Source organism: Brevundimonas sp. (genome assembly GCF_036400995.1).
Classification (GTDB): Bacteria; Pseudomonadota; Alphaproteobacteria; order Caulobacterales; family Caulobacteraceae; genus Brevundimonas.
In genome coordinates this window covers 1-54,453 of record NZ_DASWWG010000101.1, presented here as the reverse complement: position 1 = coordinate 54,453, position 54,453 = coordinate 1, and the positions used below count along the sequence as shown (strand labels likewise).

Sequence of the window (54,453 nt, the reverse complement as noted above, 5' to 3'; positions counted from 1 at the left end):
ACGCCCCGCGCCAGACCGTCCTGCTGATGATCGGCTTCGTCACCGCCCTCGCCCTGGTCTCCGGCTGGCTCAACGAGCGCCGGGCCGGCGGCTCCATCCTGCCGGGCTTCGCCCTGCACGGCGCCGGCAACCTGACCACCTACCTCGGTCTCGCCCTCGGCTGGATCTGACGACGCCTACATCCGCTCCGGCGTGTCGATGCCCAGCAGGTCGAGCGCCCGCTCCAGCTGGTCCAGCACCGCCTTCGACAGGGTCAGGCGCGAACCGCGCGTCGCCTCGTCCGGCGCGGCCAGCACCGGGCAGGCGGCGTAGAATTTCGAGAACGACTGGGCCAGCCGGTAGGCGTGCTCGGCGATCACATGCGGCATGCGCTTGTCGTAGGCCTCGGCCGCCGCCTGCGAGAAGGCGTCCAGCGTCAGGGCCAGGTCACGCTCCGCCGGTTCGCCGATGACGATGGCGCCGGGCGCGAGGCCCTGCTCGGCGGCCTTGCGCAGCAGCGAGCGGATGCGGACGGCCTGATACAGCAGATAGGGGCCGGTCTTGCCCTCGAAGCTCATGAAGCGGTCGAGGTCGAAGACGTAGCTGGTGGTCCGGGCGTTCGACAGGTCGGCGAACTTCAGGGCCGCGATGGCGACCTTGCGCGCGATGTCCTCGAACTCGTCCGCGGGCAGGTCGTCTCCCAGCTTGGCTTCCTTCAGGCGCTCGCGCGCCTTGTCCGTGGCCATGCTGATCAGGTCATGCAGCTTCAGGACGCCGCCCGCGCGGGTCTTGAAGGGCTTGCCGTCCGGACCGTTCATGGTGCCGAACCCGAGGTGGTTCAGCTGCCCCTCGGTGGCGTAGCCCGCCAGCATGGCGCCGCGGAACACCTGTTCGAAATGCTCGGCCTGGCGCTCGTCGACGACGTACAGGACCAGATCGAAGTCCTGGTCGCGGCGGCGTTGCTTGATCGTGGCCAGATCGGTCGTGCCGTACATGGCCGAGCCTTCCGACGAGACCACCAGCAGCGGCGGCGGGCTGGGGACCTCGACGACCGAGCCGTCGTCCAGCTTCTTCTTGCGGGTCTCGCCGGGACGGGCGACGTGCACCACCTGGGCGCCGGCGTCCTCGACCAGCAGGCCCTTGGCCTTCAGCTCCTCGACCATGCCGGGGATCAGCGGGTCGGCGTCGGATTCGCCGTTCCACAGGTCGAAGGTCACGCCCAGCGCCCCGAACTCACGCTCCAGCGCGGTGCGGCTGACGGCCACGAAATGCGACCACAGGGCGCGGTAGCCCGCGCGGCCGTTCTGCAGTTCGGCCGTCGCCTTGCGGGCGCGGTCGCGGAAGGCCGGATCTTCCTTCGCCTTGGCGGCGGCCTGCGGATACAGGCGCTCCAGATCTTCCAGCGAGACGGGGCTTTCGGCCGGGAATGGACCGTCGCCGTCGGCCATGAAGGCTTCCGCGCCGCCCTCGTCGCCAAGCGCGACGATGAGCAGGCCCATCTGGAAGCCCCAGTCGCCGAAGTGGGCGTCGCCCCAGACCTGATCGCCGCGGAAGCGGTACAGGCGCTTCAGGCTCTCGCCGATGATGGACGAGCGCAGGTGGCCGACGTGCATCGGCTTGGCCACGTTCGGCCCGGCAAAGTCGATCACCACCTTGCGCGGGTCCGCCACGACGGCGGCGCCCGCGTGAACGGCGTCGGCGGCGACCTCGGTCGCGCGCTTGGCCAGCGCGGCGTCGGCGATCTTCAGATTGATGAAGCCCGGACCGGCGACCTCGACCGAGGCCAGGCGCGGGTCGCCTTCCAGCCGCGCCGCGACCTTGCCGGCCAGCTCGCGCGGATTGGCTTTCAGCGCCTTGGCGGCGGCGAGGGCGCCGTTCGACTGGAAGTCGGCCAGGTCGGGTCGGTCGGAGGGGGTCACGCGCGCCAGCGCCGCGTCCACGCCTTCGGCGGCGAAGGCGGCCCCGACCGCTTCGCCCAGTTCCGTCTTGAGATCGGTCATTACTGGGCCGGGGGCTGGGCGGCGGGGGCGGCGCCCGCGTTCACGCGGAAGCGGCTGCCCGAGCGGTTGAACTCGGCCATCTGCGGGGTGACGTCGAAGCCGACCAGAATCTCGAAGTGGTCGCCGCTGGTCGTCGCCGAGGCGCGCGGGATGACGATGGTGTTGTCCTGGGTCACGGTCGCGGTGGTCGCGTCACCCTCGAAGGTCACCGGCAGGTCGAAATAGACCTTCTCCAGCACGGCGGAGTTCCGCTCGGTGACGGCGATCCAGTAGCGGTAGTTGCGGCCATTGCCCTCGGCCTGCGGTCCGCGGCCCAGGTTGAACAGCACGCGGGTCTGCACGGTGATCGGCGAGTCGCTGTCATAGGCGCAGTCGGCGACCAGGCCCTCGATCTCGCCGGTGAAGCCGACGTTGGCGGCGGTGACCCGGTCACCGCTCAGCTCGACGTAGCGGGCGGCGTCGTAGAGGATCTTCACATAGGGGCAGGGGCCGGCGGCCGAACGGCGCTGCAGCGGCGCGATGCGCGCACGGCGGGCGCCCGTCTGTTGTTCACCGGCTTCCGGACGGTCCTGGGTCCGGCCTTGCGGCGAGCCGCCGGGGCGCGTCGTCTGCGCGACGGCGACCGGCGCGACGGCCGAGAGGGTGGCGGCGACAAGAGCCGAGGCCAGGGAAACCTTCAGGACGCGACGCATCAAATGCTCTTCCAGATCACGAGGAGGCGGCGACAGCCCGACGCCGTCCGCACGCTTGCCGCTGATAGCGGCTAAACAGAGGCGCGGCAAACCCGCGCGCGAGGAAAGGGCGGTGGCGGGGATCGATCCGAGCGACTAGGTTCCGGCCCATGACCGTGCACCAGCCGATCCGACCGGCCGAAAAGCGTCCCCTGACCGTCCGTCTGGCGACTCCCCGTGGCTTTTGCGCGGGCGTGGATCGCGCCATCCAGATCGTCGAGCGGGCGATCGAGAAGTACGGCGCGCCCGTCTATGTGCGGCACGAGATCGTTCACAATCGCCACGTCGTCGAGCGGCTGCGCAGCATGGGCGCGGTCTTCGTCAAGGAACTGGACGACTGCCCCGACGACCGACCGGTCGTCTTTTCGGCCCACGGCGTGCCCAAGTCTGTGCCCGAGACCGCCCGCTCGCGCGAGATGCTGTACATCGACGCCACCTGCCCGCTGGTGTCCAAGGTCCACGTCGAGGCCGAGCGCCACTTCAACGCGGGTCGCCACGTCATCCTGATCGGCCACGCCGGGCACCCCGAGGTGATCGGCACCATGGGGCAGCTTCCCGCCGGAGCGATCTCGCTGGTCGAGACGGTTGAGGACGCCGAGACCTTCCAGCGTCCGGGCGACGCCCCGCTGGCCTATGCGACCCAGACCACCCTGTCGGTCGACGACACCGCTGACATCCTGGCGGCCCTGAAGCGGCGCTTCCCGGAGCTTCCGGACCCGCACAAGGAAGACATCTGCTACGCGACCACCAACCGTCAGGAAGCGGTGAAGCGGCTCGGGTCGGGTTGCGATCTGGTGCTGGTGGTGGGGTCGAAGAACTCGTCCAACTCGGCCCGCCTGGTCGAGGTGGCCATCAAGGCCGGGGCGAAGGACGCCCGTCTGGTGGACGACGCCGGTCATGTCGACTGGAGCTGGCTGGACGGGGTCTCGACCCTGGGCATCACCGCCGGCGCCTCGGCGCCTGAGCAACTCATCGAGGAACTGGTTCAGGCGGTCCGCGACCGCTTCGACGCCGATGTCGGCGAGGACGACGGCGAACGCGAGACCGTCACCTTCAAGCTGCCGCGCGTCCTGACGACCTGAGCCGCCCGCCGCTTGCGCAAGCGGAGCCTTTGCCGTTCGTTGGCGTTAACGCTGCGACCGGGAAAGGGACCCTCATGCGTCTGACTGCCGCCTGCTCCGTCGTTTCCATTCTGGCCCTGACCGTGACGGGCTGTACGCAGGAGGGCGAGGCGCCGCCCGCGCCCGTCGCGGGACCGGCCCAGCCGGCCGCGCCGTCGACCCCGCCCGTTTCCTACGCCTGCGAGAGCGGCCAGCCCGTCAACGTCGTCTACCCGGACACCTCGACCGCCCAGCTGGCCTACAAGGGGCAGACCTATGTCCTGCGGACCGTGCAGGCCGCCTCGGGCGCCCGTTACATCGGCTCGGGCATCGAGTGGTGGACCGCCAACCGCGACGGGGTCGAAAGCGCCACCCTCAGCCGACTGGGGCCCAATGAGGAAGTCGGGACCGCCGTGCTGGAGCGTTGCTCCCGTCCGTCGTCCGGTCCGGTGGCGCCCGGTCCGGTCCCCACGCCGCAGCCCGCACCGGGCGGCGTCCTGCCCGCCGCCGCGCCCTGCCGGGGGCCGCAACTGAAGCTGTCCACCGAGGGCGGCGACGCCGGGGCGGGCAATCGCGTCACCAATATCGGCATCCAGAACATCAGCAGCACGGCCTGCAGCCTGACCGGCTACCCGGGCGTCGTTCTGCAGGATCGTCAGGGCCGCAACCTGACCGCCATCAACAGCGAGCAGAGCCCCGGCAGCTACTTCACCGCCGGACAGGCCCCGACGCCGGTCACCCTGGCCCCGCAGTCGAAAGCGGCCTTCGAGCTGGCGTGGAGCGTGGTGCCCAACGAGGCGCAGGGCCAGACGTCCTGTCCGAACGTCGCGCGCATCCGGGTCACCGCGCCCGGCGACACCTCGGCGGCGTCCCTCAACCTCGCGTTCGCGCCGTGCGGCGGTCGTGTCCGGGTCAGTCCGATCCGCCCGCTGGTCCCCGCTGGAACGCCCGCACCGGAACCCACCGTTTAGGGGGTTCAATCCTGCGCGGATTCGGCGTAGCGGAGCGCACATGACCGCGACCTTCTATGACCGCATCACGGCGGAACTCGCCGACATCGAGGCCCAGGGGCTGACCAAGCCCGAACGGGTGATCGCTTCCCGACAGGGGCCGGTCATCACGGTGGGCGGCCGCGACGTCCTCAATTTCTGCGCCAACAACTACCTGGGCCTCGCCGGCGACGAGCGGGTGACCCAGGCGGGCATCCGCGCGCAGGAGAAGTGGGGGGCGGGCACGGCCTCGGTCCGCTTCATCTGCGGCACGCTGGAAATCCACAAGGAACTGGAACGGGCCATCGCCGACTACCTCGGCTTTGAGGACACCATCCTGTTCGCCGCGGCCTTCGACGCCAACGGCGGCATCTTCGAGCCCCTGTTCGGCGCCGACGACGCCATCATCTCCGACAGCCTGAACCACGCCTCGATCATCGACGGCGTGCGCCTGTGCAAGGCCAAGCGCTATCGCTTCGCCACCTCGGACATGGCCGACCTGGAGGCCCAGCTGAAGCAGGCCCGGGCCGACGGCGCGAAAGAGATCATCATCGCCACCGACGGCGCCTTCTCGATGGACGGATATATCGCCAAGCTGAAGGACATCCGGGCGCTGGCGGACCGGTACAACGCCCTGATCATGGTCGATGACTGCCACGCCACCGGCTTCCTCGGCCCGCAAGGGCGCGGCTCGTTCGCCTGGAACGACGTCGAGGTCGATTTCGTCACCGGCACCTTCGGCAAGGCGCTGGGCGGAGCCATGGGCGGCTTCATCTGTGCGAAGTCGAACGTCGTGGCCCTGCTGAAGCAGCGCGCCCGGCCCTACCTCTTCTCCAACGCGCTTTCGCCCGCCGTCTGCGGCTCGTCGCTGGAAGCCATCCGCATCGCCGCCGGTGAAGAGGGCGACGCCCTGCGCACCCAGCTGTTCGCCAACGCCGCCCGCTATCGCAAGGCGATGACCGAAGCCGGCTTCACCCTGCAGCCGGGCGAGCACCCGATCATTCCGGTCATGCTGGGCGACGCCAAGCTGGCCCAGGACATGGCCGCCCGCCTGCTGGAGCTGGGCGTCTACGTCATCGGCTTCAGCTTCCCGGTGGTGCCGCGCGGCCAGGCCCGCATCCGCACGCAGATGTCGGCGGCGCACACCTTCGAACAGATTGATCAAGCGGTCGCGGCGTTCACGACGGCCGGCAAGGAACTGGGAGTGATCTGATGACCGACATGATGAAGGCCCTGGCCAAGACGAAGCCCGAGGTCGGCCTCGAGCTGATCGATGCGCCGATCCCGACGCCGGGCGACGAGGATGTGCTGATCAAGGTCAAGCGCACCGCCGTCTGCGGCACCGACATCCACATCTGGAACTGGGACGAGTGGTCCCAGAAGAACGTGCCGGTCCCGATGATCACCGGCCACGAGTTCGCCGGCGAGATCGTCGCCATCGGCAAGGACGTGGATCGCCGCCTCAAGGTCGGCCAGCGCGTCTCTGCCGAGGGCCACGTCATCGACCTGAACTCGGAAGCGGCCCGCGCCGGTCACTTCCACCTCGACCCGGACACCCGCGGCATCGGCGTGAACCGTCAGGGCGCCTTCGCCGAATACGTCGTGGCCCCGGCCTTCAACGTGATCGAGCTGCCGGACGACGTGCCGTATGAGATCGGTTCGATCCTCGATCCGTTCGGCAACGCCGTGCACACCGCGCAACAGTTCGACCTGCTGGGCGAAGACGTCATCGTCACCGGCGCCGGCCCCATCGGCATGATGGCCGCCGCCGTCGCGCGCCACGCCGGCGCCCGCACCGTCGTCCTGACCGACATCAACGACTTCCGCCTCGAGCTGGCCCAGAAGGTCGCCCCGGGCGTGCGCACGGTGAACACCACCAAGGAAGACCTGCGCGACGTCATGCACGAGCTGGGCCTGAAGGTCGGCTTCGACGTGGCGCTGGAGATGTCCGGCTCGCCCATCGCCTTCAAGCAGTGCGTCGACACCCTGATCATGGGCGGCGGCATGGCCCTGCTGGGCATTCCGTCAAAGCCGATGGAGACGGACTGGGGCCAGATCATCCTCAAGGCCCTGACCATCAAGGGCGTCTACGGGCGCGAGATGTTCACCACCTGGCGCAAGATGCTGGGCCTGCTGAAGGCCGGTCTCGACCTGCAGCCGCTGATCACCCACCAGATGTCCTACGAGAACTACCGCGAGGGCTTCGAGGCCATGCGTTCCGGCCAGTCGGGTAAGGTGGTCCTGAGCTGGGACAAGGCGGCCTGAGTGAGCGCTCCGTTCCCGGTCCTCGCCTTCCTTGAGGGCGAGGGCCCCGACGCGCACGGGCGCACCATCTTCGAGGTGCTGGGCTTCGATGACGCGACGCTGGAGCACACCCACGACTACATCCAGTGGCTTTTCCCGCTGACCGAGCCGTCGGCCGCCGTGCCGGGATCGCCGGTGCTGAGCGAGGCGGAAGCGACCGCGATCTTCGATTCCGTGATGGCCCAGTGCACCCTGGCCGCTGCGACCGATCGCATGGCGGCCTTCTACGGACGGCACGATCACTGGCTGAAGCCGGAGGATCACAACCATCTTCGCATCACGCGGATCATCCGGGCCCTGCGGCGGCTGCGCGGCGAGGGTGAGGCGGAGGCCTTCCGGGCGGGCATTCTGGGCCGGGTGACCGCGACCGGAGCGCCGGTCAGCGCCCGCAGCCGCGGCTACTGGGAAACGGCCTAGGCGGTCGCCGCGGTCTTGCCGGCGGTGGCCCGGAACACGATCACCGCGAACACCACCATGCCCAGCACGACCAGCGTCGGGCCGCTGATCATCAGGGCGGGCACGAAGGCCATAAGCGCCTCGATCTGAAGCAACTGGATGGTCAGGCCGATCATCATCAGCGGCAGGCCGATCGCGGCCAGCGCCAGATGGGCCTTGGGCAGCAGGCCCCCGGCCGCGCCCGGGAAGGCGCGATAGAACAGGCCGTACAGGAACATCGACACCCAGCCGAGCAGGTTGATGTGCGCGTGCACGGGCGAAACGATGAAGTTGTGCGTCATGCCCATCCAGTAGCCGAGCAAAACGCCCAGCACGACGAACAGCACGCTCATACGCAGGAATACAGCGGACATTGGTTGGGTCCCTCCGACGACTAACGGGCCGCTCGTAAACCGTCGTTCCGTCGCCGGGGCAAGTTACATCGTGGTCAGGTCAGGGACCGGATCAGGGCCGTCTCGAAGCCCTTCGCGTCCGGACCGGGCAGGGCGGCCAATTCACCGGCCTCATACATCTCGAACACCCGGGGGTGGACGTAGGACGACCGACAGACCGTCGGCGTGTTGCCCAGCAGACCCGCCACGGCCTTCACGCAGACGGTGACGCGGCGCTTCGCCTCGGTCGGCGAGCCCGGCGGCTCCACCTCGCGCAGCGCCCGCGCCGCGGACACCGTCCCGGCCCAGGTCCGGAAATCCTTGGCCGAGAAGGCCTCGCCCATCGCCTCGCGGATGTAGGCGTTCACATCATCCGAGGTGATCGGACACAGCCGCCCGTCCGCATCCCGGTATTTGAACAACTGCTGCCCGGGCAGTTCGCGCAACGACCGGACCACGGCGGCCAGCCGCCGGTCCCGGACCCGGACCTCATGCTCGACCCCGCTCTTGCCCCGGAAGGCGAAGGTGAGGGCGGTCCCGCCCACCTCCAGATGACGCTTGTGCAGGGTGGTCAGGCCGTAGGAGCGGTTCCGGCGGGCGTACTCGGCGTTGCCGATCCGGATCAGGGTCAGTTCCAGCAGGCGAACGGCGGTGGCCAGCACCTTGTCGCGGCTGACGCCCCGCTTGCCCAGATCAGCCTCTACCCGTTCGCGCAGCCTGGGCAGCTTGCGGGCGAAGGCCGGAAGCCGGTCGAACTTGCTCTCCGCCGCATGGCGGCTCCAGTCGGGATGATAGCGATACTGCTTGCGGCCCTTCGCGTCCCGCCCGGTGGCCTGGATATGGCCAGTGGCGCGCGGGCAGATCCAGACGTCGGTCCAGGCGGGCGGGATGGCCAGCGAACGGATGCGGTCCAGCACTTTCGGGTCCCGCACCGGCTGTCCGTTCGTGTCCAGATAGCGGAAGCCGGTCCCCGACCGGCGCCGCGACAGGCCGGGGTTCTCGTCGCTGCACCAGCTCAGGCCTTCGGGAACCTCGATGTCCGTCACACCCCGACCTCATTCAGGGGCCGACACAGGTCCTGCCCCTGTTCCGTCGCGTCCGCCACGGCTTGTGGCGGGGTGGTTTGCGCGTCGGGCAGGAGGGGGTGTTCGCTCATGGCGAACTCCAACGAGGCTGCGAACGGCGGGTTCCTCTTGACCGCGCGGGCGCGGAAGGGGAGGGCATGGATATGAATTACCGCCACAGCTTCCACGCCGGAAATTTCGCCGATCTGGTCAAGCACGCCCTCGTGCTCTGGCTGCTCGACCGCCGGCGCGCGGTCGGACCGGTGACCGTGATCGACACCCACGCGGGCGCCGGGGTCTATGATCTGACCGGCGACGCCGTCCGCTCCAAGGAGGCCGAGGCCGGGATCGCGCGGCTGCTGGCGGCCGACAACCGGCCCCCGCTGATCGAGGCGCTGGCCGGGGCGGTGGCTGAACTGAACCCGCAGGGCGGCGCGCGCCTCTATCCGGGCTCGCCGCTGCTGGTGGCCCGTCGGCTCGGACGCGACGATCGCTATCTGGGCTTCGAGCTCAATCCGCCGGTTCTGCAACTGCTGACCGAGGCGCTGGAGCCCTTTGCGCAGGCCTCAGCCAAGGGCGGCGACGGCTATGACCAGGCCCGGGCCGAGGCGGCGCGTTCGCCGGGCGCCTTCGTGCTGATCGACCCGCCGTTCGAGCGGCCGGACGATTACCTGCGCGCCGCCGACACGGCCGCCGCCATCGTTCGGGCCGACGCGCGCGCCATGGTCGCGGTCTGGACCCCCCTGAAGGATCTGGAGACGTTCGACGGGTTCCTGAGGCGTCTGGATGAGGCGGGCGCCAAGCGGGTTCTGGTCGCCGAGGCGCGGCTGCGCCCGCTGACCAATCCGATGAAGATGAACGGCTGCGCGATGGTCATTCTGAACCCACCCGCCGGAGCTGAAGACGCGGCGCGGCAGGTGTGCGAGTGGGTCGCGGGAACGCTGGGCGAGGCGGGCGCCAAGGCCGAGGTCTGGACCGCCTGAGGCCCTATTCGATGACTTCGCCCGCCTCGTAGAGGTGCGGTTCGAAGGTCGCGATGGCCATGATCGGCTCCATCGCCTTCACCACCTCGGGCGAACGCGCCATCGCTTTCCAGTGGTCGCGTGAGCGCCAGACCGCGTGGACCGCTGCGACCTTGCCGTTCAGCCCGCGGTGCAGGGTGGCCGAGATGAAACCCTCGGTCCCGCGCTGGGCGGCGACCATCACGGCCAGATGCTCCATCAGCAGCGCCTGCTTCTCCGGCGCACAGCGATAGACGTTGATCAAAACGACGGGTTCGGCATCAGACATGGCGCGCCCTCTAGCCCAGTTTTGCTTCAGCTTTGTATGACCCGAAGCGGAAAAGCGTCCAGCGCCCGCAGAAGCGTGGACGCCTTGCCGGGACGGCGTGGAAGGCCATATCGGGCGCTATGCACAGTCGCCCGCTCCGTATCGCCATTCTCAAGACCGGCGCCCCGCCGCCCGCTCTCGCCGAGGTTCACGGCGACTATCCGGCCATGTTCGCCACCTTGCTGGGCGACGGCTTCGAGACGACGACCTTCGATGTCCAGAACGGCGAGTGGCCCGACTCCGTCGCCTTCGACGGCGCCATTATCACCGGCTCCGCCGCGGGCGTTTACGAGGACGACAGCTGGATCGGCGCGCTGCTCGACTGGATCCGCGCGGCGCGGGGGCGGACCCGTCTGGTCGGCGTCTGCTTCGGCCATCAGGCCATGGCCCAGGCCCTTGGCGGCCGCGTCGAGAAGTCGGAACGGGGCTGGGGCGTCGGCCTGCATCGCTATGAGGTCGTCGGCGCCCCGGCGTGGATGCGACCTGCCGCTTCGACGGTCTCGATCCCGGTGTCCCACCAGGATCAGGTGGTGGAGGTTCCGGCTGACGCGCGCGTCACCCTGCGCAGCGATTTCACGCCCCATGCCGGTCTCGCTTGGGGCGATGACGCCGTCAGCTTTCAGGGCCATCCCGAGTTCACCCCGGCCTATGCGGGTGAGCTGACCGCCGGACGGCGGGGGCGGATCGATCCGGAACTGGTCGACCGGGCGCTGGAAAGTCTGCGGGGTCCGGATGATCGGGAAAGCGTAGCCATATGGATTCGCGGCTTTTTCGCGGCGTAAACCTTATTCAATGAATGCATGCGATGAGGGCAGGGCATGTCGCTGTCCCGGTTCGCGCTTCCGTTTGTCGCCACCGCCGCCCTTCTTGGCGGGGCAGCGCCCGCATATGCGCAGCCGACCCGGTCGGTCACGGCCGCCCAGAGCGCCGACGACGGCCTTCGCCTGGCCGATTTTGTCGAGCGTCGCGCCGCCTCGACCAGTTTCGCCGCCCTTGAAGCCTTCGGTCGGGAGGCCCTGCGGCGGCCGAACCGCGAAGGGTTGAACCGCCTGTATCACGTCACCTGGACCATCCTGAACCAGGGTGAGTTCGACCGCGCGCTGGTCTGGAACCGGCGTCTCGCGGAGGCTGCGCGGCGGCAGGGGGATCAGCGCTACGCCGACATCGCGCATCTGAACGAACTGACGGTGCGTTACGATCAGGGCGACGTCCGCGTCGCCGAAGAGATGCAACGCATGTCGGTCTCCGGACGCGACTGGTTCGTGCGGGCCCATGCCGCCCGTCTGACCGCCCTCTGGCTGATCGATCAGGCCCGTATCGGCGAGGGACTGCAGCTCCTCGCGCGCGCCGAGGCGGACATTCCCGAGGCGGACCCGTTTGCGAACACCGCCCGGGCCGGCATCTGGGAAGTCGCCGGAATGGGCCTGAAGGACCTCCACGACGTTCAGGGGGCCGCGGACGCCTTCCGGAAGTTCGAGATCGACTATTCCAACCCGGCCTATCCGCGTCCGGACTTCGACAGCCTCTACAACCTCACCATGATGGCGGTCTCGGTCGGCGAGACCGACCTGGCGGCCCGCTACTACGCGGCCCACAGCCGACTGTCCGGGCGCTCGGACCTGCCGACGCTGAAAATCTATGACGCCAGCCTGTGCGCCACCGTGGCCAACGCCCGGCAGCGGCCCGAGGGCGTGCTCGCCTGTCTGGCGCCCTACGGCGAGGATCTGGGCGAGGCGGCCTTCCTGGCGCGCGACGCCCTGCCCCTGCGCGCGATCGCCCGCGCCCGCACCGGCCGGACCGCCGCCGCGCGGCGGGATCTGGAAAAGCTCCGGGCGCTCGAGGAAGGCATCGGCGAGCAGTCCGAGATCGACCACGTCGAGGCCGAGGTCCTGTTCGCCGAAGGGCGGTCCGAAGAGGCCTTCCGCGTGCTGCGCGCGCACATGCAGACCGAGGAGACGGACGCCAATCGCAGCTTCAGCGCCGGTGTCCACCAGGTCACCGGGAACATCCAGCAGCAACTGACCGAGCGGCGCCGCCAGCTGGAGACCGCCAAGGCCAACACCAGCCTGCAGCTCGGCATCACCATCATCGCCGTGCTGTTCCTGCTGTGCGCGGTCGGCGCGGTGGTCTGGCAGTGGCGGCTGGCGGGACACCTGCGTATGGCGCGCCGCCGCGCCGAGGAGGCCAACCGGGCCAAGTCGGAATTCCTCGCCAATATGAGCCACGAGATCCGCACGCCGCTGAACGGCGTGGTCTCCATGGCCGACTCGCTGGCTCGCCGGAATCTCGATCCGCAGGAACACGAGATGGTCGAGCTGATCCGCTCGTCCGGCGCGACGCTGGAGCGGTTGCTCTCGGACATCCTGGACAGCGCCAAGATCGAGTCGGGTCAGGTCACGCTCGAGCCGATCGCCTTCGATCTGGAGCAGGCGGTCAGCGACGTCGCCGCCCTGTGGCGGGTCAAGGCAGAGGACAAGGGCGTGGCCCTGCACGTCGATTTCGACCCGGTCCTGTCAGGCTTCGTCGAGGGGGACGCCGTTCGACTGCGTCAGGTCCTCAACAACCTCGTGTCCAACGCCCTGAAGTTCACGGCGGAGGGGGCGGTGTCCCTGTCGGTCCAGCGGACGGAGCAGGACCGCATCCTGTTCCGCGTCAACGACACCGGCGTGGGCTTCGACGCCGAGCAGAAGAGCCGCATCTTCATCCGCTTCCAGCAGGCCGACGGCTCGATCACCCGCCGCTTCGGCGGCACCGGCCTGGGTCTGGCCATTTCGACCGCCCTCGTCGATCTGATGGGCGGGGCGCTGGACTGCGAAAGCGCGCCGGGCGAAGGCGCGGCCTTCTGGTTCGAGATTCCCATGCCCGCCGTCGCGCCTGTCGCCGCGGAGCCCGTCGTCGGCAATGACGCCGTGGACGTGGCGGCCGCGCCGCTGCGGATCCTGCTGGCGGACGATCATCCGGCCAATCGCAAGGTGGTCGAGATCATGCTGGCGGCCACGGCGATGGAGATGATCGCGGTCGAGGACGGTCAGCAGGCGCTTGAGGCCTTCCGCGAGGGCGGGTTCGATCTGGTGCTGATGGACATGCAGATGCCCGTGATGGACGGCCTGACCGCCACCCGGGCCATCCGTGATCTGGAGACGGCGGAGGGGCGGGTTCGCACCCCGGTCGTCATGCTGACGGCGAACGCCATGGCGGAACATGTCGAGGCGGGCCGTCAGGCCGGGGCCGACGGCCACCTGACCAAGCCCGTCACCCTCGCCAGCCTGTTCGACGCCATCGGCGCCGCCCTGCAGGCCGAGGATCAGGCCGAGGCGGCCTGATCAGGGCCACTTCACCACGGGCGGCATCGAGCTGAGGATCGAGTCGACGTTCCCGCCGGTCTTCAGGCCGAACATGGTGCCGCGGTCGTACAGCAGGTTGAACTCGACGTAGCGGCCCCGCCGGACCAGCTGTTCCTCGCGTTCCTCCGCCGTCCAGCTTTCCGTCATCCGGCCCGAGACGATCCGCGAATAGACGTCCAGGAAGGCCTCGCCGACATCGCGGGTGAAGGCGAAGTCGCGATCCCAGTCGCCGCTGTCGTGATGGTCATAGAAGATGCCGCCGGTGCCGCGCGGCTCGTTGCGATGCGGCAGGAAGAAATACTCGTCGCACCAGGCCTTGAACTTCGGGTGCCAGCTCGGGTCGTGGGCGTCGCAGGCTGCCTTCATCGCGGCGTGGAAGGCGACGGTGTCCGGCGCGTCCTGATGACGGTCCATGTCCAGCACGGGCGTCAGGTCGCCGCCGCCGCCGAACCAGCTCTTCGTCGTGGCGATGAAGCGGGTGTTCATATGCACCGCCGGCACGCGCGGGCTGACGGGGTGGCAGATCAGGCTGATGCCGGTGGCGAAGAAGCGCGGGTCTTCCGCCGCGCCGGGCACCGACTTCGCATAGTCGGGCGGGAAGCTGCCGTGCACCGTCGAGACGTGCACCCCGACCTTCTCGAACAGACGGCCGTGCATCATCCCCATGACGCCGCCGCCGCCTTCCTTGCGCTCCCAGGGGGTGCGCACGAAGCGGCCGGGCTCGCCGGGGAACAGGTCGGCGGGCGCCGCGTCCTCCAGCGCCTCGAACCCGGCGTGGATGCGGTCGCGCAGGGCCTCGAACCAGTGGCGGGCGGCGGCTTTCTTCTGCGCGAGGGGATCGGCGGCGTCGGTCATGGCGGCTTCCTATGACGACGCAGGCCCGCGCGAAAGGGCGCCGTTGACCCCGCCGATGCGTCTGCCACTGTCGCCGCTTCGTTTTCCGGGGAGTCCGCCGATGTTCCGCACCGCCCTTCTGGCCGCCGCCGCCCTGTCGGCCTTCGCCCTGCCGGTCCAGGCCCAGGACAACGCCGCCGAGTCGCGGGCCCGGCGCATTCTTGAGCGGACGCCCCTGATCGACGGGCACAACGACCTGCCCTGGGCCCTGCGGCAGAGCCACGGGCGCGACCCGTTCGCGGTCGATCTCACCACCGACCTGCAGGCGTCGACCCGGTTGCACACCGACATCCCGCGCCTGCGCGCCGGGGGCGTCGGCGGCCAGTTCTGGTCGGTCTATGTGCCCGCCAGCCTGAGCCCGAACGACGCGGCCGTCGCCACCTGGGAGCAGATCGACATCGTCCGCCGGCTGGTGGCCGCCTATCCGGACGTCTTCGAGCTGGCGACCACGGCGGACGACATCGTGCGCATCCACAGGCAGGGGCGGATCGCCAGCCTGATGGGCATCGAGGGCGGCTATTCGATCGACGACTCCCTCGGCCTGCTGCGCGAGTTCCATGAGGCCGGGGTCCGCTACATGACCCTGACCCACTCGAAGACCACCACCTGGGCGGACAGCGCCACCGACGCGCCGAAGTGGGGCGGCCTGTCGCCGTTCGGGGAGCAGGTCGTCAAGGAGATGAACCGCCTCGGCATGATGGTCGACCTGAGCCACGTCTCGGAGGACACCATGCTGGACGCCATGCGGGTGTCCGAGGCGCCGGTGATCTTCTCCCACTCGTCCGCGCGCGCCGTGACCGGTCATGCGCGCAATGTGCCGGACAGCGTGCTGCGCATGATGGCCGAGGACGGCGGGGTGGTCATGGTGACCTTCGTCCCCGGCTTCGTCAGCGAAACCGTGCGGGCGTGGAGCGCGGCGCGGGCCGCCGAGGACGCGCGGCTCAAGTCGCTGAACCCCGGCAATCCGCAGGCGGTGACCGACGGTCTGGCGGCCTGGGTCGCCGCCAACCCCGTGCCGCGCGCGGCCGTGGCCGACGTCGTCGCCCACATCCAGCATGTGCGGGAGGTGGCGGGCATCGACCACGTCGGTCTGGGTGGTGATTTCGACGGCGTGGATTCCCTGCCCGACGGCATCAGCGGCGTCGACGCCTATCCGCGCATCCTGGCCGCCCTGATGGAGGACGGCTGGACCGAGGCGGACATCCGCAAGCTGGCCGGCGAGAACGTGCTGCGCGTGATGCGGGCGGTCGAGGGCGTCGCCGCGAGCAAACGGGCCGAGCGCCCCGGTCTCGCCTCGCTGCCGGCCGAAGGCGCGCCCGAATAGTCAGGCCCGCCTGAGGGCCTCCAGCGCGTCGTAGGCGGGGCGCATCCACCGCTCCGCCAGAGCCCGCACCGCCTCCGGCGCGGCGTCGCGCTTGGCGGCGGCGTCGCTTTCAAACGGTTGGTCGCCCCGCTTCGGATTGCGCCCTGAGGCGAGGGTCAGTCGGGCTACTTCGTCTTTCGTCAGCGTCAGGCCGAAATGCCCGGCGACCCCGGTCCACGCCGCGCCGGGCAGGTCCGCATAGTTCAGCAGCAGGGTGGGGGCGGCTTCCGCCGCTTCCTGGCCCCCGCTCAGGATCGCGCCCAGCACCCGCGCGGCCCAGGCGTCGGGATCCGGCTCGTCGTCGATCCCGAACAGCCGGCCCGGAAGCAGTCCCGGCGCCGTGTGGACGCCGCGCTGCCGCAGGGCGCTGACCAGCACCTCGACCGGGTCGCGATACAGGAACACGCGCGGCGTCTCGGGAAAGGCTTCCCGGATCAGGGCGTGCTGGAGGGTGTTCCAGGCGTCCAGCTTGATGAACAGCCGGGTCTGGCCCGGCGCCCGCGCCTGACCGAGCGCGCTGACGACGGCGCGAAGCAGGCGGATCTGCCGGTCGCGCCCCAGTCGGTCTCCGGCCCGGATCAGGCTGTCGACCGGACCAGGCTCGGACAGGACCAGCGCGCCGTCCAGCCGTCCCAGCAGGTGCGCCAGCAGGGTCGAGCCGCACCGCGACACATGGAAGATCAGCCCGGTGGGGCGGATGCCCGGACTGTGCTGCGCCCAGGCTTCCAGTTGCGCCAGCGTCGTCCGACGCCGGAACAGCACGTTCGCGGGCCGCCGCGTCAGCCGGGCGAAGGTGTCGTCCAGAAAGGCGTCCGGGAAGCCGGTCTCGTCGGAGTGGATCCACTCCACGATCGAGGCCTCGACATCGTCGTCGTTCCAGAAGATGCGGCCGGGCAGCCAGCCGTCCAGCCGCGCTATCGCATCCATTGCTCGTTCCAGCGGCGGCGCTCCTCGGTCATGGCGTCCCGAACGGCGGCGGCGGTGAAGGGCAGGGCGCGCTCAAGGCCCAGCCGGATCGTCTCCTCGACAAACAGGTCCCGATCGGTGGTGTCGCGCAGCGTCGCGTGCAGGTCGGGCTCCGCGGCGACCAGCGCGCGGAAGCGGTCCAGGTTGGCGGCGGCGGTGTCGGCGTCGATGAGCGGCTCCGGCGGACGGAAGGGGTCCGCCGCCTCGAAGGGGATCAGGGCGCGAAGCCAGTCGTTCACGCCGACGTCGATGACCAGATGGATGCGATCGGTCGCGCCGCCGTTGAACACCCGGTGCGGCTGGCCGAGGTCCAGGTACCAGACCTCCCCCGGCGCCATCTCGACCCGCCGGTTGCGCAAATGGAACTCGACCCCAGGGTTGGTCAGCACGGGAACATGCAGCCGGGCTTCGCCCTGCTCATAGCCGAGGTCGTAATCGCGGTGCTCGTGGATCGAGGCCCCCGGGGCCAGCCGCAGCAGGCGCACCGCCCGCAACGGGCAGTCCAGCCCCGCCAGCAGGGTCCGGACCCCGGCGCACAGCGCCATCAGCGGGGTATCGGCGAACGCCTCGCCCGTCGACAGCAGGCTGTCCGTCGCGCCCATCGGACCGCGCAGGACCAGGCCGGTCCAGTCGCCGTCATGAAAGTCGCCGTTGAAATGGGGAACCCAGCCCTCCGCCGACAGGGCGATCAGGTCGTCCCGAAGAGCGGCGGTGTTGACGGTCAGCGGCAGCCGGAAACGGTCGATCATGACCTTGGATTGTATCTCCGGTCGCGGTTCTCGCGTCCAGAGGCCTCAGGGCAGGCTGTTCGTCTTCCGCAGCGCCTCGAACAGGGCGATGCCGGCCGAGACCGACAGGTTCAGCGACCGCGCGCCGGACTTCAACGGAATCACCACCCGCTCGTCCGCGGCGGCGTGGACATGGTCGGGCGCGCCGGTCGGCTCGCTGCCGAACAGGAGCACGTCGTCCGGCCGGAACTCGAAGTCCGGCAGGGGCGTCGCCCCCTTTGTCGTGAACAGGACCAGCCGTCCCGGGGCGCGATCCCGCTGGAAGGCCTCCCAGTCCGCGTGCCGGGTCATGTGGCTGAGCGGACCGTAATCGAGGGCCGCGCGCTTCATCGCGCGGTCGTCAAAACGGAAGCCGGTGGGCTCGATGATGTGCAGTTCCACACCGAAACAGGCGCTCAGACGGATGCTGGCGCCGACGTTCTGGGGAATGGCTGGTTGAAAAAGGGCGAGACGCATTCTAGAGCCCTCATACGCGGGGCCCGGGGGCTTGTCGCGCTCTGTTTTGCGACTGTTTCGCAAGTAGCGTCAGCAACTTGCGCCAAACCGTTGCAAACCGGGGTCGGGACGGGGTTAAGGGTTCTCGCCAAAGCATCCATGCCGTCCACCACGCTCCGCTTCGGGCGTGGACTGCGGCGTACGAGGAGTGAAACGTGGCCGAATCGGTCGTTGAAGGTGAAGGCGGCGACGCCACCCGCCGGGACTTCATTCACATCGCCGCCGGCGCGGCTGCGGTGGGCGCGGGCGCCATGGTCGTCTGGCCGCTGATCAACCAGATGAACCCGGCGGCTGACACCCTGGCCTTGGCGTCGATCGAATTCGACATGACCAAGGTCCAGGAAGGCCAGCAGGTCGTGATCAAGTGGCAGGGCAAGCCGGTCTTCGTCCGCTACCGCTCGCCGGCCGAGCTGCAGAAGCTCGCGTCCGAGCCGAACGAGGGCAAGCCGGTCCAGCCGGATACGGCCCGCACCAAGGAAGGCCACGGCCAGTACCTGGTCGTCCTCGGCAACTGCACCCACCTGGGCTGCGTCCCGACCTTCGGCACCGGTGACTTCGGCGGCTGGTTCTGCCCCTGCCACGGTTCGCACTACGACGCCTCGGGCCGTATCCGTAAGGGCCCGGCCCCGCTGAACCTGGTCGTGCCGGAATACGAGTTCGTGTCCGACACCCGCATCAAGATCGGCTGAGGACGTACGAGAGAACGATGAGCGCTCACGAATCCACCTACGTCCCGAAGACCGCCGTCGAGAAGTGGCTCGACACCCGTCTTCCGATCGTCCGTTTCGGCGCCGACTACATGTCGCTGCCCACCCCGAAGAACCTCAACTACTGGTGGACCTTCGGCGGCATCCTGGCCCTCTGCCTGGTCACGCAGATCGCGACCGGCATCGTGCTGGCCATGCACTATGTGCCGAACACCGAACTGGCCTTCGCCTCGGTCGAGCGCATCATGCGCGACGTCAACGGCGGCGACCTGATCCGCTACACCCACGCCAACGGGGCCTCGATGTTCTTCATCGCGGTCTACCTGCACATGCTGCGGGGCCTGTACTACGGCTCCTACAAGGCGCCGCGGGAAATGATCTGGATCGTCGGCTGCGTGATCTTCTTCCTGATGATCGCCACCGCCTTCCTCGGCTACGTCCTGCCCTGGGGCCAGATGTCCTACTGGGGCGCGGAGGTGATCACCAACCTGATCGGCGCGATCCCCGGGATCGGCGAGCCGATCCTGATCTGGCTGCGCGGCGGCCCGGCCGTCGATAACGCGACGCTGAACCGCTTCTTCTCGCTGCACTACCTGCTGCCGTTCGTCATCGCCGGCTGCGTGGTCCTGCACCTGTGGGCCCTGCACCACGCCGGCCAGAACAACCCGGTCGGCATCCTGATCCCGAAGGATCGGGAGAAGAAGGACATGGTTCCGTTCCACCCGTACTTCACGGTCAAGGACGGCTTCGCCATCATCCTGTTCCTGATGCTGTTCGCCCTGTTCGTCTTCTTCATGCCGAACGCCCTGGGTCACGCCGACAACTACATCCCGGCCAACCCGCTGCAGACGCCCGCGCACATCGTGCCCGAGTGGTACATGCTGCCCTTCTACGCGATCCTCCGCGCGGTCCCCGACAAGTTCGGCGGCGTGCTGGCCATGTTCGCGGCGATCGGCGTGCTGTTCGTCCTGCCGTGGCTGGATGCGTCGAAGGTGCGCTCGATGCGCTACCGCCCGACCATGCGGACCTTCTTCATCATCTTCGTCTTCGTCGGCCTGGTTCTGGGCTGGTGCGGCGCCCAGCTGCCGGACGCCCCGGTGATCGGTCACTTCAAGACCTTCACCCTGATCGACGGCGACCTGAACAGCTACCTGTGGCTGACCCGCTTCGCCACGCTCTACTACTTCGCCTTCTTCCTCGTGATCCTGCCGCTGGTGGGTCTGAAGGAGAAGCCGCTCCCGATCCCGGCGACCATCTCGGAACCCGTCCTGTCGGGCGGCGAAGAGCAGAAGGGCTGATCGCGACCATGACCCTCAAGACTTCGATGCGCTCCATGAAGAAGACCCTGGTCCTGATCGCCGTGGCGACCGGCCTGACCCTGTCGGCGGCTCCGGCCCTCGCCTCGGGCGGCGGCGGTCACCCGCTCCGCAACGGCGGCTTCTCGTTCGACGGCCCGTTCGGGACGTTCAACCAGGGCCAGCTGCAGCGCGGCTACAAGGTCTATCGCGAGGTCTGCGCCTCGTGCCACAGCATGAACCTCATGCACTTCCGTACCCTGGCCGAGCCCGGTGGTCCGTTCTACGACCACGAGCAGGACAGCCCGGCCGAGAACCGCTACGTGCGGGCCCTGGCCAAGGAAGTTCAGATCGCCGACATCGACACCGAAACCGGTGAGCCGGTGATGCGCGACGGCACCCCGGCCGACCGCTTCCCGAACCCGTATCCGAACGCCACGGCGGCGGCGGCGGCGAACGGCGGCGCGGCTCCGCCTGACCTGTCGGTGATGGCCAAGGCCCGTCACGGCGGCGCCAACTACATCTACTCGCTGCTGACCGGCTACAAGACGCCGCCGGCCGGCCTGCAGATGCGTCCGGGCCAGAACTACAACGAGTACATGGCCGGCGACCTGACCCCGTTCGTCGCGGACGGCGCGCACGTCCCGCCCGGCGGCTTCATCGCCATGCCGAACCCGCTGCGCAACGGCCAGGTGACCTATGACGACGGCACCGCGCCGACCGTCGAGAACTACGCCAAGGACGTCGCGGCCTACATCGCCTGGGCCTCGGATCCGAAGCAGGTCGCCCGCAAGCGCGCCGGCGTCGGCGCCCTGATCTTCCTGCTGCTGTTCGCCGGTGTGACCTATCTGTCGTACCGCCGCATCTGGAAGGGCGTCGCCCACTAAGCGACCGCCTGACAGGCCGACACGATCGACCCGCCGGAACCCGCGCTCCGGCGGGTTTTTCGTTCCAGCGGCCGCATCGAACACTGTATTGCGATTTCTGAGAAAGAACTTTATAACTCAAAGCGAAATCGTCAGGAGGTCGCCATGACCCGTCTTCGCCTTGCCTCCGTTCTTGTCGCCGCGGCCCTGTTCGGCGCCGCCGGAGCGCCCGCGGCGGCCCAGACCATGCAGCCGACCGGCAGTCAGACGCAGCGGGACCGGATCGCCGCGCTGGACTTCATGAACGGCGAGTGGCGGGGCGAGGCGACGGTCATCATGCCCGGCGGCCGCACGGTCCTGACCCAGACGGAACGCGTCGGCTCCCTGCTGGGCGGTTCGGTGAAGCTGGTCGAGGGGCGCGGCTATGCGCCGGATGGCTCCACCCAGTTCAACGCCTTCGCCATCATCTCGTGGGACGAGCGGGAAGGTCGCTACGGCTTCCGCAGCTACGCCAACGGCCACACCGGCGACTACCGCTTCGAACTGACCGACGACGGCTTCCGCTGGGAAATGCCGGCCGGGCCGAACGCCCGCATCGCCTATGTCGCGGTCGTCCGCGACGGCGCCTGGCACGAGGTCGGCGACTATATCGCGGAGGGCCAGCCGCCCCGCCGGTTCTTCGAGATGCGCCTGACCCGCATCGGCGACACCGAATGGCCGGGCGTGGCGACCGTATCGCCGCACTGAGCCCCGCCTGATCGACAGCCCGGATCGGGCGCCCTACGGTCCGCCCCCTGTTCGAATGGCTGAGGGTGCCCTGATCATGCGTCTGCCTGTTTCCATCGCCGTGCTGGCCGCCGGCGCCCTGTTGTCGGCCTGTGCGACCTCGGGAGGCGGCGCGCCCGCGACCCCGTACACCCCGACCTTCAGCACCGAGCGCCTGTCGGAGGACGCCCGGATCCTGTCGGACGACAGCTTCGAGGGGCGCGGCATCGCCACCCCGGCCGAGCAGAAGGTCGTCGACTACCTGAGCGCCCAGTACGCGGCCGCCGGCTTCCAGCCGGGCGGTCCGAACGGCCAGTGGACCCAGGACGTCACCCTGAACCGCTTCACGGCCTCGAACATCCGCGCCGGGTTCACCGCGGGCGGCGAGACCATTCCCCTGACGCAGGGCGAGCAGATCGTGATCTCGACCCGGCTGCCGGGCGACCACGTCCACCTGATGAACAAGCCGCTGGTCTTCGTCGGCTACGGCATCGATGCGCCCGAGCGCCAGTGGGACGACTTCAAGGACGTCGACGTCCGCGGCAAGGTCATCGTCGTGCTGGTCAATGACGCCGACTTCGAACAGCCGGAGCTCAACACCTTCGGCGGCCGGGCCATGACCTACTACGGCCGCTGGACCTACAAGTATGAAGAGGCCGCCCGGCAGGGCGCCGCGGGCGTGATCATCGTCCACGAGACGGCCCCGGCCTCGTACGGCTGGGCCACCGTCAACAACAGCTGGTCCGGGCCGCAGTTCGACATCGTCCGCGCCAACGCCGCCGCCGAGCGCGCGCCGATGGAAGCCTGGCTGCAGCGTCACGTCGCCGTCGACCTGTTCCGCCGCGCCGGTCTCGACTTCGAAGCGCTGAAGGTGGCCGCCCGCAGCCGCGACTTCCGTCCGGTGGAACTGACCGGCGTGACCTTCAACGGCATGTTCGACGTCGCCTCGACCCAGGTGGTCACGCACAACGTCCTGGCCCGGCTGCCGGGCACGACGCATCCTGACGAGACCGTCCTCTACACCGCGCACTGGGATCACATCGGCGTCGGTTCGCCCGATGCGGACGGCGACGCCATCTTCAACGGCGCCGTGGACAATGCGACCGGCACCGCCGGCCTGCTGGAACTGGCCCGCGCCTTCGGCGCCGGCCCCCGTCCGGAGCGCTCGATCGTCTTCATCAGCTTCACCGCCGAGGAAAGCGGCCTGCTGGGGTCGGAGTACTACGCCTCCAACCCGGTCTATCCGCTGGCCACGACCGTGGGCGGGTTCAACATCGACTCGATGAATGTCTACGGCCGGGTGAACCGCTACGGCATCACCGGCTACGGCCAGTCCGATCTGGACGAGCGCATCGGCGCCGTGGTCGAGAGCCAGGGCCGCACCCTGCAGCCCGACGCCAACCCCGCCTCGGGCGGCTACTTCCGGTCGGACCACTTCCCGCTGGCCAAGCGCGGCGTGCCGATGACCTACGGCGGCTCGACCGGCGACTTCCGCGACGAGCCGATCGCCGAGCGTCAGGCCACCCGTTCGGAATACGGCCGCAGCCGCTACCACCAGGCCAATGACGAGTGGTCGCCGAACTGGGACCTGCGCGGTCAGGTCGAGGACCTTCAGGTGCTGTACACCGTCGGCTCGGCGCTCGCGAACAGCCGCGAGTGGCCGCAGTGGAAGGACGGTTCGGAGTTCGGTCCGGCCCGCGCGCCGACGGCGGACCAGCGGCGGTAATCCGTCCGCACCGCACATGACAAAAAAGTAAGGGGCGGTCCTGCGGGGCCGCCCTAATGTGCGCGCCATCTGATCCGGGGATGGAGCTCACCCATGTTTCGCAAACTGATGAACGGCGCCGCCGTCGCCGCCGTTCTCGCCGCCGGCGTGCTGGTCTCGTCCTGCGCCACGGCGGGCGGGACGGGCCACGCCGCCCATGAACCGGCCTTCTCGGCCGAGCGCATCAGCAACGATATCCGCGTCATCAGCGCCGATGACTTCCAGGGGCGCTATCCGGGCACCGAGGGCGAGCGCAAGGTGCTGGCCTTCCTGCAGGCCCAGTACGAGGCCATGGGCCTTGAGCCGGGCGGCCCGAACGGCCAGTGGCTGCAGCCCGTCGAGCTGAAGCGCTATACCCCCGTCGCCGGCGGAACCGCCAGCTGGACGGGCCCGGACGGCCAGTCGCACGCCCTGACCGTCGGGACCGACATCACCCTGCGCGCCGCGACCAATGACGGCCGCGCCTCGATCCGCAACGCGGGCGTGGTCTTCGCCGGCTACGGCATCACCGCTCCGGAGCGGAACTGGGACGACTACGGCGACATCGATGTGCGCGGGAAGGTCGTGGTGGTCATCTCGGGCGAGCCGGAAGGCGAGCTGTTCAACGGCCAGTACGCCACCAACTACCAGTCGGGCGCCTACAAGGCCGATGAAGCCTTCCGCCGCGGCGCGGTGGGCGTGATCACCCTGGTCCCGCAGCCGGCCTCTTCGGCCCAGTGGCAGGGCATGATCCGCGGCGCCAACCGCACCCGCACCCTGACCCCGGGCGCGGCGAACCTGGAGTTCTCGGGCGTCATCAATCACGACACCGCCTTCGCCATGGCCTCGGCCGCCGGTCTGGGCATGGAGAGCTTCGGCAACACCGCCGGCGGGTCGTTCAAGGCCGTGCCGCTGACCGGCGTCAGCCTGTCGCTGGACATCTCCGAGACCATCGAGACCCTGGTCACCCACAACCTGCTGGCCAAAATCCCGGGGACCGAGCGTCCGAACGAGACGATCATCTATTCGGCCCACTGGGACCACGTCGGCGGCGCCGAGCAGCACGCGGGCGTCGAGGGCGACAACATCTGGAACGGCGCCTGGGACAACGCCTCGGGCACCATCGGCGTGCTGGAGATGGCGCGTCAGCTGAGCCGGGCGCCGCGTCCGGAGCGCACCATCGTCTTCGCCCACATGGCGGCCGAGGAAATGGGGCTGCTGGGCGCCTACGCCTACGCCGCCGATCCGGTCTATCCGCTGGAGACGACGGTGGCGGACATCAACATCGACATGCTGCCCCTGTCGGGCCCGACCCGCGACATCCCGATCTTCGGCAAGGGCCAGAACGATCTGGAGGACCGGCTGGAGGCGCTGGCCGCACCGCTGGGCCGCTATGTCTCGGATGACCATCAGCCGGAGCAGGGCTTCTACTACCGCTCGGACCACTTCCCGTTCGCCCGCATGGGCGTGCCGGCGATCATGCCCTGGCACGGCTGGGACTGGGTGGACGGCGGTCGTGAGGCCGGCGAGGCCGCCTGGCGCGCCCGCTTCGCGGCGGACTACCACAAGCCGTCGGACGAATGGTCGGCGGACTGGGACCTGCGGTCGGCGGTCGAGAACCTGACCCTGCTGTATCACCTGGGTCTGGACCTCGCGAACAGCGACGAATGGCCGGGCTGGAAGCCGACGTCGGAGTTTGCCCAGGTTCGGGCCCGCTCGGACGCGGCGCGCCGCTGATGCTGTCGATCCGCCCTCTGACCGGCGACGGCTCGCCGCCGGCGGAGGGCGAGTACGCGCAGGCCTGTGAAGTCAGCGGGGCGACCCGCTGGCTCTACCTGTCCGGCCAGATCCCGGTCGCCCCGGACGGCTCGCTGGCCCCCGACTTCACCGGCCAGTGCGAGCAGGTCTGGGACAATGTCGAGACGCAGCTCCGCGCGGCGGGGATGACGCTGGACAACCTCGTGAAGGTCACGACCTACCTGTCGGACCGGGCCTATGCGCTGGAGAACCGCGAGGTTCGCATCCGCCGTCTCGGCGGACGGCAGACCGCCCTGACGGTGATCGTCACCGGCATCTTCGACGAAAGCTGGCTGGTCGAGATCGAGGCGGTGGCGGCGGCGTAACGCCGCCTTGAGAAGCTGCACACGCAGGCCCAAAGTCACCTCATGACCCGCTGGTCGCCTCAGCCCGCTCCCGACGAACCTGACGGCCTGATCCTGTTCGACGGGGTCTGCGTCTTCTGTTCGCGCTGGGTGCGGTTCGTGATCGACCACGACCCCGAGCAACGGTTCCGCTTCCTGCCGATCCAGTCGGAAGCCGGCAGGGCGTTGGCGACACGATACGGCATCGATCCCGAGGCGCCGCAGACGAACGCCGTGGTGTGGGGCGGGCTGATTCACTTCAAGTCGGACGCGGCCCTGACGGTGCTCGGCGCCTTGCCGAAGACCCGGGCGCTGGCGGCGCTGAAGGCCGCGCCACGTCTGTTGCGCGATCCCGCTTATGACCTGATCGCGAAGAACCGCTACGCGATCTTCGGGCGGACGGACGCGTGCATGGTTCCCTCGGCGGAAGACAGGGCGCGCTTTCTTGCATGACCACAGTTCTGGTGATCGGCGCCGGCGGGGTGTTCGGCTCGCGGCTGGCGGAGGGCCTGCTCCGGCATGGCTTCGAGGTCGTGGTGGCCGGGCGCAGTCGGTCGCGGGCGGAGGATGTGGCCGGACGGTTGCGCATGGCGTTTCCGGCCGGTCAGGTCGAGGTCGCCGTTCTGGACACCGCCACCCTGACGCCGGAGCAGCTGAAGGCCACCGGCGCCGCCGTCATCGCCGACGCCGCCGGACCCTTCCAGGGCGCCGAGCCGGCCACGGCGCGGGCGGCGATCGCGGCGGGGCTGTCCTATGTCGATCTGGCCGACGGACGGGACTTCGTCGCCGCCTTCCCCGAGTTGGACGAGGCGGCGCGGGCGGCGGGCGTGGTCGCCCTGACCGGTTGCAGCTCGACCCCCGCCCTGTCCAACGCCGTGCTGGATCGCCTGACCGAAGGCTGGCGCGAGGTGGTGGCGGTCGAGGCGGCGATCTCGCCCGGCGCGCGGGCGCCCAAGGGGCTGTCGGTCATGCAGGCCATCCTGTCGTGGATGGGACGGCCGGTGCGGGTGTTCGAGGACGGCGGCTGGACGACGCGGCGCGGCTGGAGCGGCCTGTATCGCCGGGACTTCGGCAAGGCGGGGGCGCGGCGGGTGTCGCTGTGCGAGACGCCCGATCTCGACCTGTTCCCGGCCCGGTTCGCGCCGAGGGAGCGGGCGCTGTTCCTTGCGGGGATGGAGCCGTCGCTGCTGCATCTGGAGGCGTGGTTGCTGGGCGGGCTGGTGCGGTCGTTCCGGTTCGATCCCGTGCCGCTGGCGAAGCCCCTGCTGGCGCTCGCCGGCCTGCAAGCCTTCATCGGCTCGGACCGGGGAGCGATGCGGGTCCAGGCCCTGGGCGTGGACGGGCAGGGGCGCACGGCGCGCGCGGTCTGGCGACTGGTCGCCGAGCCGGGGGAGGGGCCGGTGACGCCCAGCCTGCCCGCGCTGGCCGCCATACGCGCCATCACCGCCGGGGGCGTGGCGCCGGGCGCGCGCGCCTGCGTCGGCGTCCTGCCGCTGGAGGCGATCACCGACGAGATGGCGCCGCACGGGCTGGCCACTGAAGCCGTGGTCGGGAGGGGGCTCTATCCGCGCGCCATCGGCCCGGCCTTCGACGCCCTGCCCGAGCCGATCCGGGCGCTGCATGAGACGCCGGGACGGTCGTTGTGGCGCGGCCGGGCGATGACCGAGGGGGCGAGCGGGTCGCTGGCGGCGCTGGCCGCGTGGGTGATCGGCTTCCCGAAGGGGCAGGCGGATTGCGAGGCTGAAGTCGCCATTGACGCCGACGGCGAGCGCTCGATCTGGCGTCGCCGGATCGGCGGCCACGGCTTCGCCAGCATCCTGTCGCGACCGCGCGACGGCGGGCGGCTCAGGGAGCGGTTCGGCCCGCTGAGCATGGATCTGGTCCTGACGCCCGAGGACGGCCGCCTGGTCTATCGGGTCGAGGGCTGGCGGGCGGGACCGATCCCGCTGCCGAAGGTCCTGGGCCCCACGACCGAGGCCTTCGAGGCGGCCGATGGGGAGGGGCGGTTCGTCTTCGACGTGACCATCCGGGCTCCGCTGCTGGGGCGGCTGGTCCGGTATCGCGGCTGGCTGCGGCGGGCATGAAAAAGGGGGACGCCCCCTCAGGCACCCCCCTTCCCCCATTCCGATGGTCCGGGCTTACGACGCCGGGGCGACCGTCGCGCGGAAGATGAGCTCGCGCGCCTGCGCGATCGCCGCTTCCGTGGTCAGGGTCCCGGCCTGGATCTCGTCGGCCCAGTCCATCAGAGGTTTGCCGGTGACGGCGCCCCGGTTCGCTTCTTCCTCTAGCCAGATGCCGCCGTTGCGGACGGCGACCTCATCCCAGGCGGCGCGGACGCCGGCCCAGTAGTCCTTCGTCGCGGTCCAGTAGGCGTCGCCCGGCGCGGCGTCGTAGTTATCGACGCGGCGGTAGGTGTTGATGACGTCTTCCTGGACGATGGCGACCGGATCGGTCTCGTCGCCCTCGGCCGGGCCCATCTTGACGTTGTCCTGGATGTGGACCCAGCCCTCCGGCGTCAGGGCGTGGCGGTTGCTGCCCAGGTAGCGGTCGTAGATCGGGTTGCGGACCGCATCGCGGCGGGCCAGCGGACGCCAGGTCGGGTTGGAGGTCCACTCCGACTGGCCGTGGTCATAGCTCCAGTGGCCGACGCCGCCGTAGCGGGGGCTGTCGTCGGTCTGCCAGACGGTCTGGGACCAGGCGCCGCGGCGCTGGTCGGCCGGCACCGGGGTCAGGACCCACTGGTTCGGACCGGCGTAGGTCAGGACGGTTTCAGGCTCGTAGACCCAGTCCTGCCGCCAGTGCTTGATGACCATGTGGTTGCCCGCGTCATCGCTCATGACGAGGATGTGCTGCAGGCTGATCCGCGTGCCGTCGTCATAGACGACGCGGACGATCTCGTTCCCCGCCGAGAGCTTTTCCTCCAGCGGCTCGTAGCCGGCGCGGAAGCTGACGTTCTCCCGCATGTCGAACCGGACCCGCCATTGGCCGGCCTGGGCGAGGATCGACTGGCGATCCCGCTCGAACGGGCTGCTCGCGGGCGCGGTCACGGCGGTCGTGGAGGCCACGGTCTGGGCCAGGGCCGGGGCGGACGCCGCGAGGGCGGCGGCCAGGACGGAGGTGAGCAGAAGGGCGCGGCGCATGGGACGGGTCCTTTGAATGCGAGTCAGTCGCGTTATCGTCTGCACGGATCAGTACCGCAAGGCCAGCGAGAGGCCGAAGTTGCGGCCCGGCTGGGTGTAGGCGTCGCGCACCGTCGAGGAGGCGGCCACGCCGCGGACGTCGCTCCACCAGCTGTAGGTCTCGTCGAAGACGTTGAAGAGACCGGCCCGGGCGGTGACGCGGTCGTTGAGCGCCCACCAGGCGGTCAGGTCAAGCAGGGCGAAGTCGTCGCCGGTGTAGCAGCCCGCGGCCGGATTGGCGGCGTTGTAGCAGCTCAGGCCGTCGGTATCGTCGGCGTCCTTGGCCTGCGACCAGGTGACGATGGCCTGCCCGCCGAAGCGGCCCTGCGGCTCGTCATAGCCGACGCCGAAGACGACCTTGATCGGGTCGATGGTCGACAGCTGGCGGGTGACGCCGGCGCTGGTGGTCTCGCCGTCCGCCCAGGCGAAGGCGAAGCGGGCGTTCAGGCCGTTGTCCCAGAAGGCGTTGGCGCGGGCCTCGAAGCCCTGGATCTCGACGTCGGTGAAGTTGATCCACTGATAGACAAGCGGATCGGCGGGGGTGCCGGCGCCGGAGACGACCTGCTGGCTGATGAAGTCCGAGTAGTCGGACTGGAAGACCACGGCCTGGCCGTCGAACGTCCCGCCCAGCAGGGAGACGTTGCGGACGCGGGCGCCCAGTTCGACGCTCTGGCTGGTTTCCGGCTTCAGGTCCGGGTTCGGGGCCGAGGTGTACCCGAAGGCCAGGTTGGCGAAGTAGTTGTTCACCTGGCTGGGCGTCGGCGCCTTGAAGCCTTCACCCCAGTTGGCGAACAGGCCGAAAGTGTCGTTGGTCCACCAGACCACGCCCAGCTTGGGCGAGATGTGGTCGTCCGACTGGTCGGCGCGGGGGCCGGGGTAGAGCGGGTCGTCAGCGGTGCTCAGCTCGTAGCTGTCCCAGCGCACGGCCGGGATGATGCGCAGGTCGCCGCCGAGCAGGCTGATCTCGTCCTGCACGAAGACGCCGCCCAGGGCGAAGTCGGTCTTGGGGAAGGCGCGGGTCGGGAAGGTCTCTCCGGCCGGCGGCACGGTGCCCGAGCGGACGCCTTGCTGGGTGGTCTCGGACCAGTCGGCGCCGAAGGTGATGCGGTTGAACCCGAGGGTGCGGGTGAAGTCGGTCGAGACGCCGAACACCTCGTTGTCGAAGGTGTTGTCGCGGGTCCGGTCCACCGCGGGGGTGCGGTCTTCCGAGGTGAACTGGCGGGTCTCGGAGGTCTGGCCGTAGACGGTCAGGCGGCCGCTGTCGAAGCCCCAGACGTCATCGCCGCGCCAACCCACGCTCCAGCCCTCGCGGCTGGTGGTGTCGTCGGCCAGAAGTTGCAGCACGGTGGCGCTGCGGCCGCTGAGGACGTCGGCGGTCATCTCGCTTTCGAAATAGTCGTAGCTGGCGCGCAGGCTCTGGCCCGGGGCGAAGTCCCAGACCACCTTGGCCAGCCAGGCGTCGGAGCTGAACTCCATCGGGTTGGCCTGGGTGCGCAGCGAGCCCGTACCGCCGACCGAGCCGGCGGTCTCGGTCTCCTGGGCGTCGCGGCCGGTCCAGGCCAGCAGGCCCGAGAGCGAGCCCGAACGGCCGGCGACCATGCCCGACTTGGTCAGGCCCTCGTCGGCCGAGTTGTAGCCGACCCGGGCGCGGGCGCCGAAGGTCTCGCCGTTGCGCAGCAGGTCCGACGGATCGCGGGTGGTGAAGGCCACGGCGCCGGCGACGCCGTCCGAGCCGTAGAGGGCCGAGGCGGGGCCGCGCAGGATCTCGACCGACTTCATCAGGTCGAGGTCGGCATAGCCGCCGCGGCCGACGCTCTGGGCGCCGAAGGTGAAGCCGTCGGGGACGCGGACGCCGTCGACGATCATCAGCACGCGGTCGCCGCCCATGCCGCGGATGGTGAAGCCCTCATTGCCGCCGCGGCCGGTGGTGCCCAGGGCGGCGCCGAAGCGCTGGGGCTGGCTGACGACGCTGACGCCCGGCTCGAAGCGGACCAGGTCCTTGATGTCGGTGGCCAGCTCGGCCTCGATCTGGCGGGCGGTGATGACGGTGACGGTGGCCGGGGCCTCGTCGGGGCGGGTCTCGGTGCGGGTGGCCAGCACGCTGACGGGCGGCAGCTGGGTGGCGTCCTGCGTCGCGGCGGTCTGGGTCTGGGCCTGGGCCGAGGGAGCGGCGGCGACGGTGAGGGCGGCGAGCCCGGCGGAGAGGAGAAGAGTGCGCATGAACGGCCCCGCTTGTGTAAGGTGGCGGGGCAATTACTGCGAACGATTTGCAGAATCAATCGCACATAGCGGGCGCGGCGACATTTCTGCGAATGTGTCGCATCCGGGTCAGCGCAGAGGGGGGACGGTCAGGCCGGGACGCTCGTTGTCCCAGATCATGTGCAGGATCGACCAGAGGCCGTCGGGACCACGGGCCAGCTGGATGGAGTTAATCCCGCGCCGCTCGGCCTCGATGTCGTCCGGCGCCGTGCGGGCCTCGTAGACGCTCCACACGTGGGCCATGTTGCCGAAGACCTCGATCCGGCGGTCGATCTCCACCTCGAAGAAGCCGTTGGCGTCGAAGAAGGGGGTGACGTTGGCTTCATACTCTTCCCGGCCCAGCACGATCATCGTCGGGCGGCCGTCAGCGTCCAGGCCCGTGCGGGCCTGACGGCTGTCGGGGTGGAAGATCTCGCGCTGGCTGGCCCAGTCGCGCGGACCGGCGGGGCCCGAGATGCAGGCGTACATGGCGTCGACGACGGCGCCGATGTCGCTGCGGTCCACCATCAGGCGGCGCGCTTGCGGACGAAGACCGTGCCCGCCGAATAGCCCGCGCCGAAGCTGCAGATCAGGCCGGTGTCGCCGGGGGCGAAGCCGTCGTGGTGCAGGTGGAAGGCGATGATCGAGCCGGCCGAGGAGGTGTTGGCGTATTCGTCGAGTATGATGACGTTCTCGTCCGCCTCGGGCTCGCGGCCGAGGACCTTGCGGCCGATGAACTGGTTCATGTTGATGTTGGCCTGGTGGAGCCACATCCGCTTCAGGCCCGTCGGGTCGATGCCCAGCTCGCCCGCGTGGTCGACGATCATGTCGGACACCATCGGCACGACGTCCTTGAACACCTTGCGGCCCTGCTGGACGAACAGCTTGTCCGGGGCGCCGATGCCTTCCGGGGCGGCGTTGTTCAGGAAGCCGAAATTGTTGCGGATGTTGTTCGAGAAGGTGGTCTTCAGGCGCGAGCCGAGGATGTCCCAGCCGCCCGGACCGGCCTGATCCGCGGACTCGATGATCACGGCGGTGGCGACGTCGCCGAAGATGAAGTGGCTGTCGCGATCCTTGAAGTTCAGGTGGGCCGAGCAGACCTCGGGGTTCACCATCAGCACCGCCTTGACCGAGCCCGACGCGATGAAGTCGGCCGCCGTCTTCAGGCCGAAGGTGGCCGAGGAGCAGGCGACGTTCATGTCGAAGGCGAAGCCCTCGATGCCGAGGGCCTGCTGCACCTCGATGGCCATGGCCGGATAGGCGCGCTGCATGTTGGAGGCGGCGCACAGGACGGCGCCGATCTCGCTGACCGGCTTGCCCCAGGCGGCGATGGCCTGCTGCGCGGCCTTCACGGCCATTTCGGCGAGGACCGACAGTTCCTCGTTCGAGCGTTCGGGGATGTTCGGGGCCATGCGCTCGGGGTCGAGCACGCCCGCCTTGTCGAGCACGAAGCGCGACTTGATGCCCGAGGCCTTCTCGATGAACTCGACCGACGAGTGGGTCAGCGGGGCGACGTCGCCCTCGGCGATCTCGGCGCTGTGGCGGTCGTTGAAGCGGTCGGCGTAGGCGTTGTAGGCGGCGACCAGCTCCTCGTTCGAGATGGACTGGTCGGGCGTGAACAGCCCGGTGGCGGCGATAACGGCGTTGGTCACTCGATACGTTCCCTGCGGCGCCTGCGGACGGCGTCCGTTCTTATTCAAGACCGATAGATAGGCCCGTCAGCGTCCGTGGTCGAGGGACTGGAGGACACGCTCGGCGGCCGAAAGATGCAGGCGCTCGACCATCTCGCCGTCGACGCGGATGGCGCCCTTGCCGTCGGCGTCCGGCGCGGCGAAGGCGGCGACGATGGCGCGGGCGCGGGCGATCTCGGCCTCGGAGGGGGCGAAGGCGGCGTGGGCGGGGCCGATCTGGGACGGATGGATCAGGCTCTTGCCGTCGAAGCCGTAGAGGCGGCCTTGGGCGCATTCGGCCGCGAAGCCCTCCAGGTCGGTGAAGGCGTTGTAGACCCCGTCGAGCGCCAGAAGGCCGTGGGCGCGAGCGGCGGCCACGGTGGCGGCCAGCCAGGGCTTGAGCGGCTCGCGGTCCGGCGACGGGCCGGTGCGCAGGCCGACGGCCAGGTCGTTGACGCCCAGCATCAGGGCTTCCAGCCCCTCGACCGCCGCGATGGCGTTGAGATTCAGCAGGGCGCGGGGCGTCTCGATCATGGCCCAGAGGACGGCGCCGGAGGGCAGGGCGGCGGTCAGGGCGCGAGCGGCGTCGGCGTCGTCGACCTTGGGGGCGACGACCAGGGTCGCGCCGGCGTCGGACAGGGCCCTCAGGTCGTCGGCGCCCCAGTCGGTGTCCAGCCCGTTGATGCGGACGCCGAGGCGCGGGCCGAAGCCGCCGGAGCGGACGGCTTCGACGGCGGCGGCGCGGGCCTCGAGCTTGGCCTCGGGCACGACGGCGTCCTCGAGGTCGAGGATGGCCACATCGCAGTCCAGCGTGCGGGCCTTCTCGATGGCGCGCGCGTTGCTGGCGGGGAGGAAGAGGGCGGAACGGGTCATGTCCTTCTCCCCTCGGGGGAGAAGGTGGCTCGCGGAGCGAGACGGATGAGGGGGATGGTGGGACGCGCTTCGGGATAGAGGGGGGAGGCTTTGACAGTCCCCCTCATCCGAGCGGCTGCGCCGCCCACCTTCTCCCCCAAGGGGAGAAGGGTTCGCATCAGACCCTCCCCACGACGGGAAGGAGCGCCCCGGTCACCGCCCGGCTTTCCGGGGAGGCGAGGAAGAGGATGACGCGGGCGAGGTCGGCGGGGGCGACCCATTTGGACGGGTCGGCGTCGGGCATGTCCTTGCGGTTCTGGTCGGTGTCGAGGATCGACGGCAGGACGGCGTTGACGGTGACCGAGGTCGACTTCAGCTCCTCGGCCAGGCTCTCGGTCAGGCGGTGGACGCCGGACTTGGAGGCGGCGTAGGCCCCCATGCCCGCCGCGGACTTCAGGGCGGCGTTGGCGCCGACGTTGACGATCCGGCCCTCGTCCGAGGCCTTGAGCCAGGGCAGGGCGGCGCGGCTGGCGTTCAGGGCGGTGGAGAGGTTCAGGGCGAACATCCGGTCCCAGGCGGGGGCCGCGTCGTCGGTGGTCTGCCAGACGAAGCCGCCGGCGATGTTCAGCAGGGCGTCGAGGCGGCCGAAATGGTCGGCGACGGCGTTCACGGCCTGCTCGGCCTCGGCCGGGTCGGTCAGGTCGACGCCGCCCAGTTCCAGCACGCCCTCGGGGACGGCGTGGCCCCGCGCGTGATCGATGATCGCCACCTTCAGCACGTCGGCCAGCGCGGCCTTCACGACGGCGGCGCCGAGGACGCCGTGGCCTCCGGTCACCAGGATCACGCGGTCAGACATGGAAACCTCCGGCAGGTGTCAAAGCAGGCGCGAAGAGGACGGATCGGCCAGGCGAGAGACGGTGAAAAAAACAGTCTATGTCGTCTATGTCGTCTATCGACGCGCAGGGAAAACGTAACAAAAACAACGAAACCGGAATAATATTATCCGGGTAATGGTCTATGGCCCCGACGCGGCGGCAGGGACGCTCAGGCGGCCGCGCCGAACACCTTGGCCATCAGCTGTTCCAGAGCATAGGCGTCCGATGCGTCAAAAACGGACGTAACGGTCGCGTCGACGTCGAACACCGCGATCAGGGCGCCCGAGGCGTCGAAGACGGGGACCACGATCTCGCTGGCCGAGCGGCTGTCGCAGGCGATGTGGCCGGGGAAGGCGTGGACGTCATCGACGATCTGGGTCGTGCGGGTCGCGGCGGCGGTCCCGCAGACGCCGCGTCCGAAGGCGATTCGCAGGCAGCCGAGCGTGCCCTGGTAGGGGCCGACGACCAGTTCGTCGCTCTTCGTCTCGTCCACGACGTAGAAGCCGGTCCAGAAATAGGCGGGGAAGGCGTCGGCCAGCATGGAGGCGACGGTGGCCATGCGGGCGGTGCGGTTCGGCTCTCCATCCAGCACGGCGAGGATTTCCGCCTCCACCTCGGCATAGCGGGCGGCCTTGTCGGCGGGGCGGTCGTCGCGGGCGACGTAGGACATCAGGAAACTCCGGCGGGCGTCGGTCGCCGCATATAGGCGGAGCATCGACCTGTGGCGAGTATCCGCCCGGCCAACATTACGGAGCCCTACGGATCAAGACGGCTTTGCGTGGAATAGGCTTCGATAATGACCTGATCGCCCGGTCCGCAACGGAACGCGGCGTGCTGAATGCGTGCGCCGTTCTCTGCGTTCTCCGCCTCGCGACGAGCCGGGCTCATCAGACCGCCGCACCCCTCGTCGGGCCCGCCGTACAGACTGACGGTGATGAAGTAGTCGCCTGGATTCCCACAAGCTCGGGCCTCAACAAGCGAGCAAGCCTGCGCGAACGCGCGATCCGCGATGTTGCGGATGCGCTGCCGTTTCGCCCAGTCATCACCCGATTCCAGACGGAGCCAGTAGCCGGTCTCCGTCTGGATCACGACCTCCGAGCCGGGCGCGGCGGCAGGCGGTGCTGCGCAACCGGTCGCGAAAAGGACGGCGAACGGGAGGGGGCAGAATTTCATCAGACCAGGCACGGCTGCTGTCCCCCTCCCACGGCGCATTAACGGCACAGCATGGTCTGGAAGGGGCGGGGAGCCAAGCGCGCGTCGCGTGCAGGCAGGCTTGGGGTGGATGCGAGACCGCTCTTTTCCCCTGACAGGCGAGTCCGCAAGGCGCTGATTCCCGTGGAAAACTCGCGACAGGTCACAAAATGGCCGGGATGCGGCAACGCTTTGTCGCGAAACAGCGTTAACCTTGACAGGTCGTTAACTGGACCGGACTGTCCAAGTCCCGCAATGGTTAACAATCACGGTTAACGACCGGGGGGCGGGGACGCCCGATCAGGGTGCGAGGGGTTATGGCGGACGGGGAAGGCCATCACGGAAGACGCTCGCGTTCCGGCGGGTCGCGCGCTCCTGTGGCGATCGCGGCCGTGGCGGGCGTGCTGGCGCTGGCCGCGCTGGGCATGGCGTCGTGCGGGGACCGTGGGAACGGCGTGCGATTCTGGCAGGGTTCGCAGGCGTCGAACGGCTGCCCGCGTCCGGCCTCGCTGACGGGCTCCGAGTTCAACGCCCAGGAAACCGGCCTGCGCGCCCTGCGCCGCGCCGCCTTCCAGAACGACTTCTTCGCCCAGCTGGAGCTGGGCGCCCGCTATTCGGCGGTTCGCGCCACCGACAAGAACATCGAGGACCCGATCGAGGCGGCGACCTGGCTGGCCATGGCGCTGTCCAATGACGAGGGCTACGCCCCGATCAACCGCACCCGCCGCGACGGCTGGGGCGGCTGGCGTCCGCTGTCCCGCTATGACGACTGCCGGGCGTGGGAGCGGCACGAGGCCTATCGCAAGCTGGATCGCCTGCTGGGCGCGATGACCGTGGAGGAGCAGGGCGCGGTCCGCGACCGGGTCATCTATGTGCTGTCGACCCAGGACGCCGAGGGCTACCGCACCCTGGCCCGGCTGCATGACGGCCTGTACGGCCCGTTCGGCGAGCCCGAGGATAACCGCGAGGGGCGCGAGGCCTGGGGCCGGGGGCCGATCGACCGGGGGCAGGGGCGCGACCGCAACCGCCGGGGCTACCCGTCGGCGGTCAGCCTGTTCCAGCGCAACGACGTGGACGCCTATCTGTACAACTATCTGGCGGTGCAGACCGGCGACGTGGGCGCCTATGTGCTGATGCGCGACTTCGAGCGCTCGTCGCCGAGCCGGGCGCAGTACCAGCGCTTCGTCGAGGTGAAGGCGCGCCAGTGGACGCCGCCGTTCGAATTCTATCCCAACACCGCGCCGCAGTCGGGCGTGCCCTTCTCGGACGAAAGCCGTCCGCGCGGCGACGCCTATGAATATGCGCTGGGCCGGATGGGCGGGGAGCTGCCGTTCATCCACGTGGGCCGGGCGCTGCGCTATCTGGGCGTGACCGACACGGCGGCGCAGCGGCCCGAGGACCTGTCCAAGCGGCAGATCGAGACGCTGGAGGCCATGCTGGGCCACGCGATGGAGGGGCGGCTGTCCTATCTGGAGCGGGTGCGCGCGATCCAGCTGGCGGCGGTGAACGGCTCGTCCGAGGCGCAGCTGGTGCTGGCGGTGATGTACGCCGAGGGCATCGGCCTGCCCGCCGACTACGCCCGGGCCTTCAAATGGTTCGAGGAGGCGGCGCGTCAGGGCAGCCCCGAGGCCAAGTTCGCCATGTCGAGCTACTTCGCCCTGGGCGTCTCGGGCGTGGCCGACCAGGACAAGGCCCAGGCCGTCGCCTACCGCATCGATTCCGCCCTGTCGGGCTTCGGCCCGTCGGCGGGCCGCCTGCAGGCCGTGCTGGCCCAGGTCTCCCGTTCGCAGCGCCGTTAAGGAGGACGTGACCCCATGACGATCCGCAACCCCTTCGGCCTCCTGAGCGGCGCGGCCGTGATCGTCGCGGCGGTCGGCGCCTTCGCCCTCGGCGCCGAGCCGACGAAGGCCCAGGTGGCCGCCAAGGTCGAGAGCCAGACTCGTCCGAATTTCGGCGTGCTGCTGGACCCGCCGACCCGCCGCTCCTATGCGCCGCGCCGCGACCGCAACCGCTATGACTATCGCCGCCACCGCCCGGACTGGGGCGGGCCCGGCTATCCGCCGCACCGGCCGGGCGGCGAGGAGATCGTGCTGGTCGACTGCGGCGGCAATCCGGGGACGGGCGCCGTGGAGGACGCGGTGCGCCGGGTGCGCCCGGGCGGGACGCTGGTGATCCGCGCGCGGGCCGGGGCCTGCGTCGGCTGGCTGAACATCGACAAGCCGATCACCATCATCGGCGAGGGCGGCTTTGATCCGCGCGACTGGGCCCGGGCCGAGCCCACCCTGCAGGCGCCGGACGGCCTGCCGTGCATGACGGTCGCCCAGGGTGTTCGGGTCGAGATCCGCGACATGGTCTTCGCCTCGCCGCGCGCCGGCGACGCCGCCTGCATCGTCGGCTACGGCGCCGAGATCGTCATGAACCGCGTCGGCTTCCGTCACGCGGGGGACGAGGCGGCCATCTATGCCGACGGCGGCCTGCTGGACATCCGCAACACCGTCATCGACGCCCGCACCATCGCCCCGGCCGTCGTCGCCGACGGCGCCACCCTGAACATGTGGGAGGCGGTCGTCTCGGGTTCGCAGTCGGGCATCGAGATCACCCCGACCGCCGGTCCGCCGTCGCGCCTGTCAACCACGACCATCCTGGGCACCAACGCCCCCAACGCCTTCGGCCCGCGCAGCATCGGCGTGATCGTGCGCGCCGGCCGCGACTACGGCCGGGTCGAGATCGACAACACCGCCGTCTGCGGCTTCGTCGAGGGCGTGGTGGTCGAGGGCGCCTCGGTCAGCATCGAGGGCAGCCGCGTCTGCCGCTCGGACAAGGGCGTGGTGCTGTACAGCGGCGAGCTGCGGCTGGCCGACAGCCGGGTGCGCGCGACCACGGTCGGCGTCGCCGCCGCGGCGGGCAATGCGGTGGTGGTGAACAACGTCTTCGCCGGAATGCGCGAGGTCATCTATCGCGAGCCGCGCGCCAATGTGCAGGCCAGCGGCAACCGCGTCTGGTCGCAGCACGTCTGCCGTCCGCAGTTCCGCGACCGCTATCGCGGCCGCTACGAGCCCTACTGGCGCCCGGGCGACGGCTGGGAATGCGCCCGCGGCGCCTACCCCCGCGACTGGTGGGGCCAGGAGGACGGCATGCTGGGCGTCGAATACTACGACGACGGCTATGCGCTGGACGGCTGGGACGACTACCAGAACGGCGACGGCTGGTACGACCGCGACGGCCGCTACATCCAGGACGACCGCTATCGCGGCGAGGACCGCTGGAGCCGGGGCGGCGGCGGGTTCTGGGGGCGGTAGGGTCTGACTGATCCAAGCTGCGAAACGGCGTCTCCGGCGGGAGGCGCCGTTTCCGATTCCGAGCTATCTTTCGAGAGTCGGCGAACATTGATCGTCAAAGTCATCCAATCGTCCGTGCCCGACGTATGTCCTTAAGGAGCCGCCCCTTTCGGGCTGCTGTGGAGGGACTAATCATGCGACACATCCATCTGGCCGCAATGGCGGCGACGGCTTTGACTTTCTTGGCGGGTCCCGTCGCCGCGCAGGACTGGAGCGGTCCCTACATCGGCCTGTCGATCGGCGGCGCGGCGGTGCAGAGCGACGACGACGAACGGGTGGAGTTCGACACCAATCTGGACGGGACGTTCGGGGACACGGTGCGCACCAGTGGCGGCGTCGATGCGTTCGGCCCGACGACGGCGAACCCCGGCGGCTTCTGCAGCGGCAAGGCGCGCTCGAACAATTTCGGCAGCGGCTGTTCCGACGACGACACCGTATCCACCGACTTCGCCGCCCGTTTCGGCTGGGACATGCAGTCCGGCCCCTGGGTCTATGGCGCGCTGGTCGAGGTTTCGAGCGTGGATGTGGAGGATTTCACCACCGCCTTCAGCATCACGCCCGCCGCCTACCGTTTCAACCGCGACCTAGACGACGTGATGTACGCCCTGCGCGCCAAGGTTGGCCACACGGTTGGCGACCGCATGCTGGCCTATGTGACCGGCGGCGTCGCGACCGCCAAGGTGACGGACACCTTCTTCACCACCAACACCGCCAACAGCTTCACCCCCGTCACATCCGAGGATGACGCCACGGGCTTCCAGATCGGCGCGGGGCTGGAGACCCGACTGACCGAGCGGATCTCGTTGGGGCTGGAGTATCTCTACACCAGCCTGGACGCCGGCGACGGCCTGACGGTGCGCACCGGACCGGGCACGGCGCCGCCGACCAATCCGTTCCTGATCGTCAATCCGGCGGGCACGGACCAGCGTCGCACCAGTGACGAGTTCGCTTTCCACGGTGTGCGGGTGACCCTGTCAGCCCACTTCTGAACCGCTTCCCCCGGCGCCCGGCCGGTTCCGCGTCTGGCGGGGCTGTCCGGGTTGCGCCGAGTAGGCCCGGAGGGACTCGAACCCCCAACCAGACCGTTATGAGCGGTCGGCTCTAACCATTGAGCTACGGGCCCCCGGAGCGAGGGAGGCTTGGCCTAGCAGGGGAGGCGGCGGCTTGCCAAGCGCGGCCCGCCCGAACGCCCACCCTTCGCCCCTGATCTGTCGGCGATTTCACGCAGATGAACGGTTCCTGCCAAGGGACCCTGACCGCGCGTTCAGGCGCTTACGGTCATGGTTGGAACACGAACGCCGCTGAGGGTGTTCGCAACGTCTCGCTTCCCATGGAGTCTGATCCAATGACCCGCCGCCCCGCCGCCGCCGCCGCCGTCGCCGCGATGCCCGCCGTCTCCAACCGCGCCCTGATGATCGGCGGCGCGCTGATGGCCGCCGCCGCCCTGCTGGCCGCCGCCCCCATGGCCCACGCCCAGTCGCAGCCGAACGGCGGCGCGCCGCTGACCATCCAGGCGGTGACCGAGCGCCCGAGCCTGAACCTGTCGGCCTATGGCGAGGTCCGCGCGACGCCGGACATGGCGACCATCACCTTCGCCGTGGTCACCGAGGCCCCGACCGCCGCCGACTCGATGAGCCAGAACGCGGCCCGCATGAACCAGGTCATGGCCGCGCTGCGCCGCGCCGGGATCAATGAGCGGGACGTGCAGACCTCGGGCCTGAACCTGTCGGCCCAGTATGACTACGTCGAGAACAACCCGCCCCGCCTGCGCGGCTACCAGGCCTCGAACCAGGTGACGGTGGTCATCAACGACCTGACCAAGGTCGGCGCGACGGCGGACGCCGTGGTGGCCGCCGGGGTCAACCAGATCAGCGGCATCAGCTTCGGCCTGAAGGATCCGTCGGCGGCTGAAAATCAGGCCCGGCAGATCGCGGTGCGCAACCTGCAGGCCAAGGCGGCCCTGTACTCGCAGGCCCTGGGCACGCCGCTGGGCGGGATCCGCTCGCTGACCGAAGGCGGCGGCTACGCCCCGCAACCGCCGCGCCCGATGTACGCCATGGCGCGGATGGAAGGCGCCGCCGACATGACCCCGGTCTCGGCCGGCGAGCTGGTCGTGCGGATCGACATCACCGGCGTGTATGACCTGAACCGCTAAGGCGGTTCGAGGGGCGAGGGTCGAGGGTCGAGGCGAATACGCCTTCACCTCGACCCGCGACTCCCGACCCTAGTCTCCCGACTTCGCCAGCATCAACCCGACCGCCACGTTCAGCAGGTTGGCGACCATGACGATGGCCAGGGTGGTGACCGAGTCGAGCTTCAGCAGGAACAGCGGGACCGTCCACGGCAGGCCGGTCAGGGTGGCGGGGGCGAAGGTGACGCGCTCGGGCGGCAGGCCCATCACGGCCAGTCCGGGGGTGAACGCCATCATCAGCGCCGCGGTCGCCGCCAGCAGATAGCCGACATACAGCACCCAGCGCAGGCTCGAGATCGTGCGGCTCATCGCGGTCCTCCGAAGGGGAGGGAAGGCCGGGGCGGCCGCGAGGTCAAGCCGGCGATGCGGACCATCAGCATCAGTCGAGGTTGTTTCGGAGCGCGGACCTTCAGGTCCGCTCTTCGGGACGCCGTCAGCCGGCGGACCTGAAGGTCCGCGGTCCTTCAGCGTATCAGGCGCTGTGCTTGATGTTGTTGTCGTCGTCCAGCAGGACGACGTTGGGGTTCCACTGGCGGGCTTCTTCCGACGGCAGCTGGCCGTAGGTCACGACGATGACCTTGTCGTTCTTCTGCACCAGACGGGCGGCGGCGCCGTTGACGCCGATGACCTTGGACCCGCGCGGGGCCTCGATGGCGTAGGTGGTGAAGCGCGCGCCGTTGGTGATGTTCAGCACATCCACCTGCTCGTGCGGGAAGATGCCCGCCGCATCCAGCAGGTCCATGTCGATGGCGATCGAGCCCTCGTAGTCGAGGTCGGCCTGGGTCACCGTGGCGCGGTGCAGTTTGGCCTTCATAAGCGTGACCAGCATGGGGAGCGCGGTCCGATACAACGCGGGGCGATAGGCCCCCGCTCGCAGGCGGCTCATATAGGGATTTCGGGGCCGCGCATCAATCTCGCTTTCGGCAGCGCACCATGGATCGTGCTGCGACGCGTTCGCCCGTTACGCGACGTTCATTTGACCGCAAGCCCTGCCGCTCTATGGTCAAAATGTGGCCATGACCCGGCCCGCGCCTGAGACGACGTGTCGAGCCCATGAAGCAATTCTTCCTCACCATGGGCGGCGTGTTTGCGGCGCTGTTCCTGTTCTTCGTGGTCATTCCCTTCGTCTTCCTGTCGATCGCCGTGGCGTCGCTGAGCTCGAAGGAGCCGACCCCGTCGAATACGGTGCTGGAGCTGGACCTGCGCGAGGGGCTGAGCGACCAGACGCCGACCAGCCCGTTCTCGGTGTTCGGCGGCGCCGGGCTGTCGACGATGCAGATCGTCGAGACGCTGGCCCAGGCCGAGAAGGACGACAAGGTGAAGGCCCTGCTGATCCGCCTGCCGGAAGCCGGGATCACCCCGGCCGCGGCCGACGAGATCCGTCAGGCGGTCCGCCGCTTCCGCCGTTCGGGCAAGGTGGTGATCGCCCACAGCCAGGGCTTCATGCCGGTCGGGACCACGGTGTCGAGCTATATGGTCGGCGCCTCGGCGTCCGAGCTGTGGATGCAGAACACCGCGAACTTCCAGCTGGCCGGCTTCTCGTCGGAGACGGTCTTCCTGGGCCGGGCGTTCGAGCGGTACGGCGTCGAGCCGCAGTTCGAGCAGCGCTACGAGTACAAGAACGCGGTCAACGAATACACCGAGAGCGACTACACCGCCGCCCATCGCGAGGCGACGACGGCGTGGATGACCTCGATCTATGACAGCGCCCTGACCCATGCGGCGCAGGACCGCCGCCAGACGCCGCAGCAGCTGAAGGCGACCATCGAGGCGGGCCCCTATTCGGCCCAGCAGGCCCTGCAGAACCGGCTGATCGACAAGATCGGCCAGGCCGAGGAGGCCGAGGCCGAGATCAAGCGCCGCGCCGGTCGCGGGGCCGAGATCATGGACTTCCACGACTATGCGGCCTCGGTCGGCGAGCGCGGCGGCTCGGGCCGCGACGCCATCGCCATCGTGGGCGGCGAGGGCGGGATCGTCACCGGTCGCGACAACGGCGGCAGCCCGTTCGGCGGCGGCGCCTCGATCGCCTCGGACCTGACGGCCAAGGCCATCTATGACGCCATCGAGGACGACGACGTGAAGGCCATCGTCTTCCGCGTCTCGTCGCCCGGCGGGTCGCCGGAAGCGTCGGAGCAGATCCTGGCCGCCGTGCGCGCGGCCAAGGCGGCGGGCAAGCCGGTGGTCGTGTCGATGGGCGACTATGCGGCGTCGGGCGGCTACTGGATCAGTTCGGAAGCCAGCTGGATCGTGGCCCAGCCCTCGACCCTGACCGGCTCGATCGGCGTGTTCGGCGGCAAGTTCGTGCTGGCCGACGCCCTGGGTCGGTTCGGCGTCGACATGCGCCACCTGAGCGTGGGCGGCGAATACGCCGACGCCTTCTCGCCGTCGCAGGAATTCACCCCGGCCCAGCGCGCCGCCTTCGCGGCCCAGATCGACCGGACCTATGAGGAGTTCATCGCCCGCGTCGCCGCCGGTCGTCGCCTGCCGCCCGCCCGGGTGCGCGAGATCGCCCGCGGCCGCGTGTGGACCGGCGCCCAGGCGCACGGCATCGGGCTGGTCGACCAGTTGGGCGGCCTGGAGGAGGCCATCGCCAAGGCCCGGTCGCTGGCCGGGATCGGGGCGAACGTCGACGTCCGCTTCAAGCGCTATCCGGAGCCGTCGTCGCCGTGGGAGGCCCTGTCCAAGGCGTTCGGCGTCTCGAGCGAGGCCGCGCGCGTGCTGGTCGGCATCGGCGGGGTGATGAACGACCCGCAGGCCGAAGCGGCGGTTCGTCGCATCGAGGCCGACCGCCAGCGGGCGGCGGGCGCGTCTGTGCTGGCGGATACGCCCTATTGAGAGGGCGGCGCGGCCGGCCGGACACTCGCCTGTGAAGCGTCGGCGCATTGACCCAGGGCCCTCGCGGACCGACATTGGAAGTCCGGCGTTGTACGCAGCGCCCCTGCAGGTGACGTCATGACCCCTTCCGACCAAATGATCTTCGGCGCCGCCGCCCGTCGTCCGTCCAACGGACTGCTGGGACCGGTGGTGTGGCTGTGCGGCCTGATCGCGACCCTGGTCGCCATGGCCGTGGGCGCCGTGCTGGCGGTGGTGACGGCCGCCGCGGTGGCGGTGATCGCCCTGATCGCGGCGGTGCTGGTCTTCTTCGCCGGCGTGGCCATGCGCGCCCGCCGCGCCATGACCCGTCGCAACCGTCGCGCCGGTGACGAGGTCATCGAGGCCCGCAAGGAGGGCGACGCCTGGGTCGCCTACGGCTGGGAGCGCACGGGCCGCTAGGCCGTCGTCCCCATGCTGATCGTCAAGGACGCACCGTCCCCCAATTTCGACGCCCGCCGCGGTCCTCCGGACATGCTGGTGCTGCACTATACCGGCATGCAGACCGCCGAGGCCGCGATCGCGCGGCTGTGCGATCCCGAAGCCAAGGTGTCGGCCCATTATGTGGTCGATGAGGACGGCGCGATCCTGCGGCTGGTGGCCGAGGCGCGCCGGGCCTGGCACGCGGGCCGGGGCGCCTGGCAGGGCGAGACCGACTGCAACGCCGCCTCCATCGGCATCGAGATCGTCAATCCGGGCCACGAGTTCGGCTATCGCGACTTCCCCGAGGCGCAGATCGCCTCGGTGATCAGCCTGATCTCGGACATCCGCACACGCTGGACCATTCCCGACGCGCGGATCATCGGCCACTCCGATCTGGCGCCCGAGCGCAAGCAGGACCCGGGTGAGCGCTTCCCGTGGAAGCGGCTGGCCGGGCTGGGTCACGGCCTGTGGTTCGAGCCGGCGCAGGAACGGATCGCCGCGTTGGGCGCGCCGCTGGGGCCGGGCGACGAGGGCCTGGGCGTGATCGTGCTGAGGGCCGGTCTGCACCGGCTGGGCTATGCGCTGCAGCCGGGCGGCGACTATGACGACGCGACCCGGCTGACCGTCGAGGCCTTCCAGCGTCACTGGCGTCCGGGGCAGGTGGACGGGATCGCCGACGGTGAAACCCGCGCGACCCTGATGGGGGTGCTGCAACTGGCGACGGCGGAGAGCACGACCGGGGTGCTGAACTAGGACGTCGAGCGGTCCTGGAAGGGGCCGAAGATGCGCAGGACCACCACGGTTCGGTTCTGCTCATCAAGCCGATAGATCATCCGATATCCACCGACCGTGCGTTGCCGCACACCATGGTCCTCGAGCGGCCAGCGACCGGGGCTGATTTTCAGGTCCTGAATAGCCGCAAGAATGTCGGCGTATCGCTGATGAGCGCGAACTCCGCTTCCCGGTTGGAATAGCCAACGACGGGCGTTGGCGAGGTCGGCCCGGGCCGTGCCGGGGAAATCGACCCGATAGCGGGCTGTCACCCGGCCTCACGCACCATGGCGGCTTTGACCGCAGCCAGTTCGCTCTCGAGGAAGGCGTCAAGTTCTTCGCCGGTGATGTACCGCCCGGCAGCCATATCGGCGTCGGCTTCCGCGATCCGCTCCAGCTCCCACGCCAGACGCGCCTCGCGTTCGGCCGGGGTCTCGGTCGCGAGGTCGAGGGGGTATTTCGGGGCGGGCTGGGCCATGGGCGTAGCCTAGCACAATCGGATGCGGTCGGCAGCATGCGGGCGACTAGCGCGGCCGGAGCGCCTCGCGCAGCTGGTCGGCCACGCCGTCGTCATCGCCGCAGATCCAGATGACCGAGCCGCCCGCGCCGTCGGGAGTCCGGGTCGTCTCGCGACGGCATCCCGGCTCGCGCCGCGCGGGCGGCGGCGGCGAGGGCGGGGCGGCCGCGGGGGCGGCTTCCAGGGTGAAGAGATCATCGAACGTCGCCTGGCCCGTGCGCGCCCGCTCCAGGGCGGCGGCCCGCTCGAGCCGGGCGGCCTCGGCGGCGGCGCCTTCATCCGTGAGGATCTGCCGGACGCAGGCGTCCGTCGTCACCCCGGGCGACAGGGGCAGGCGATCGCAGCGCCGCCGCAAGTCGTCGATGCGGGCGACCCGGACGGGGTCCTCGCGCAGGAGGCGGTGCTGGCAATCGCGGTCGCGCTCCCCGGGCTGACGGTTGGCGGGGGGGAAGCAGAAGGCGGCGATCTGGTTCGGCGTCATGGCCGGCGCGAGCAGGGCGTCGATGTCCGGCTCCGCCTGCGGCGTCAGCGTGGCGAGGACGGCGGCGAGACTGATCAGCAGCATGGGAACCCCCTCCCGATTTCGCCGAGCATGGGGCGGGGCGGGCGCGGGGCCCACTGACCGCATCTGACGATCCGATTTGACCCGTCGCCGCATCTGGCGCATCACGCCCCCGTCAGACGGCCGGGCGGTCGCGGCGGGGCTTGCTCCGTCGAGGAAAGTCCGGGCTCCACGGTGAAAAGGCGGCGGGTAACGCCCGCCCGGGGTGACCCGAGGGATAGCGCCACAGAAAGCAAACCGCCTGCCTCGCGAGGCAGGGAAGGGTGAAAGGGTGGGGTAAGAGCCCACCGCGGGACTGGCAACAGGACCGGCATGGCAAGCCCCGCCTGGAGCAAGACCGAATAGGGATGTCGCGTGAGCTTCGGCTCACAGGGCTCACCGCCCGAGAGCATCCGGGTAGGTCGCGAGAACCGGTCAGCAATGGCCGGTCCAGAGGAATGATCGTCACCGCCTTCGGGCGGAACAGAACCCGGCTTACAGGCCGTCTGACCATTATTTTGGCCCTAGCGCTCGCGACGCGGTCGCTCGCTGCTTGAGGGCGGGCCGCAAAGCGGCCGAACGCTCGAAATTTCTTTGTTCGCATGGGATCGCCATCGCGCCGTGGCGGCGGACTGTCTGCGCGCCTGATTAACCGCTTGGATCGAAAGGGCGGGCAGGATCGGTCCACCGTCATCCACAGGTGGATTGTTCGCTGTATGTTCCGGTTTTTGCTGAATTTTGGAGCAGCTTGACCGTTAACGGGCGTCAACTAATCCCATTGAGGCCCATTCAATCCCATGCTATCCCATCTCTGCAGTAGGGGTGGTCGCGCCTGCGGGCGTTTCGTCGGGATTTTCAGGGACAGGCCGAGAGGTCTGATTGGGGCAGGGCGTGTTTCTCTCGACCTATGAGAAACAATTGGACGGCAAGCGCCGCCTGCTGATCCCGCAGGAGTTCCGCACGGCCGACAACGGCGCCGAGCACGGCGTCTTCTGCTTCTTCTCGATCGAGTCCGATTGCCTCGAGGCTGGCGGCGACAAGCTGATGGCCGAGTACGTCTCGATGATCGAGGAGCTGCCCTTCGGCGACGACCTGCGCACCGCCCTGGAAGAGACCTTCTACGCCGGGCAGCGCCCGCTGTCGTACGACGGCGGCGGCCGGATCACCCTGCCGGAAGCCCTGTGCCAGGAGGCCGGGCTGGGCGAGGACGTGGTCATCGTCGGCCTGGGCTCGCGCTTCCAGATCTGGGACCGCGCCCGCTGGAACGCGCGCCGCGAGGAGCGCCGGGCGCTGGCGCGTCAGGCCGTGCGCGAGCGCGGCGAGGCCGGGCGTCTGGCCCTGCGCGCGCGCCGTCCGCAAGGGGAGGGCGCATGACCTCTCCGCACGCGCCGGTCCTGCTGGACGAAGTGATCGAGGCCTTGGCCCCGCGGAAGGGCGACGTGATCATCGACGCCACCTTCGGCGCCGGCGGCTATACGCGCGCCATCCTGAAGACCGGGGCGACGGTGATCGCGCTGGATCGCGACCCGACGGTGCAGGTCCACGCCGACGCCGTGGCCGACGACTATCCCGACACCTTCCGCCTGATCCGCACGCCCTTCTCGGGCCTTGCCGACGCCTTCGCGCAGACGGGCGCGGCGAAGCTGGACGGGGTGGTGTTCGATATCGGCGTGTCGTCGATGCAGCTGGACCAGGCCGAGCGCGGCTTCTCCTTCATGCGCGACGGGCCGCTGGACATGCGCATGTCGGATGAGGGCGAGACGGCCGCCGACATCGTCAACACCTGGGACCACGGCCCGCTGGCCCATATCTTCAAGCTGTACGGCGACGAGCGTCAGTCGGGCCGGGTGGCGACGGCCATCCTGCGCCGCCGGGTCGAGCGGCCGTTCAGCCGCACGCTGGATCTGGCCGAGGTGGTCGAGAAGGCCCTGGGCGGTCGTCGCGGCGCCGCCATCCATCCGGCGACCCGGGTGTTCCAGGCCCTGCGCATCGCGGTGAACGACGAGCTGGGCGAGCTGCGCGCCGGGCTGGAAGCCGCCGAGGCGACGCTGGCGCCGGGCGGGCGTCTGGCTGTGGTGACCTTCCACTCGCTGGAAGACCGGATCGTGAAGGCCTTCCTGACCGAGCGCACGGGCAATGCGCCGGGCGGATCGCGCCATGCGCCGGTCGCCGTGGAGACGCGCAAGCCGAGCTTCACCCTGAGCTTCAAGGGTGCGGTCGAGGCGGGCGATGCCGAGCTGGCCGCCAATCCGCGCGCCCGGTCGGCCAAGCTGCGCGCCGCCGTCCGCACCGACGCGGCGCCGTGGGGGAGGGTCGCCGCATGAACGCCGCCGTCGCCCGTCGCCTGCTGGACCGCCTGTTCGCCTGGAAAATCCGCGGCATCCGCTGGATCGAGATCATCGGCGTCCTGCTGGTCGCGGCCATGATCTTCTCGGTCTATCTGGCCAAGGCCGCCGCCGCCCGCGAGGGCGCGCGCATCGCCGAGCTGGAGCGTGAGATCGGCGAGAGCGGCGAGCGCGTGCGCCTGCTGAAGGCCGAGGTCGCCCGGCTGGAGCAACCGGCCCGGCTGGAGGCCCTGTCGCGCGAGGCCGGGCTGGGCCCTGTCGACATGAAGCGTCAGGCCAGCGAGGACAATCTGGGCGCGCTGAAGCCGGTCCCGGCCCCCGCGCCCGTCGCGCCGCCCGTCGCCGCGCCCGCTCCGGCCCCGGCCGCCGACGGCGCCGCCGAACCGGAAGCCACCGCCGCGGAGGGGATGCGATGAGCGTGCATGATCCCCGCGCCTGGGAGCGCCCCGCGTCGCGTCCGGCCAACCCGATCCCCTACGGCGTGCGCCGCCTGACGCCGTCCTGGCGTTGGCTGACCGAGGCCATGTGGTGGGTCGAGCACGCCTTCGGCCGGGCCCGCGCCAATGCGCGTCCGGACGAGGACACCCGCGTCCGCATCTTCCTGATCCTGTCGGTCTTCTCGGCCATCTTCTGCGCCCTGGCGCTGGGTGCGGCCAATGCGGCCCTGCTGAAGCCGAAGGGCGCGGCGGGGCTGTCGTCGAACCCCAATGCGGTGTCGCGCGGCGACATCGTGGATCGCAACGGGGCCCTGCTGGCGACCAACATCACCCACTACGGCCTGTACGTGAACCCGAACGAGATCTGGGATCCCGAACTGGCCGAGGCCCAGATCCGCCGCGCCCTGCCGCGCGTGCCGGTCCGCAAGCTGCGCGACGTGCTGTCGGGCGACAAGCGCCGCATGGTCGTCGACCGGCTGACCCCGCAGGAGAAGTCGGCCATCCACGCCCTGGCGCTGGGCGGGGTGACGTTCGAGCCGGAGGACCGCCGCGTCTATCCGCTGGGCAGCTCGGCCCGGCACATCCTGGGCGTGGTCGACACCGGGGCGCAGGGCATCTCGGGCTCGGAGCTGGCCTTCAACGACGAGATCCGCACCGCCGGCGAGACCGGCGGCAGCTTCGCCCTGTCGATCGACCTGCGGGTGCAGGGCGTGCTGGAGAACGAACTGGCCGCCGCCGCCTCGGCCGTGCAGGCCAAGGGCGCCGTGGGCGTGGTCGCCGACGCCTCGACCGGCGAAATCCTGGGCATGGCCAGCTGGCCGACCACGGACAGCCTGAACCGCGTCACCTCGGGTCACTACGAGATGGGGTCGGTGTTCAAGACCTTCACCATCGCCGCCAGCATCGACACCGGCCGGGCGGACATGAACACCATGTTCGACGCCTCGCAGCCGTACATGATCGGCCGCCGCCGGATCACCGACTTCCACGCGACCAACAAGATCCTGAGCCTGGAAGAGGTCTATCTGCACTCGTCCAACATCGGCACCTCGCGCATGGCGGTGGAGCTGGGGCCGCAGGTGATGCGCAACTATTTCGACCGGCTGGGCCTGCTGGACGCCGCGCCGATCGAGCTGCACGAGTCGGCCCGTCCGCGCCGTCCGCAGAACTGGGAAGACTCGACCCGCGCGTCGATGTCGTTCGGCTACGGCATCATGATCACCCCGCTGCAGATGACGGCGGCGACCGTGGCCCTGGTGAACGGCGGCCTGTACCGCCCGCTGAGCCTGCGCCGCGGCGGCACGGGCGCCGAAGGCCGCCGGGTGGTCTCGCCCCAGACCTCGCACGACATCCGGGCCCTGATGCGCGCCAACGTCCTGCGCGGTTCGGGCAAGACCGCGAATGCGCAGGGCCTGCGCGTCGGCGGCAAGACCGGATCGGCCAACAAGCTGGTCAACGGCCGCTATGACGCGCGTCACGGCGTCGGTTCCTTCGCCGCGGTCTTCCCGACCGACGGGCCCGAGACGACCCGCCGTTATGTGGTGTTCGTGCTGATCGACGAGCCGGCGATGGGCTCGCAGCTGGGCGGGGCCGTGGCCGCCCCGACGGTGGGCCGCGTGGTCGACCGGATCGCAGCCTTCCTGGGCGTGGCCCGGGTGGCTGATCCGCTGCCCGTGCCGATGGCGGCGCCGCGATGAGCGCTGTTCGCCCCTCCGTGAAATTGTCAGAACTGCTGCGTCGCGACGTGTCGAGCGACCCGGTGATCACCGGCGTCACCGCCGACAGCCGCAAGGTCGCGCCCGGATCGCTGTTCGTGGCCCTGCCGGGGACCGCCGCCGACGGTCGCGCCTTCATCCCGCAGGCCCTGTCGCAGGGCGCCGCCGCCGTCCTGGCCCCGGCCGATACGGATGCGGCCCTGGCGCCGGTGCTGGTGACCTCGGGCGACGTGCGCCGGGCCTACGCCATCGCCGCGCGCAGCTTCTACGGCGCCCAGCCGAAGACCTGCGTGGCCGTGACGGGGACCAACGGCAAGACATCGGTCGCCGCCTTCTGCCGCCAGATCTGGGCGGCGCTGGGCCTGATCTCCGCGAGCATGGGCACGCTGGGGGTTTTGAAACAGACAGGTAACGTTAATCACGCCTTGACGGGCCCGGGCCTGACCAGCCCCGACGCCGCCGACGCGGCGCGCCTGCTGGCCCAGCTGGCGCAGGAGGGGGTGACCCATCTGGCGCTGGAGGCCTCGTCGCACGGGATCGACCAGCGCCGTCTGGACGGGGTGACGCTGAAGGCCGCGGCCTTCACCAACCTGACGCAGGATCACCTCGACTATCACGGCGACATGGACGGCTATCGCGCCGCCAAGCTGCGCCTGTTCGATACCCTGCTGCCGCGCGGGCGGACGGCGGTGCTGAACGCCGACAGCGACGCCTATTCGGCCTTCGCCGCCGCCAGCATCACCTCTGGCCTCGGCGTGATGGGCGTGGGCGAGCGCGGGCGCGATCTGGCGCTGGTCGCCCGGCAGGCCGTGCCGGAAGGGCAGCGGCTGACCATCGACGTGCAGGGCGAGCTGCACGAGTTGCTGCTGCCGCTGGCGGGCGCCTTCCAGGCGTCGAACGCCCTCGTGGCGGCGGGCCTTTGCATCGCCGCGGGCGAGGACGCCGGGCGGGTGCTGGCCGCCATGGAGAAGATCGAGGGCGCGCAGGGCCGCCTTGAGCGTGTTCCGGGTTCGGCCGGGCAGGGTGAGGTCTACGTCGACTACGCCCACACGCCGGACGGGCTGGAGACGGTGTTGAAGGCGCTGCGTCCGCACGCGACCGGCCGCCTGATCGTGGTGTTCGGCGCCGGCGGCGACCGCGATCGCGCCAAGCGCCCGCTGATGGGCGAGATCGCGGGGCGCCTGGCCGACATCGCCATCGTCACCGACGACAATCCCCGCTCGGAAGACCCGGCCTCGATCCGCAAGGCGGTGCGCGAGGGCTGTCCCGACGCGCAGGAGATCGGCGACCGTCGCCGCGCGATCCAGCACGCCGTCGCGCTGATGCGTGAAGGAGATGTGGTGGTGATCGCCGGAAAAGGGCATGAACAGGGGCAAATCGTCGGCGGAGTGACCCATCCCTTCGACGACGCCACCGAAGCCGCCGAAGCCCTGCGTATCCATGCCTGAATCCTCTCCCCTCTGGACGTCCGCCGAGATCGAGGCCGCGACCGGAGGAAGTCTGTCCGGCGCCCCGTTCGAGGCGACCGGCATCACCTACAACAGCCGTGAGATCGTCCCGGGCGACCTGTTCGTGGCGCTGAAGGGCGCGCGCGACGGGCACGACTTCGCCGAGATGGCTTTCTCGAACGGCGCGACCGGGGCGATCACCGAGCGCCGGGTCGACGGACCCTGCGTGGTCACCGCCGACACCCTGAGGGCGCTGGAGGGGCTGGGCGTCTTTTCCCGGGACCGGGCGCCGCACGTGAAGCGGGGCGCGGTCACCGGCTCGGTCGGCAAGACCAGCGTGACCCAGGCGATCAAGGCGGGCCTTGATCTGGCCGGTCCGGCCCACGCCTCGATCAAGAGCTACAACAACCACATCGGCGTTCCGCTGACCCTCGCGCGGATGCCGCGCACGGTCGAGCGGGCGGTGTTCGAGATCGGCATGAACGCGCCGGGCGAGATCGCGCCGCTGTCGAATTTCGTCCAGCCGCACGCCGCCTGCGTGACCACGGTGGGGCCGGTGCACATCGAGGCCTTCGCCGACGGCGAGGCGGGTGTGGCGGCCGAGAAGGCGTCGATCTTCGACGGCCTGATCCCCGGCGGAGTGGCGGTGGCCAACGGCGACGTGGCCTTCTCCGCCGTGCTGTGCGACCGGGCCAAGGCCGTGGGCGCGCGGCTGGCCACCTTCGGCAGCGACGCCGGGCACGACGCCCGCCTGCTGGACTTCCAGCCCTTCGAGGGCGGGGCGCGGGTCAGGGCCGAGCTGTACGGCAAGGCGCTGGACTATGAGCTGGCGCAGTCGGGCTTCCACTGGGGCCTGAACAGCCTGTGCGTCCTGCTGATGCTGGATGCGCTGGACGTGACGCTGGAGACGGGTCTGGAGGCGCTGGCCCAGTTCCGTCCGCTGGCCGGGCGTGGCGAGACCACGACGGTGCGGGCCCCGGGCGGGGCCTTCACCCTGATCGACGAGAGCTACAACGCCAATCCGCTGTCGATGGCCGCGGGCTTCCGCAGCCTGGGCGCCAAGCCGGTGACGGCGGGCGGCCGGCGGATCGTGGTGCTGACCGACATGCTGGAGCTGGGCGAGCAGTCGCGCGCCCTGCACGAGGGGCTGGCCGCCCCGATCGACGCCGCCGGACTGGATCTGGTCCACGCCGCCGGTCCGGAGATGAGGCGTCTGTACGATGTCCTGCCCGCCGCGCGACGCGGCCTGTGGCGCGAGACCGCCGCCGAGCTGGCCGCCGAGGCGGCGACGCTGGCCGGGCCGGGCGACATCGTGATGGTCAAGGGTTCGAACGGGTCGAAGGCTTCGCTGGTCGCGAAGGCTCTCGCCGCGCTGGGGGAATAAGAGCGTGTTCTATCTGCTGTATCTCTACTTCCAGGACGTGGCGCAGGATTACCCGCTGCTGCACCTGATCCAGTACCAGACGGTCCGCGTGGCGCTGGCCATGGCCACGGCCATGATCGTCGCGGTGGCCATGGGCAGCCGCTTCATCGCCTGGATGCGGGTCAAGCAGGGCAAGGGCCAGCCGATCCGCGAGGACGGCCCGGTCAGTCACCTGTCAAAGGTTGGCACCCCCACCATGGGCGGGCTGATGATCCTGGCAGGCATCGCGGTGGCGGTGCTGCTGTGGGGCGACCTGACCAACCCCTACATCTGGATCGTGTCGGGCGTGACCGCCGCGTTCGGCGTGCTGGGCTTCATCGACGACTACGCCAAGGTGACCAAACAGACCTCGGCCGGGCTGACCTCGAAACAGAAGCTGCTGGCCCAGACCATCGTGTCGGTGATCGCGGGCGTGCTGACCGTTCTGTGGATGACCTATTCGCCAACCTCGCCGGGGCTGGAGACGTCGATCGCCTTCCCCTTCTTCAAGGCGGTGCTGCTGAACATCGGCTGGTTCTATGTGGTCTTCGCGGCCTTCACGATCGTGGGCTTTTCCAACGCGGTGAACCTGACGGACGGGCTGGATGGCCTGGCCATCGTGCCGGTTATGCTGGCGGCGGGCGCGTTCGGGATCATCAGCTATCTGGTCGGCAATTTCGTCTTCGCGGAATACCTTCAGGTCCATCATGTGCCCGGCTCGGGCGAACTGGCGATCTTCTGCGCGGCCATCATCGGCG

Annotated in this window: 54 protein-coding genes, 1 tRNA gene and 1 other RNA gene; 33 read left to right on the top strand and 23 right to left on the bottom strand. The window is 69.7% G+C overall.

The features are described 5' to 3' along the window. Positions 1 to 176: 176 nt before the first annotated feature. Both argS and VGE03_RS14050 read right to left on the bottom strand, forming a co-directional pair. Positions 177 to 1,979, bottom strand: a complete 1,803-nt coding sequence (gene argS / locus VGE03_RS14055; protein ID WP_331047098.1) for an arginine--tRNA ligase — start codon at positions 1,977 to 1,979, stop codon at positions 177 to 179. After that, positions 1,979 to 2,671, bottom strand: coding sequence for a Tat pathway signal sequence domain protein (locus VGE03_RS14050; RefSeq protein ID WP_331047097.1), 693 nt, complete (start codon positions 2,669 to 2,671; stop codon positions 1,979 to 1,981). Before VGE03_RS14050 ends, argS begins: the two co-directional genes overlap by 1 nt. 149 nt (positions 2,672 to 2,820) lie before the next feature. Between VGE03_RS14050 and ispH the strand changes: the two genes are divergently transcribed. The 5 genes from ispH (at position 2,821) to VGE03_RS14025 (ending at position 7,520) form a co-directional block, all read left to right on the top strand. After that, positions 2,821 to 3,792: a 4-hydroxy-3-methylbut-2-enyl diphosphate reductase gene (gene ispH / locus VGE03_RS14045; protein ID WP_331047096.1), complete on the top strand. Its 972-nt coding sequence runs from the start codon at positions 2,821 to 2,823 to the stop codon at positions 3,790 to 3,792. Between the two features lie 74 nt (positions 3,793 to 3,866). Beyond that, on the top strand, positions 3,867 to 4,781 hold the full coding sequence (locus VGE03_RS14040) for a DUF4232 domain-containing protein (protein ID WP_331047095.1): 915 nt from the start codon (positions 3,867 to 3,869) through the stop codon (positions 4,779 to 4,781). 40 nt (positions 4,782 to 4,821) lie between these two features. Further along, positions 4,822 to 6,012, top strand: a complete 1,191-nt coding sequence (locus tag VGE03_RS14035; protein ID WP_331047094.1) for a glycine C-acetyltransferase — start codon at positions 4,822 to 4,824, stop codon at positions 6,010 to 6,012. Between the two features lie 11 nt (positions 6,013 to 6,023). Continuing rightward, a complete protein-coding gene (gene tdh / locus VGE03_RS14030; RefSeq protein WP_349256586.1) occupies positions 6,024 to 7,064 on the top strand; it encodes an L-threonine 3-dehydrogenase in 1,041 nt (346 codons plus the stop codon). Continuing rightward, the gene (locus VGE03_RS14025; protein WP_331047092.1) at positions 7,065 to 7,520 is read left to right on the top strand and encodes an opioid growth factor receptor-related protein; all 456 of its coding nucleotides are present in this window, start codon (positions 7,065 to 7,067) and stop codon (positions 7,518 to 7,520) included. On the opposite strand, the gene VGE03_RS14020 is transcribed toward VGE03_RS14025, so the two are convergent. Then, entirely contained in the window at positions 7,517 to 7,912 is a 396-nt protein-coding gene (locus VGE03_RS14020) for a hypothetical protein (RefSeq protein WP_331047091.1), read from the bottom strand. The genes VGE03_RS14025 and VGE03_RS14020 overlap by 4 nt on opposite strands. Positions 7,913 to 7,986: 74 nt before the next feature. Then, positions 7,987 to 8,976, bottom strand: a complete 990-nt coding sequence (locus tag VGE03_RS14015) for a DNA topoisomerase IB (protein ID WP_331047090.1) — start codon at positions 8,974 to 8,976, stop codon at positions 7,987 to 7,989. A gap of 182 nt (positions 8,977 to 9,158) precedes the next feature. Between VGE03_RS14015 and rlmJ the strand changes: the two genes are divergently transcribed. Further along, a complete protein-coding gene (gene rlmJ, locus VGE03_RS14010; RefSeq protein WP_331047100.1) occupies positions 9,159 to 9,977 on the top strand; it encodes a 23S rRNA (adenine(2030)-N(6))-methyltransferase RlmJ in 819 nt (272 codons plus the stop codon). Positions 9,978 to 9,981: 4 nt separating this feature from the next. Here the strand turns inward: rlmJ and VGE03_RS14005 are convergent, their stop codons facing one another. Continuing rightward, a complete protein-coding gene (locus VGE03_RS14005; RefSeq protein WP_331047089.1) occupies positions 9,982 to 10,284 on the bottom strand; it encodes an antibiotic biosynthesis monooxygenase family protein in 303 nt (100 codons plus the stop codon). Positions 10,285 to 10,403: 119 nt separating this feature from the next. On the opposite strand from VGE03_RS14005, the gene VGE03_RS14000 reads away from it, so the two are divergent. Then, positions 10,404 to 11,105 carry a type 1 glutamine amidotransferase gene (locus tag VGE03_RS14000; protein ID WP_331047088.1) on the top strand — a complete coding sequence of 234 codons (702 nt, stop codon included), beginning with the start codon at positions 10,404 to 10,406 and terminating at the stop codon, positions 11,103 to 11,105. A 36-nt stretch (positions 11,106 to 11,141) separates the two neighbouring features. Then, positions 11,142 to 13,646 (top strand): hybrid sensor histidine kinase/response regulator, encoded by a 2,505-nt coding sequence (locus tag VGE03_RS13995; RefSeq protein ID WP_331047087.1) that lies wholly within the window; start codon positions 11,142 to 11,144, stop codon positions 13,644 to 13,646. Here the strand turns inward: VGE03_RS13995 and hemF are convergent, their stop codons facing one another. Further along, positions 13,647 to 14,522, bottom strand: coding sequence for an oxygen-dependent coproporphyrinogen oxidase (hemF, locus tag VGE03_RS13990; RefSeq protein WP_331047086.1), 876 nt, complete (start codon positions 14,520 to 14,522; stop codon positions 13,647 to 13,649). Positions 14,523 to 14,622: 100 nt separating this feature from the next. Between hemF and VGE03_RS13985 the strand changes: the two genes are divergently transcribed. After that, positions 14,623 to 15,885 (top strand): dipeptidase, encoded by a 1,263-nt coding sequence (locus tag VGE03_RS13985; protein WP_331047085.1) that lies wholly within the window; start codon positions 14,623 to 14,625, stop codon positions 15,883 to 15,885. On the opposite strand, the gene VGE03_RS13980 is transcribed toward VGE03_RS13985, so the two are convergent. Genes VGE03_RS13980 through VGE03_RS13970 form a run of 3 tightly spaced genes read right to left on the bottom strand, consistent with a single transcriptional unit; the run spans position 15,886 to position 18,134 of the window. Then, positions 15,886 to 16,851 (bottom strand): aspartyl beta-hydroxylase, encoded by a 966-nt coding sequence (locus tag VGE03_RS13980; protein WP_331047084.1) that lies wholly within the window; start codon positions 16,849 to 16,851, stop codon positions 15,886 to 15,888. After that, on the bottom strand, positions 16,839 to 17,639 hold the full coding sequence (locus VGE03_RS13975; protein WP_331047083.1) for an aspartyl/asparaginyl beta-hydroxylase domain-containing protein: 801 nt from the start codon (positions 17,637 to 17,639) through the stop codon (positions 16,839 to 16,841). The genes VGE03_RS13980 and VGE03_RS13975 overlap by 13 nt, the downstream gene beginning before the upstream one ends. Before the next feature lie 45 nt (positions 17,640 to 17,684). Next, the gene (locus tag VGE03_RS13970) at positions 17,685 to 18,134 is read right to left on the bottom strand and encodes a tRNA (cytidine(34)-2'-O)-methyltransferase (RefSeq protein ID WP_331047082.1); all 450 of its coding nucleotides are present in this window, start codon (positions 18,132 to 18,134) and stop codon (positions 17,685 to 17,687) included. Positions 18,135 to 18,328: 194 nt separating this feature from the next. Between VGE03_RS13970 and petA the strand changes: the two genes are divergently transcribed. The 9 genes from petA (at position 18,329) to VGE03_RS13925 (ending at position 27,775) form a co-directional block, all read left to right on the top strand. Next, positions 18,329 to 18,862 carry a ubiquinol-cytochrome c reductase iron-sulfur subunit gene (gene petA / locus VGE03_RS13965; RefSeq protein ID WP_331047081.1) on the top strand — a complete coding sequence of 178 codons (534 nt, stop codon included), beginning with the start codon at positions 18,329 to 18,331 and terminating at the stop codon, positions 18,860 to 18,862. Between the two features lie 17 nt (positions 18,863 to 18,879). Continuing rightward, positions 18,880 to 20,178 carry a cytochrome b gene (locus tag VGE03_RS13960; RefSeq protein WP_331047080.1) on the top strand — a complete coding sequence of 433 codons (1,299 nt, stop codon included), beginning with the start codon at positions 18,880 to 18,882 and terminating at the stop codon, positions 20,176 to 20,178. Between the two features lie 8 nt (positions 20,179 to 20,186). Beyond that, complete coding sequence (locus VGE03_RS13955; protein WP_331047079.1) at positions 20,187 to 21,062, top strand: cytochrome c1; 876 nt, start codon at positions 20,187 to 20,189, stop codon at positions 21,060 to 21,062. Positions 21,063 to 21,206: 144 nt separating this feature from the next. Then, the gene (locus VGE03_RS13950; protein WP_331047078.1) at positions 21,207 to 21,788 is read left to right on the top strand and encodes a DUF1579 domain-containing protein; all 582 of its coding nucleotides are present in this window, start codon (positions 21,207 to 21,209) and stop codon (positions 21,786 to 21,788) included. Between the two features lie 76 nt (positions 21,789 to 21,864). Next, entirely contained in the window at positions 21,865 to 23,532 is a 1,668-nt protein-coding gene (locus VGE03_RS13945; protein ID WP_331047077.1) for a M28 family metallopeptidase, read from the top strand. A 93-nt stretch (positions 23,533 to 23,625) separates the two neighbouring features. Further along, on the top strand, positions 23,626 to 25,287 hold the full coding sequence (locus VGE03_RS13940) for a M28 family peptidase (RefSeq protein WP_331047076.1): 1,662 nt from the start codon (positions 23,626 to 23,628) through the stop codon (positions 25,285 to 25,287). Beyond that, on the top strand, positions 25,287 to 25,673 hold the full coding sequence (locus VGE03_RS13935) for a RidA family protein (protein WP_331047075.1): 387 nt from the start codon (positions 25,287 to 25,289) through the stop codon (positions 25,671 to 25,673). The genes VGE03_RS13940 and VGE03_RS13935 overlap by 1 nt, the downstream gene beginning before the upstream one ends. A 42-nt stretch (positions 25,674 to 25,715) precedes the next feature. Further along, complete coding sequence (locus VGE03_RS13930) at positions 25,716 to 26,144, top strand: thiol-disulfide oxidoreductase DCC family protein (RefSeq protein WP_331047074.1); 429 nt, start codon at positions 25,716 to 25,718, stop codon at positions 26,142 to 26,144. Then, positions 26,141 to 27,775 carry a DUF4166 domain-containing protein gene (locus tag VGE03_RS13925; protein ID WP_331047073.1) on the top strand — a complete coding sequence of 545 codons (1,635 nt, stop codon included), beginning with the start codon at positions 26,141 to 26,143 and terminating at the stop codon, positions 27,773 to 27,775. Before VGE03_RS13930 ends, VGE03_RS13925 begins: the two co-directional genes overlap by 4 nt. Before the next feature lie 54 nt (positions 27,776 to 27,829). Here the strand turns inward: VGE03_RS13925 and VGE03_RS13920 are convergent, their stop codons facing one another. The 8 genes from VGE03_RS13920 to VGE03_RS13885 all read right to left on the bottom strand — a co-directional run bounded on the left by VGE03_RS13920 (position 27,830) and on the right by VGE03_RS13885 (position 35,690). After that, on the bottom strand, positions 27,830 to 28,831 hold the full coding sequence (locus tag VGE03_RS13920; RefSeq protein WP_331047072.1) for a DUF6607 family protein: 1,002 nt from the start codon (positions 28,829 to 28,831) through the stop codon (positions 27,830 to 27,832). Between the two features lie 48 nt (positions 28,832 to 28,879). Then, complete coding sequence (locus VGE03_RS13915) at positions 28,880 to 31,090, bottom strand: TonB-dependent hemoglobin/transferrin/lactoferrin family receptor (RefSeq protein WP_331047071.1); 2,211 nt, start codon at positions 31,088 to 31,090, stop codon at positions 28,880 to 28,882. A 108-nt stretch (positions 31,091 to 31,198) separates the two neighbouring features. Continuing rightward, positions 31,199 to 31,636, bottom strand: coding sequence for a hypothetical protein (locus VGE03_RS13910; RefSeq protein ID WP_331047070.1), 438 nt, complete (start codon positions 31,634 to 31,636; stop codon positions 31,199 to 31,201). Further along, a complete protein-coding gene (locus tag VGE03_RS13905) occupies positions 31,636 to 32,760 on the bottom strand; it encodes a beta-ketoacyl-ACP synthase III (RefSeq protein WP_331047069.1) in 1,125 nt (374 codons plus the stop codon). The genes VGE03_RS13910 and VGE03_RS13905 overlap by 1 nt, the downstream gene beginning before the upstream one ends. A 66-nt stretch (positions 32,761 to 32,826) precedes the next feature. Beyond that, complete coding sequence (locus VGE03_RS13900) at positions 32,827 to 33,651, bottom strand: CoA ester lyase (protein ID WP_331047068.1); 825 nt, start codon at positions 33,649 to 33,651, stop codon at positions 32,827 to 32,829. A gap of 157 nt (positions 33,652 to 33,808) precedes the next feature. Continuing rightward, positions 33,809 to 34,486 carry an SDR family NAD(P)-dependent oxidoreductase gene (locus VGE03_RS13895; protein WP_331047067.1) on the bottom strand — a complete coding sequence of 226 codons (678 nt, stop codon included), beginning with the start codon at positions 34,484 to 34,486 and terminating at the stop codon, positions 33,809 to 33,811. Positions 34,487 to 34,674: 188 nt separating this feature from the next. Then, a complete protein-coding gene (locus VGE03_RS13890; protein ID WP_331047066.1) occupies positions 34,675 to 35,175 on the bottom strand; it encodes a GAF domain-containing protein in 501 nt (166 codons plus the stop codon). Positions 35,176 to 35,261: 86 nt separating this feature from the next. Then, entirely contained in the window at positions 35,262 to 35,690 is a 429-nt protein-coding gene (locus tag VGE03_RS13885) for a hypothetical protein (RefSeq protein ID WP_331047065.1), read from the bottom strand. Between the two features lie 323 nt (positions 35,691 to 36,013). Here VGE03_RS13885 and VGE03_RS13880 point away from each other — a divergent pair, with 323 nt between their 5' ends. From VGE03_RS13880 to VGE03_RS13870, 3 genes are all read left to right on the top strand, one after another. Then, complete coding sequence (locus VGE03_RS13880; RefSeq protein ID WP_414644963.1) at positions 36,014 to 37,495, top strand: tetratricopeptide repeat protein; 1,482 nt, start codon at positions 36,014 to 36,016, stop codon at positions 37,493 to 37,495. A gap of 15 nt (positions 37,496 to 37,510) precedes the next feature. Next, positions 37,511 to 38,995: a hypothetical protein gene (locus VGE03_RS13875; RefSeq protein WP_331047064.1), complete on the top strand. Its 1,485-nt coding sequence runs from the start codon at positions 37,511 to 37,513 to the stop codon at positions 38,993 to 38,995. Between the two features lie 125 nt (positions 38,996 to 39,120). Further along, positions 39,121 to 40,023, top strand: a complete 903-nt coding sequence (locus VGE03_RS13870; protein ID WP_331047063.1) for an outer membrane protein — start codon at positions 39,121 to 39,123, stop codon at positions 40,021 to 40,023. 61 nt (positions 40,024 to 40,084) lie between these two features. On the opposite strand, the gene VGE03_RS13865 is transcribed toward VGE03_RS13870, so the two are convergent. Beyond that, a tRNA-Ile gene (locus VGE03_RS13865) sits at positions 40,085 to 40,157 on the bottom strand. A 222-nt stretch (positions 40,158 to 40,379) separates the two neighbouring features. On the opposite strand from VGE03_RS13865, the gene VGE03_RS13860 reads away from it, so the two are divergent. Beyond that, on the top strand, positions 40,380 to 41,189 hold the full coding sequence (locus VGE03_RS13860) for an SIMPL domain-containing protein (RefSeq protein WP_331047062.1): 810 nt from the start codon (positions 40,380 to 40,382) through the stop codon (positions 41,187 to 41,189). Between the two features lie 69 nt (positions 41,190 to 41,258). Here VGE03_RS13860 and VGE03_RS13855 read toward each other — a convergent pair whose 3' ends face one another. Together VGE03_RS13855 and panD are read right to left on the bottom strand one after the other, a co-directional pair. After that, the gene (locus tag VGE03_RS13855; protein WP_331047061.1) at positions 41,259 to 41,534 is read right to left on the bottom strand and encodes a hypothetical protein; all 276 of its coding nucleotides are present in this window, start codon (positions 41,532 to 41,534) and stop codon (positions 41,259 to 41,261) included. 163 nt (positions 41,535 to 41,697) lie between these two features. Next, complete coding sequence (gene panD / locus VGE03_RS13850) at positions 41,698 to 42,054, bottom strand: aspartate 1-decarboxylase (protein WP_331047060.1); 357 nt, start codon at positions 42,052 to 42,054, stop codon at positions 41,698 to 41,700. Between the two features lie 224 nt (positions 42,055 to 42,278). Between panD and sppA the strand changes: the two genes are divergently transcribed. From sppA to VGE03_RS13835, 3 genes are all read left to right on the top strand, one after another. Continuing rightward, complete coding sequence (gene sppA, locus VGE03_RS13845) at positions 42,279 to 44,060, top strand: signal peptide peptidase SppA (RefSeq protein ID WP_331047059.1); 1,782 nt, start codon at positions 42,279 to 42,281, stop codon at positions 44,058 to 44,060. A gap of 117 nt (positions 44,061 to 44,177) precedes the next feature. Then, positions 44,178 to 44,498: a hypothetical protein gene (locus VGE03_RS13840; protein ID WP_331047058.1), complete on the top strand. Its 321-nt coding sequence runs from the start codon at positions 44,178 to 44,180 to the stop codon at positions 44,496 to 44,498. 12 nt (positions 44,499 to 44,510) lie between these two features. Then, a complete protein-coding gene (locus tag VGE03_RS13835) occupies positions 44,511 to 45,272 on the top strand; it encodes an N-acetylmuramoyl-L-alanine amidase (RefSeq protein ID WP_331047057.1) in 762 nt (253 codons plus the stop codon). On the opposite strand, the gene VGE03_RS13830 is transcribed toward VGE03_RS13835, so the two are convergent. From VGE03_RS13830 to VGE03_RS13820, 3 genes are read right to left on the bottom strand one after another with little or no spacing between them, the layout of a single operon-like run. Beyond that, positions 45,269 to 45,562: a type II toxin-antitoxin system RelE/ParE family toxin gene (locus VGE03_RS13830; RefSeq protein WP_331047056.1), complete on the bottom strand. Its 294-nt coding sequence runs from the start codon at positions 45,560 to 45,562 to the stop codon at positions 45,269 to 45,271. The two genes, VGE03_RS13835 and VGE03_RS13830, sit on opposite strands and share 4 nt — an antisense overlap. Then, positions 45,559 to 45,768, bottom strand: a complete 210-nt coding sequence (locus VGE03_RS13825; protein ID WP_331047055.1) for a hypothetical protein — start codon at positions 45,766 to 45,768, stop codon at positions 45,559 to 45,561. Before VGE03_RS13825 ends, VGE03_RS13830 begins: the two co-directional genes overlap by 4 nt. 46 nt (positions 45,769 to 45,814) lie before the next feature. Further along, entirely contained in the window at positions 45,815 to 46,372 is a 558-nt protein-coding gene (locus tag VGE03_RS13820; RefSeq protein WP_331047054.1) for a hypothetical protein, read from the bottom strand. Positions 46,373 to 46,484: 112 nt separating this feature from the next. On the opposite strand from VGE03_RS13820, the gene rnpB reads away from it, so the two are divergent. From rnpB to mraY, 8 genes are all read left to right on the top strand, one after another. Beyond that, positions 46,485 to 46,862: RNase P RNA component class A (rnpB, locus tag VGE03_RS13815), an RNA gene on the top strand. A 377-nt stretch (positions 46,863 to 47,239) separates the two neighbouring features. Continuing rightward, positions 47,240 to 47,722 (top strand): division/cell wall cluster transcriptional repressor MraZ, encoded by a 483-nt coding sequence (locus VGE03_RS13810; RefSeq protein WP_331047053.1) that lies wholly within the window; start codon positions 47,240 to 47,242, stop codon positions 47,720 to 47,722. Next, the gene (gene rsmH / locus VGE03_RS13805; protein ID WP_331047052.1) at positions 47,719 to 48,672 is read left to right on the top strand and encodes a 16S rRNA (cytosine(1402)-N(4))-methyltransferase RsmH; all 954 of its coding nucleotides are present in this window, start codon (positions 47,719 to 47,721) and stop codon (positions 48,670 to 48,672) included. The genes VGE03_RS13810 and rsmH overlap by 4 nt, the downstream gene beginning before the upstream one ends. Continuing rightward, positions 48,669 to 49,109 (top strand): cell division protein FtsL, encoded by a 441-nt coding sequence (gene ftsL, locus VGE03_RS13800; RefSeq protein ID WP_331047051.1) that lies wholly within the window; start codon positions 48,669 to 48,671, stop codon positions 49,107 to 49,109. Before rsmH ends, ftsL begins: the two co-directional genes overlap by 4 nt. Next, complete coding sequence (locus VGE03_RS13795; RefSeq protein ID WP_331047050.1) at positions 49,106 to 50,827, top strand: penicillin-binding protein 2; 1,722 nt, start codon at positions 49,106 to 49,108, stop codon at positions 50,825 to 50,827. The genes ftsL and VGE03_RS13795 overlap by 4 nt, the downstream gene beginning before the upstream one ends. Beyond that, positions 50,824 to 52,293: a UDP-N-acetylmuramoyl-L-alanyl-D-glutamate--2,6-diaminopimelate ligase gene (locus VGE03_RS13790; RefSeq protein WP_331047049.1), complete on the top strand. Its 1,470-nt coding sequence runs from the start codon at positions 50,824 to 50,826 to the stop codon at positions 52,291 to 52,293. The genes VGE03_RS13795 and VGE03_RS13790 overlap by 4 nt, the downstream gene beginning before the upstream one ends. After that, positions 52,286 to 53,677: a UDP-N-acetylmuramoyl-tripeptide--D-alanyl-D-alanine ligase gene (locus VGE03_RS13785; RefSeq protein ID WP_331047048.1), complete on the top strand. Its 1,392-nt coding sequence runs from the start codon at positions 52,286 to 52,288 to the stop codon at positions 53,675 to 53,677. The genes VGE03_RS13790 and VGE03_RS13785 overlap by 8 nt, the downstream gene beginning before the upstream one ends. A gap of 4 nt (positions 53,678 to 53,681) precedes the next feature. Beyond that, positions 53,682 to 54,453, top strand: a 772-nt coding sequence (mraY, locus tag VGE03_RS13780) for a phospho-N-acetylmuramoyl-pentapeptide-transferase (RefSeq protein WP_331047047.1), incomplete at its 3' end; no start/stop codon positions are given.

What these genes read in the sequence shown, in the direction of transcription:
- VGE03_RS13935 (WP_331047075.1), top strand. Translation starts at nt 25,287, where the DNA reads ATGCTGTCGATCCGCCCTCTGACCGGCGACGGCTCGCCGCCGGCGGAG.
- sppA (WP_331047059.1), top strand. Translation starts at nt 42,279, where the DNA reads ATGAAGCAATTCTTCCTCACCATGGGCGGCGTGTTTGCGGCGCTGTTC.
- hemF (WP_331047086.1), bottom strand. Translation starts at nt 14,522, where the DNA reads ATGACCGACGCCGCCGATCCCCTCGCGCAGAAGAAAGCCGCCGCCCGC.
- VGE03_RS13835 (WP_331047057.1), top strand. Translation starts at nt 44,511, where the DNA reads ATGCTGATCGTCAAGGACGCACCGTCCCCCAATTTCGACGCCCGCCGC.
- argS (WP_331047098.1), bottom strand. Translation starts at nt 1,979, where the DNA reads ATGACCGATCTCAAGACGGAACTGGGCGAAGCGGTCGGGGCCGCCTTC.
- VGE03_RS13960 (WP_331047080.1), top strand. Translation starts at nt 18,880, where the DNA reads ATGAGCGCTCACGAATCCACCTACGTCCCGAAGACCGCCGTCGAGAAG.
- VGE03_RS13995 (WP_331047087.1), top strand. Translation starts at nt 11,142, where the DNA reads ATGTCGCTGTCCCGGTTCGCGCTTCCGTTTGTCGCCACCGCCGCCCTT.
- VGE03_RS13910 (WP_331047070.1), bottom strand. Translation starts at nt 31,636, where the DNA reads ATGGTGGACCGCAGCGACATCGGCGCCGTCGTCGACGCCATGTACGCC.
- VGE03_RS13980 (WP_331047084.1), bottom strand. Translation starts at nt 16,851, where the DNA reads ATGGATGCGATAGCGCGGCTGGACGGCTGGCTGCCCGGCCGCATCTTC.
- VGE03_RS13860 (WP_331047062.1), top strand. Translation starts at nt 40,380, where the DNA reads ATGACCCGCCGCCCCGCCGCCGCCGCCGCCGTCGCCGCGATGCCCGCC.
- VGE03_RS14000 (WP_331047088.1), top strand. Translation starts at nt 10,404, where the DNA reads ATGCACAGTCGCCCGCTCCGTATCGCCATTCTCAAGACCGGCGCCCCG.
- VGE03_RS13900 (WP_331047068.1), bottom strand. Translation starts at nt 33,651, where the DNA reads ATGACCCGTTCCGCCCTCTTCCTCCCCGCCAGCAACGCGCGCGCCATC.
- VGE03_RS13940 (WP_331047076.1), top strand. Translation starts at nt 23,626, where the DNA reads ATGTTTCGCAAACTGATGAACGGCGCCGCCGTCGCCGCCGTTCTCGCC.
- tdh (WP_349256586.1), top strand. Translation starts at nt 6,024, where the DNA reads ATGAAGGCCCTGGCCAAGACGAAGCCCGAGGTCGGCCTCGAGCTGATC.
- VGE03_RS13950 (WP_331047078.1), top strand. Translation starts at nt 21,207, where the DNA reads ATGACCCGTCTTCGCCTTGCCTCCGTTCTTGTCGCCGCGGCCCTGTTC.
- VGE03_RS13880 (WP_414644963.1), top strand. Translation starts at nt 36,014, where the DNA reads ATGGCGGACGGGGAAGGCCATCACGGAAGACGCTCGCGTTCCGGCGGG.
- VGE03_RS13975 (WP_331047083.1), bottom strand. Translation starts at nt 17,639, where the DNA reads ATGATCGACCGTTTCCGGCTGCCGCTGACCGTCAACACCGCCGCTCTT.
- VGE03_RS13825 (WP_331047055.1), bottom strand. Translation starts at nt 45,768, where the DNA reads ATGGCCCAGCCCGCCCCGAAATACCCCCTCGACCTCGCGACCGAGACC.
- VGE03_RS13855 (WP_331047061.1), bottom strand. Translation starts at nt 41,534, where the DNA reads ATGAGCCGCACGATCTCGAGCCTGCGCTGGGTGCTGTATGTCGGCTAT.
- VGE03_RS13875 (WP_331047064.1), top strand. Translation starts at nt 37,511, where the DNA reads ATGACGATCCGCAACCCCTTCGGCCTCCTGAGCGGCGCGGCCGTGATC.
- ftsL (WP_331047051.1), top strand. Translation starts at nt 48,669, where the DNA reads ATGAACGCCGCCGTCGCCCGTCGCCTGCTGGACCGCCTGTTCGCCTGG.
- VGE03_RS14035 (WP_331047094.1), top strand. Translation starts at nt 4,822, where the DNA reads ATGACCGCGACCTTCTATGACCGCATCACGGCGGAACTCGCCGACATC.
- VGE03_RS14050 (WP_331047097.1), bottom strand. Translation starts at nt 2,671, where the DNA reads ATGCGTCGCGTCCTGAAGGTTTCCCTGGCCTCGGCTCTTGTCGCCGCC.
- rlmJ (WP_331047100.1), top strand. Translation starts at nt 9,159, where the DNA reads ATGAATTACCGCCACAGCTTCCACGCCGGAAATTTCGCCGATCTGGTC.
- VGE03_RS13955 (WP_331047079.1), top strand. Translation starts at nt 20,187, where the DNA reads ATGACCCTCAAGACTTCGATGCGCTCCATGAAGAAGACCCTGGTCCTG.
- VGE03_RS13890 (WP_331047066.1), bottom strand. Translation starts at nt 35,175, where the DNA reads ATGTCCTACGTCGCCCGCGACGACCGCCCCGCCGACAAGGCCGCCCGC.
- VGE03_RS14020 (WP_331047091.1), bottom strand. Translation starts at nt 7,912, where the DNA reads ATGTCCGCTGTATTCCTGCGTATGAGCGTGCTGTTCGTCGTGCTGGGC.
- VGE03_RS14005 (WP_331047089.1), bottom strand. Translation starts at nt 10,284, where the DNA reads ATGTCTGATGCCGAACCCGTCGTTTTGATCAACGTCTATCGCTGTGCG.
- VGE03_RS13820 (WP_331047054.1), bottom strand. Translation starts at nt 46,372, where the DNA reads ATGCTGCTGATCAGTCTCGCCGCCGTCCTCGCCACGCTGACGCCGCAG.
- VGE03_RS13920 (WP_331047072.1), bottom strand. Translation starts at nt 28,831, where the DNA reads ATGCGCCGCGCCCTTCTGCTCACCTCCGTCCTGGCCGCCGCCCTCGCG.
- VGE03_RS13985 (WP_331047085.1), top strand. Translation starts at nt 14,623, where the DNA reads ATGTTCCGCACCGCCCTTCTGGCCGCCGCCGCCCTGTCGGCCTTCGCC.
- panD (WP_331047060.1), bottom strand. Translation starts at nt 42,054, where the DNA reads ATGCTGGTCACGCTTATGAAGGCCAAACTGCACCGCGCCACGGTGACC.
- VGE03_RS13925 (WP_331047073.1), top strand. Translation starts at nt 26,141, where the DNA reads ATGACCACAGTTCTGGTGATCGGCGCCGGCGGGGTGTTCGGCTCGCGG.
- VGE03_RS13915 (WP_331047071.1), bottom strand. Translation starts at nt 31,090, where the DNA reads ATGCGCACTCTTCTCCTCTCCGCCGGGCTCGCCGCCCTCACCGTCGCC.
- VGE03_RS13970 (WP_331047082.1), bottom strand. Translation starts at nt 18,134, where the DNA reads ATGCGTCTCGCCCTTTTTCAACCAGCCATTCCCCAGAACGTCGGCGCC.
- VGE03_RS13785 (WP_331047048.1), top strand. Translation starts at nt 52,286, where the DNA reads ATGCCTGAATCCTCTCCCCTCTGGACGTCCGCCGAGATCGAGGCCGCG.
- VGE03_RS13895 (WP_331047067.1), bottom strand. Translation starts at nt 34,486, where the DNA reads ATGTCTGACCGCGTGATCCTGGTGACCGGAGGCCACGGCGTCCTCGGC.
- VGE03_RS13945 (WP_331047077.1), top strand. Translation starts at nt 21,865, where the DNA reads ATGCGTCTGCCTGTTTCCATCGCCGTGCTGGCCGCCGGCGCCCTGTTG.
- VGE03_RS13790 (WP_331047049.1), top strand. Translation starts at nt 50,824, where the DNA reads ATGAGCGCTGTTCGCCCCTCCGTGAAATTGTCAGAACTGCTGCGTCGC.
- ispH (WP_331047096.1), top strand. Translation starts at nt 2,821, where the DNA reads ATGACCGTGCACCAGCCGATCCGACCGGCCGAAAAGCGTCCCCTGACC.
- rsmH (WP_331047052.1), top strand. Translation starts at nt 47,719, where the DNA reads ATGACCTCTCCGCACGCGCCGGTCCTGCTGGACGAAGTGATCGAGGCC.
- VGE03_RS13930 (WP_331047074.1), top strand. Translation starts at nt 25,716, where the DNA reads ATGACCCGCTGGTCGCCTCAGCCCGCTCCCGACGAACCTGACGGCCTG.
- VGE03_RS13870 (WP_331047063.1), top strand. Translation starts at nt 39,121, where the DNA reads ATGTCCTTAAGGAGCCGCCCCTTTCGGGCTGCTGTGGAGGGACTAATC.
- VGE03_RS13840 (WP_331047058.1), top strand. Translation starts at nt 44,178, where the DNA reads ATGACCCCTTCCGACCAAATGATCTTCGGCGCCGCCGCCCGTCGTCCG.
- VGE03_RS14040 (WP_331047095.1), top strand. Translation starts at nt 3,867, where the DNA reads ATGCGTCTGACTGCCGCCTGCTCCGTCGTTTCCATTCTGGCCCTGACC.
- VGE03_RS13795 (WP_331047050.1), top strand. Translation starts at nt 49,106, where the DNA reads ATGAGCGTGCATGATCCCCGCGCCTGGGAGCGCCCCGCGTCGCGTCCG.